We start from the raw sequence: 56,638 nt of genomic DNA, 5'->3' as shown, positions 1-56,638 counted from the left end.
TCGCCCTAGACATTCTTTGCCACGGGGCGACGGAAACGCCCGCGGATCAAGATGTTTCCTTTGCGGGCAATGCCCGGATGCTGGAGGAGTTCTGCGCGGCACTTGGTATTGCGCGCTGCCATCTCGTTGCCAATGATAGCGGCGGCGGGATTGCCCAGATTTTTGCGGCCAATCATCCCGCGCGGATCGAGAGCCTGGTGCTGACGAATTGCGATGTCCACGACATGTGGCCGCCTGAAGCCATCAAGCCGACCAAGCAAGCGATTGCGGAATTGGGGTTTGCCGCCGTCGCGGGAGATTTGGCCGAAGACGTGGAAGCCGCGCGGGAGGTCTTTGCGGTGGGGTTTGAGGATGTGGGCGCTCTTTCTCCGGATGAATTCAAAGCCTATCTCCGCCCGCTTGTCGCCTCGCCCGCCCGGGCAGAGCTGATGACCCGCTTTTTTGCCTCCATGAACCCGGCCGATACGGTGGCCGCGCAGGACGGATTGCGCAAACTTACCGCGCCCACGCTCATTGCCTGGGGAACGGGAGATGTGTTTTTCGGGCTCGACTGCGCGCAATGGCTGCAGGACACCATTCCGGGGGCCGGACCTGTCGCTGAAATTCCCGGCGCCAAACTCTTTTTCCCGCGCGAGCGTCCGGATGAGTTCGTTGCCTTGTTGCGCCGTCATTGGAACGGTGCCGCCTCCATACCGTCCGCCGCCAGGGGTTAAATTCCCCCATACCCTCCAAGCGGACCAGCGCTCCCGCTCCGCTTTCCGGCGGCGGGAGCGCTTCTTTTTGCGCCGCGCTTTCCTGTTTTCCGTTCTGAAGAAATGAATCGCCGCCGCCGCGCCAGCGCGCCGCTGCGGCAAGCGGTTTTTTACCGCGCGGCCTCGTGACAACCTGTCAGATCGGCTATGCTGCGGGCCGAAGCGGGGCCAACCCGCCGGTGAACAAACAGGGACATCCAGGATGACGGTCAAACTCTATCACTGTCAGGGCTCGCGCTCCGTGCGCCCGCTCTGGACGCTGGAGGAAATGGGGCTGCCATACGAGCTGGTGGCGATGAAATTTCCGCCGCGCTTCTTCCAGGAGAATTATCTTAAGGTCAATCCGCTGGGCACGGTGCCCTTCATGGATGACGGCGAGGCGCAGATGACGGAGTCCGCCGGGATCAGCCAGTATCTGGCCGAGAAATACGGGCCCACCGATATCGCGCTCGGGCTGGGCGACAAGGACTACGGCAATTACCTCAACTGGATCCACCGCTCCGATGCGACCTTGACGTTCCCGCAGACGATCGTCCTGCGCTACACGCAGCTTGAGCCGGAAGAGCGGCGCCTGAAACAGGCCGCCGACGATTACACGCAGTGGTTCTTCGCCCGCCTGCGCTCGGTGGAAAAGGGGCTCGAGGGAAAAGACTATCTTTGCGCGAACCGCTTTACCGTGGCGGATATCTGCGTCGGCTATGCGCTTTATCTTGCCGATACGCTTGGTTTCAAAGATGGGTTCAAGCCCAATACGCTGGCCTATTACGAACGCCTTCAGGCGCGGCCCGCATTCCAGAAAGCCATCACGCTTTAAACGCCGCCATTCGAGACGAGAGGAAAATCCATGAGCACGATCAGCCAAAAAGAGCTCGACGAGTTCCGCGCCGAAGCTGCGGCCTGGGTGAAGGAAAACGCCCCCGCCAATCCCGTTTTCATGCTGCCGCTCACTTTCATGGAAGTGGGCACGGACGCGCAGTTCAATTTTCTGCGCGAGTGGCAGAACAAGGTTTATGAGGCGGGTTATCTCGGGGCCGCCTGGCCGAAGGAATATGGCGGGCACGGGCTCGACCAGGCTTTTCAGGACATTGCCAGCCAGGAACTTGCCAAGGCGCAGACGCCGATCATGCTGAATGCGATCGGGCTCAACTGGGCCGGGCCGCTCATTCTCGATATCGGTACGGAAGAACAGAAGAAGCGCTACATCAAAGGCATTCTCTCGGCCGAAGATATCTGGTGCCAGGGTTTCTCCGAGCCCGATCACGGCTCCGACCTCGGTAACGCGCAGACCAAAGCGGTGCGTGAGGGGGACGAGTATGTGATCAACGGCTCAAAGATTTGGACGACGCAGGGCAATTACGCCAAATACATGATCCTGCTCGCCCGCACGAACCCCGATGCGCCGAATAAATATGCCGGGCTCAGCTTCTTCCTCTCGCCGATGACGGTGCCGGGCATTGAGACGGTGCCGATCCGCAAGTTGACCGGGGAATATGGGTTCACGCAAACCTTCTTCACCGATGCGCGCATTCCCGCCGACTGCCTGATGGGTAAGGAAGGCGAGGGCTGGCTCGTGGCCATGCGCACGCTGGAATATGAGCGCGGCGCGCGGCGCGGCCAGGCGGGCGGCCATGTGATGGTGGCCTCGGACCCGGAAGCCATTCTCGATCTTGCCCGTAAGGCGACGCGCGGGGGCAAGCCTGCGATGGAAGACCCGGTGGTGCGCGATAAGCTCGTGCAATTGATGATCGAAGCGCGCTCCTTGCAGCTTTGCTCGAGCCGCAGCCGCATTCAGCCTTTGACGCAGGAACGGCCGGCCTCGCTTGCCCTTTCCTCCAAGCTGATGTCGACGGAATTTTACCGCCGCCTCAACGAGTTCGCACTTTCCCTGCAAGGGCCGAAGGCGGCTTATTATGTGGGTGAGGAAGATGCCTATGATGAAGGGATTTGGCAGCGCGCCTATCTCAATTCCTTCTCCGCCACGATCGGCGGCGGCACGAGCCAAATCCAGCACAACATTATCGGTGAGCACGTTCTTGGCCTGCCCAAGGGCTGATGCGTCCTGTCTTTAAGAAAGCCGAAGAGAGAAAATCATGAAAAGAAGCACCATCGGGTTCAGTGAAGAGCAGGCGCAGCTTCTGGATATTGCCGCCGCCTTCTGCCGGGAAAAATCGCCGGTCGAAAAAGTCCGTAAATTGCTGGAAGACGAGCAAGGCTACGATCCCGCCGTCTGGAAAGAAATGGCCGAGCTCGGCTGGCTCGGCATTGCCGTGCCGGAAGAATTCGGCGGTATCGGCCTTTCCCTTGCCGAGGTGGTGCCCGTTGCCGAGCAGATGGGCCGGCATTTGATGGCCGGGCCCTTCGTGCCGACGACGCTCGCCGCCCAGGCGATTTTGGCGGGCGGCACGGAAGCGCAGAAGAAAGCGCTGCTACCGGAAATTTGCGCCGGCGCGCCGGCAAGCCTCGCGCTGATGGAAGAACATGGCGACTGGGATCTTACCCATGTGGAGGCCGAGGCGCGCCGCGAAGGTGATGTGCTGAAGCTTTCCGGCAAGAAGACTTTCGTGCTCGACTTGCCTTCCGCGGAGTATCTCATCCTCTCGCTCAATCTCGGCGGCAAGCCCGTTCTTGCCGTGCTCGGCAAAGAGGATATCGGCAAGCTGAAAGCCCGCCGGGAAACGGTGATCGACGAGACGCGCCGCTCCTATCAAATCGTGCTCGACGGGGTTTCCGTGCCTGTCTCCGCGCTGCTCGATGAAGGTAAAGCGGTTCAGGCGCTACGCCATATCGAGCTTACGGCATCGCTGCTTCTTTCGGCTGAGATGTGCGGCGGGGCGGCGAGCACCATCGATTACACGCTCGACTATCTGACGACGCGCAAGCAGTTCGGCAAGCTGATCGGCTCTTATCAGTCGCTCAAGCACACGGTGGTGGATGCCCATATCGCTTATGAGCAGGCGCGTTCGCATCTTTACAACGCCGCCAGCAATTTCAACCAGCAGGGTGAAGGCGAGGCGGCAACGCGCATGGCAAAGTCCGTGGCAAGCGAGGCTTTCTCTTTTGCTTCCGACCGGGCGATCCAGTTTCATGGCGGCTTCGGTTTCACCTATGAATGCGATGCGCAGCTTTACCGGCGCCGGGCGCTTTGGTGCGAGTATCAGCACGGCGATGCGGTCTATCACCGCCGCCTGCTGGCCGATGCGCTTTTGGGGTGAGACCCTGAGGTACTGCGGTAAAGGGATCGGCTGTGTGGACCCCGGGACAAGCCCGGGATGACAGCCTCGGTAACTGGCAGAACCTCGCGTTACATAAAAGCCGTCACCCCGGCCTCCGGGCCGGGGTCCATGAAGCATCGGTTCCAGTGAACGTGTTTGCCGGCTACTTTTTCCCGTCCAGCTTTTCGATGAAGGGGCGCAGTTCCTCGGCAAGCTTCAGCATTTCGCGGGCCGTCTCGATCATGTCCTGGCGGGAGGCCTGGCGGTAAGCCCCCGTCGGGCGGAAGCGTTTTTCCGCATCCTGCTCCACGAAGCGTTTGTTGATGAGCGTGCCGATCTTGCGGCGCAGGGTCTCGCGGGGGATGCCGGTTTGCCGGGCAAGGGCGTGCAGGGAAACGCCGGGCTCGCCCTCGATCGTACAGGCGCGGGTGAGAATGCGCATGACGGCGGCCTGGGCATCGCCCACATGAAGGCGCATGCGCGTTTCATAAAGCCGGTCGAGAAAGGCGAGATACCGCTCCAGAAGGGCCGGATCGAGACTTATCCCCGCTTCTTTATTTCCGTCTATGCTGTTGCTGCTGGTCATGGCGGCATATTGGGATATTGGCGGACAATATGCCATAACCCTTGTGGAAGCGTTTTGAGGAGAGGCGATGAAACGGGCATATTGGTGGGCTTCCGGCGTTCTGGCGCTCTGCCTTCTGGCGGGGGCGGGGGCTTATATCCTCAGCCGGCCGGAGGCGGGTCCGGCGCGTGCTTCTTGTCTGCCCGCCGAAAAGCTGGGCAGCGAAGTGCAGCTCGCCGGGGGGCGCTTTACCATGGGCGGCACGGTCTATGAGGATGAAGGCCCGCTTCGGGAAGTGGAGGTCGGTCCCTTTTCCATCGATGCCCATGAAGTGACGAACCGGCAATTTGCCGCCTTTGTGGAAGAGACGGGCTACAAGAGCGTGGCGGAGACGGGGCCGGACCCGGCGGATTTTCCGGGTGTTCCGGCAGAGTTCCTGAAACCGGGCTCGGTCGTCTTCATCATGCCGGCGGATCTTCCCCGGGGCGGGGATATCACGCAGTGGTGGCAATTCGTGGAGGGCGCCGATTGGCGCCACCCGGAAGGGCCGGGGAGCAGCATCGAAGGACGGGAGGACTATCCCGCCGTCCATATCACGTACAAAGACGCGCTTGCCTATGCGCGCTGGGCGGGGCGGGACTTGCCGAGCGAAGCGGAATGGGAGTTTGCCGCGCGCGGCGGGCTCGAGCGGCGCCCTTACGCCTGGGAAGGGGAAACGCTGACCCCGGAGGGTGAGCATCTTGCCAATACCTGGCAGGGCGTCTTTCCGCTTTATGACGGCGGCGAAGACGGGGCGCATCTGGCAAGCCCCGTGGGCTGTTATGAGCCGAACGGTTACGGGCTTTACGACATGATCGGCAATGTCTGGGAATGGACGGGCGACTGGTACGGCCCGCGCCAGGCAGAAGGGGTGAAAGACCCGCAAGGCATTTCGCGGGAAGCGAGCCACGATCCCCGCCAGCCGGGCATTCCGGTGCGGGTGATCAAGGGGGGCTCGTTTCTCTGCGCGCCCAATTATTGCCGCCGCTACCGGCCGGGCGCCCGCCATCCGCAGGACCTCGGGCTTGGGGCGAGCCATCTCGGCTTCCGTACGGTCAAGCGCATGGATGGTGCAAATTTGAACGGCGACGGTTCATAAGCGGCGTAGCGCCCGGCCTGCGCCTGCTCTACTCTGTCGGCCAATCGATTATCCCAAAACAAAACTCTGCAGGGAGACAGTCATGAAAACGCGTATTACCGAGCTTTTCGGCATCCAGTACCCGGTCATTCAGGGCGGCATGCATTATGTGGGCTTTGCCGAAATGGCGGCGGCGGTTTCGAATGCGGGCGGGCTTGGCATCATCACGGGCCTCACCCAGCGCACGCCGGAAGATCTGGCGAATGAAATCGCCAAGTGCAAGTCCATGACGGACAAGCCGTTCGGCGTGAACCTGACCTTCCTGCCGGGCTTTGCCGCGCCGGATTATCCCGGCTACATCAAGGCCATCGTGGAAGGCGGCGTGAAGATCGTGGAAACGGCGGGCCGCTCGCCCGAAGCTTACATGCCCGCGCTGAAAGAAGCCGGCATCAAGGTCATCCATAAATGCACCTCCGTGCGCCACTCGCTGAAAGCCGAACGCATCGGCTGCGACGCGGTGAGCGTCGACGGGTTCGAATGCGGCGGCCATCCGGGCGAGGATGATATTCCGAACATGATCCTTCTGCCGCGCGCGGCCGAAGAGCTGAAAATTCCCTTCGTTGCCTCTGGCGGCATGGGCACGGCTTCGCAGCTCGTGGCGGCGCTGGCGCTGGGTGCGGACGGCATCAATATGGGCACGCGTTTTATTGCGACGAAAGAAGCCCCGGTGCATGAGAATGTGAAAAAGGCGCTCGTTGCGGCAACCGAGCTTGACACGCGCCTTGTGATGCGCCCCTTGCGCAATACCGAGCGCGTGCTTTCCAACGCGGCGGTGGAAAAGATCGTCGAGATCGAGCGTGAAAAAGGCGCGGCGACGACGATCGAAGATATCGCGCATCTCGTCGGCGGGGTTTATCCGAAGGTCATGCAGGAAGGGGAAATGGATGCAGGGGCCTGGAGCTGCGGCATGGTGGCCGGCCTCATCCACGATATTCCGACCTGCAAGGAGCTGATCGAGGGCATCGTTACCGAAGCCCAGGCGATCATCACTCAGCGCCTGTCGAAATTCGCGGCGGCGTAATTCACCGCCTGTTGCGCATGAAAAACCCCGGCTCGAAAGGCCGGGGTTTTTTGCTGCTTAGAGCGTAGGTCTTAAGCGGCGATCTCATTGCAAGGAGAGGTGCGGCCAAGACCGTTGTAGAGGTCGCGGCCTTTTTCCAGCCAGACGAGGAGCGGATCGTCTTTTTCCAGCACCGGCAGCGTGGCGACGGAACCCAGCCAAAGGAAGGTGCCGAGAATGAGATAATCGGCATAGCCGGGCGTGTCGCCGGAAAGCCAGCGCTGATTGCCGAGCGTCATGCGCAAGGGAAAGAGCGCGGAGCGCAGGCCGGGCAGTTTTTCCTCGCGCGCTTCGACCAGGCTTTCGAGCTTCGTGCCGCCGAGCTGTTTTTCCCGGCTTTCTTTGAAATAGGTCCGGTCTTCTTCTTTCACATGCAGATAGATGTCGTGGACGTAAGCGGGGAAGGCCTGGCGCAGCACGTTCGAGAATTGCCAGGTCTCGACGAAATGGCAGAGCGCTTCCACCTCAGGGTTCGGGAAAAGCGCGGGCGTGTCCGGATAGGCCTTGTCGAGATATTTTGCGATCTCCCAGCTGTCGCCGACCCAGGTGCCGTTATCTTCGATCACCGGCACGGTTTTGAAAGAGCCGTCGCCGATCGTCTTGATGGCGCTGAAGGAGACGGGCACGGTTTCGAACGCCAGACCCTTATGGGCGAGCGCGTATTTCGTGCGCCAGCAAAAAGGGCTGAAGCGCCGGTCATCCTGGCCGCACAGGTCATAAAGGGTGATGCTCATGGGGGTCGCTCCCTGCAAGATGAAAAAGGTGATGCGCCCAACCTAAGCATTTCCCTCGCCGCTTTACAGGGGTGGAAGCTCAATTCTGCGGGATCGGGATAAGGGCGTGGATGCAAAAAGGCCCGCCGGTGAGGCGGGCCTTTGCGTTTTGTTTGCGCTGCAGCGGCTTAGTAGCCGAGCTCGGAAAGGCTCTTGCCTTCCTTGACCGCTTTTTCCAGCAGCGCGGCCGGCTCGAAATCGTCGCCGTGCGCTTTCTGGAATTCCTGCATCTTGGCGAGGACTTTATCCAGGCCGACGATCTTTTCGCCGTAATACATCGGGCCGCCCCGGTAGACCGGCCAGCCATAGCCGTTGATCCAGACGATATCGATGTCGGAGGCGCGGATGGCCTTGCCTTCTTCCAGGATCTTGAAGCCTTCATTGATCATCGGATAGACGCAGCGTTCCAGAATTTCCTGATCGGAAATATCGCGGCGCTGGATCTGTTTCTTCTCGGAGAAGTCCTTGATAATGTCTTCCACGATTTTCGACGGGGTGGCCTTGCGGTTCTCGTCATAATCGTAGAAACCGGCGCCCGTCTTCTGGCCACGGCGGTCCATTTCGCAGAGCACGTCGCGGATCGTTTCGCCCTTGGAGTTCTCCTTGCGCCAGCCAAGGTCGAGACCGGCAAGGTCCGACATCGCGAAGGGGCCCATGGGCAGGCCGAAATCGTAAAGTACGCGGTCCACATCCCAGGGCATGGCGCCTTCCAGGATGAGCTTGTTCGCTTCGCGCTGGCGCTGAGCAAGAATGCGGTTGCCGACAAAGCCGGGGCAGACACCGACAAGGGCGGCGATCTTGCCGATCTTCTTGGCAAGGTCCATGGAAGTGGCGATCACCTCTTTCGAGGTCTTGTCGGCGCGCACGACTTCCAAGAGCCGCATGACGTTGGCGGGGGAGAAGAAGTGCAGGCCGATCACCGCTTCCGGGCGCTTCGTCACGCTGGCGATCTCGTCGATATCGAGCGCTGATGTGTTGGTGGCGAGGATCGCGCCCGGCTTACAGATTTCATCGAGCTGGCGGAAAATGTCCTGCTTCACATCCATGTTCTCGAACACGGCTTCGATGACGAGGTCGCAATCGGCCAGCGCCTTCATGTCCGTCGTGCCTTGGATGAGGCCCGTGCGCTTTTCCACATCGTCCATGGAGATGCGGCCTTTCTTGGCCGTGTTCTCGTAGTTCTTGCGGATCGTGGCGAGGCCCTTGTCGAGGGGCGCCTGATCGCGCTCGACGATGGTGACGGGGATGCCGGCATTGGCGAAGTTCATGGAAATGCCGCCGCCCATCGTGCCGGCGCCGATAATGCCGACTTTTTCAATGGGAATGCGTTTCGTGTCCTTGTCGATGCCCGGCACTTTCCAGACCTGGCGCTCGGCAAAAAAGACATGGCGCTGGGCCGCGGACTGCTCGCCCGTCACGAGTTTGGTGAAAAGCTCGCGCTCGACCTTGATGCCTTCATCGAAGGGCTTGTTCACGGCTGCTTCGATGCACTGAATGTTATATTCCGGGGCGAGGAAGCCGCGCGTCTTGCGGGCGATGGACTTGCGGAAGTTTTCGAAGATTTCCGGCTTGCCGCGCGCCGCTTCCACCTTGCCGTTCATCTCGCGGACTTTTTTCAGCGGGCGGTTTTCGGCGACCACTTTCTTGGCGAAAGCAATGGCGCCCTCGCGCAGCTTGCCTTCTTCGGCCAGCTCATCGACGAGGCCCATTTCAAGGCACTTTTTCGCGGGCACATGCTGGCCGGTCGTGACCATTTCCAGCGCCTTTTCCGGGCCGACGATGCGGGGCAGGCGCTGCGTGCCGCCGGCGCCCGGCAAAAGGCCGAGGTTCACTTCCGGCAGGCCGCATTTGGCGGAGGGAACCGCCACGCGGTAATGGCAGGTGAGCGCGACTTCCAGGCCCCCGCCGAGCGCGGTGCCGTGAATGGCGGCAATGACGGGAACGGAGGCGTTCTCGATCATATCCTGCGCGTCGAAGAGGCTGGGGCCCGTCGGCTTCTTGCCGAATTCGGTAATGTCGGCGCCGGCGATGAAGGTGCGCCCGTCGCAGATCAGCACGATGGCTTTCACGGCGCTGTCGGCGGCCGCTTTTTTGATGCCTTCGAAAATCCCCTCGCGTACCGGCGCGGACAGCGCGTTTACGGGGGGCGAATTCAAGGTAAGGACGGCAATCTCGCCTTCCGTGGACAGGTCGGCGACGTCGTTGATATTGCCCATGACGCATCTCCCATTATTGGTCGTTGAAATTGCCGGGATTGTAGCCAGTTTGAGCCTGAGAGCCAGCCCTGCTTTCCCCTGCGTTTGGGCTCTATGTCGCTCATTTGCGCACACCGGCTTTGCGTGTGCGTACAGAGACAGCGCCCTTCCCGAATCTTCCGCTTGCCATGATAGGATTTCAGCCGTTTTCGCATGGGAGTGATCCGGTGGACGCGCAGATCAAAAAGAGAACCAAGGCCGGCAAGGGGCGCCCGCGCGTAAGTGCCGCCGCGCCTTCGGATGACCCGCGCCGTGATATTCTGGCCGCTGCCGCGCGGCTGTTCCGCCAGCACGGCATTGCCGGCGCGTCGGTGCGCGAAATCGCGCAGGAGGCGGGGCTGCGCAAGGCTTCGCTTTACTACTATTTCCCCTCCAAGCAGGACATCGTGCATGCGATGGCGGAAGATGTGCTGGTTCCGGCACTTGCTTTGCAGAAGCGGTTGAGTGCGGCGGCGCTTTCAGAGGCCGCCCGCCTTTATCTCTACCTTCGCCGCGATGTTCTTCAGCTTTGCAGCGCCCCTTACGATTGCACCTGGCTCATCGCGCAAGGCGATCTTGGCGATGAAAAAATGCAAGCCTATTGGCAGGAACGGGAAAAGCTCCTTCGCTGGCTCGCCGCGCGTGTGAAAAGCGGGATCGCGAAAGACGAGTTCTTGCCGCTCGATGTGAACACAGCCGCGCAGGCTTTGCTCGCGGCGACTGAGGGCGCCTCGGCCTGGGTTGACCGGGCGAATGAACGGAAATCCGTACGCCAAGCCGATGAACTGGCCAGCCTCATGCTGCGCGGCCTTCTCGCCCCGGGCAAAACGGTTGCGGATGTGAAAGCGGAAGCGGAAACGACCCGTATCTCTCTGGAAAGCTAAGGTTTTCAGCGCCTATCGATTGCCGGTTGACGCGGCGCCTCGCTCATCTTATTTTCGACCGATCGGTTGAAAATAAGATGAGCCGTAAATGAATATGCAGGACTTGCTGGCGCGGGGGCGCAAGGCCGTGCCTCCCCGTTTGGCGGCGGCGTCGTCGCTGCCGCCCGGTTTTTACACTTCCAAAGATGTCCATGCGCTTGAAGTGGAGCGCGTTTTCCGCCGTCATTGGCAGGCCGTGGGCCATGTGAGCGAGGTGCCCGAGCCGGGGTCATATTTCCGTTTCGATCTTGCGGGCGAGCCGCTGCTTATCGTGCGCGGCGCAGACGGCACTGTGCGCGCGCTTTCAGCCGTTTGCCGCCATCGCTGGATGCTTTTGAAGGAAGATGCGGGCAAGGCGGCTTCCTTTTCCTGCCCGTACCACAAGTGGACATACGCATTGGACGGCAAGCTCATTGGCGCGCCTTTGATGGAAGGGGCAGAGGGTTTTGCAAAAGAGAACTGCGCGCTTCCCTCTTTTGCGTGCGAAATCTGGAACGGGCTGATTTTCGTCAATCTGGACGGCACAGCGCCGCCGCTTCGCGAGCAAGTGGCGCCATTGTCGCTGGAGCTTGCGCCCTGGCGTATGGAGGAAATGGAACTCGTGGGACGGCTCGATTTCGGCCAGGCCTATAATTGGAAAGTGTTGGTCGATAATTTCATGGAGGCCTACCATCATTTCGCGATCCATCCGGAAACCTTCGAGACGCATTATCCGGCGGCTATCACCTATGTCGATGATGCCCAGGGCCCCTTTGCGGCTTTGCGTATTCCGCATAAAGGCAATGAGCAAGCCGAGACGCTTTTCACGCCCCTTCCCGGTATTCCCGACAAGGCGCGGCGCTCGTTTTCGGTTTTCAATGTCTATCCATCCTGCCTCTTTGCGGTATTGGCGGATGCGGTGATCTTCTACCGGCTCAAGATCGAGACCGAGGCGTTCTTCCAGCTATCGATTTATCTTCTCGTTCATCCGCGCTCGCTTGATGTGGAAGAGGCCGAGGCGCGGAAGGAAATTTTTCTTGAGGCGACGCGCGCGGTTCACCATGAAGACATCATTGCGTGCGAGGGCGTCCAGAAAGGACTGGCGAGCGGTTCGGCCAGTCCTGGCCGTCTGAGCCATCTGGAAGCTGCGATCCATCAGCATCAGCGCTGGCTTTTGAGCGAGCTTGAGCGGGCGTGACGCTGCGTCGCTTGGGAACGCGCGGATTTCCGCCGATTTTTCCGTGGCTCGCCGCTGGCGGCCCGCCCGTCCGGCTGCTAGTCTCCCGGCCAATAAGAAAGCAGCATCAGGGAGCATGCGTCACGTGAAACCCGAGGACGAAATTCAGGCGGTCCGCGAAGGCTTCGCCAAGGGCGGCTATATTTGCGACAAGCAGATCGCCACGTCGATTTTCCTTTCCCGGAAACTGGGCAAGCCCATTCTCGTGGAAGGCCCGCCCGGTGTGGGCAAGACGGAACTTGCCAAGGCGACGGCGGAGTATCTGGGCCAGGAGCTGATCCGCCTGCAATGTTATGAAGGCGTCGATGAAGCCAAGGCGCTTTACGAATGGAAATACGGCAAGCAGCTGCTTTACACCCAGGTGCTGAAGGAAAAGCTCGGCGACCTGATGGAAGGGACCGTGGGGCTGAAACAGTCCATGGACCGCCTGCACGAGTTCGACGACACGTTTTTCTCCACCGAGTTTCTGGAGCCGCGCCCGCTTTTGAAAGCACTGTGGTCGGAAAAGGGCGCGGTGCTTTTGATCGATGAGATCGACAAGTCGGATGATGAGTTCGAAGCCTTCCTGCTGGAGCTTTTGTCAGACTATCAGATTTCCGTGCCCGAGCTCGGCACGATCAAGGCCAAGAGCACGCCCATCGTGTTCCTGACCTCGAACAATTCGCGCGAGATCGGCGATGCGCTGAAGCGGCGCTGTTTGCACCTTTATATTCCCTTCCCCGATTCCAAACTCGAGAACGACATCATCAAGGCGCGGGTGCCGGATGTGGAAGAGGGGCTGCGCAAACAGCTTGTCGCCTTCGTGCAGGGCCTGCGCACGCTGGAGCTCAAAAAACATCCCTCCGTTTCCGAGACGATCGACTGGGCGCGCACGCTGGTGCTGCTTCATGCCGAAACGCTTGATGCGGAGCTCGTGCGCGATACGCTGAACGTTCTTCTCAAGTTCCAGGACGATATCGAGAATGTGGACGGGGAAATCAACGCTCTGACCACGCAGGCGCAAAAGGCGAGCGCATAGCCGGCGCCGGGGACGAGACCATGAGCGAGGTTCTGACCGAATTTATCCGGGCGTTGCGGGCGGCGGATGTGCGCGTGTCGATATCGGAAAGTATCGATGCGGGGCGCACCGTTGAGCTTGTGGGCTTTGATAACAGGCAGGTGCTCAAACACTCGCTCGGGCAAGTGCTCGCGAAAACCGAAGAAGAAAAACTTTCTTTCGACGAAACTTTCGACAAGTTCTTTGCCTTCGATCAGTTCAAGCCGCCGCCGAAGCGCGAAGACGGCCCCGGCCAGGCGAAAGATGGGGAGGGCGAAGGCGAGAAAAGCGAGAGCGGGCAAGACGCGCCGAGCGATGGCGAAGGCGGCGAAGAAGGCGGGGCCCCATCCATGCCCGGCCAAAGCTCCGGCGGTGATGGCGGCGCGCCGCAAGGGGCCCAATCAGGGGGCAAGCCCGGCGGCGGGCCGGTCAATGAGGGAGATGTACGGCAAGCAGGCCCCAATGCCCCCGGCGGGCAGAACCTTCTTGAAATGCTGGAGGCGGGCGATGCCGCCGCCCTGCAAATGGCGCTGGCGGAGGCGGCCCGGCGCACGCAGCTCAACCGCATCCGGCTTTTCACGCAGCGCGGCATGTATGTGCGGCGCATTCTGGAGGAAATGGGGCTCGAAACGCTCGATCAGGCGATTGAGACGGCGGAGCGCGAGGGCACGGAGGCGGGCGATGCGCGCGGGCAGGAAATCCGCGAGATGCGCGACGGCTTGCGCGCGCAGGTGCGCGATTATGTCGAGCAGCAGCTTGAGCTTTATACCGCCAATGCCGGTAAGCGGCTACGCGAGGAAGTGCTCTCCCAGGTGCGTCTTTCCAATGTCGACCATAGGGACGCCAAGGTTATCCGCCAGCTTGTGAAGAAGATGGCGAAGAAGCTCATCGCGCTCAATTCGCGGCGCAAGAAACGCACGCTGCGCGGCCAGCTCGACGTGCGCAAGACCATCCGTAAAAACATTGAGTATGACGGACTGCTTTTCGACATCGTCTGGAAAAGCGAGAAGGTGGACCGCCCGAAAGTGATGGCGATCTGCGATGTCTCCGGCTCGGTGGCGCAATATACGCGCTTCCTTCTGATGTTCCTTTACAGCCTCAGCGAGGTTTTGCCGCAAGTGCGCGCCTTTGCTTTTTCCGGCCGGCTGGGGGAAGTGACGGACCTCTTCGAGAAGGAGGGTATCGAGAAGGCGATTGCCGAGACCATGCATGTGCATGGCGGCGGGGCGACGGATTACGGCATGGCGCTGGAAGATTTCGCCGATCTCGCTCTTGATGATGTCGATCATCATACGACGGTGATCATGCTGGGGGACGGGCGCTCGAATAACGCCAACCCGCGCGCCGATATTCTCGACAAAATCCATGACCGGGCCCGGCGCGTCATCTGGCTGAACCCGGAGCCGAAATCGCTCTGGAATACGGGTGACAGCGTCATGCGCTCCTTCACTCCCCACTGCGACCGGGCGCAGACCTGCGCTTCCCTCAAAGACCTGGAGCGGGTGGTGAGCGAGCTGTTGCGCACGGCAGTTTAAGAGCCAAATCAAGCGCTTACGCAGGCCCCTGCCGGAACGTTTGGCGTGACCGCCAGTGCCGATTATGATCGGGGCGGGACTTGGCGAGATATGCTGCCGGGTCGAAGCGGGGGCCGCTTGCCGGTATTTCAGCATCGATCCGCGATACCGCCTTATGAAGGGTTCTCCGGCCCGATCCCTGCAAGGGGAAGGGCCTGGAAGGCTTTAGGGGCAGCGCTGTGCCGGTGTGGGACAGGCGGGCCCCGCATTGGATATGGGGACTGGACAGGATGACCAGGGGGGCAAGCGCCGCCTGCGCTAAAAGCGCGGACAGGGTGCGCGCAGACAGCGTGCGCGTAGACAGGGCGGCAAAGATCAAGCGGGCTGCATTTGCGCTCTTGGCTTTGGGCGGCGCGCTTTTCTGGGCGTCCGCCACCCGCGCGGAAGTGGCCGATTATCTACCGCTTGCCCGGCCGGCGCCTTCCGATGCCATTCTTTCCAAACCGATCCGCGAGCCCGGCGATCCGGGCGGGGCGGGCCAAGTGCTTCCCGCGCCCGATTATAGCGCCCGCAAAAAATTCAATGTCGTGGTGCTGGGCGATTCGCTCGGCGACGGGCTTTGGGCGGGGCTTTACCGCGTCTTGAAAGGCGACAAGCGCTTTGAGGTGATCAAACGCTCGAAAGTCGCCTCGGGGTTTGTGCGCTCGGAATATTACGACTGGAACGCGAATGTCGAGCGGGTGCTCGATGAAGAGCGGGTCGATATTGCCGTCGTGATGATCGGCACGAACGACCGGCAGGTCATCGTCAACGGCAAGGGCGAGCGTTATCCGCTGCGCGCCAGGGGCTGGGAAAAGGAATACCGCGAACGCATCCGCCGCTTCACCGCCTCGCTGCAGGCGCGCGGGGCCTATATTTACTGGGTCGGCATTCCGGTCATGCGCTCGGCGCGGTTTGGCGGCGACATGCAATATTTCAACTCGATCTACCGCGAGGAAACGGCGCGCGCGGGCGTACCTTTCGTGCCTACCTGGAAGGCGCTTGCGGGCGCCGATGGCGCCTACACCGCTTATGGGCCAGATTTGCGGGGGCGGGAAAAATTGCTGCGCGCCGATGACGGCATTCATTTCACCCTTGCCGGTTATCAGGTGCTCGCCTCTATAGTAGCGGATGCGATTAAAACCGATATCGATAAGGGCTATGTGCGCCTCGATGCGCCGGCCGGGAAGTCCCCGCAAAGCGCGGCTCTCGCTGAGACTGAGGGAGGTGTGCCGGCCGAACCTCAAACGCTCGCTCAAGGACATGAGGAAGACGCCTCTATCGATGGGGCCCACGGCGCTGAAAGCGAAGTTCAAAGCGCCCGCGCTGCGCCAATCGAGGTGCCGGAGCTGCGACCCGGCCGTGCCGACGATTGGAGCTGGCCGCTGCGCTAAAGCCGCTCTCGCTCTTCTTCTCGTTTTAACGCTCAGCGCCTGCGTTTCGCAAAGTTGCGGCCCGGCGCCCGCGCCTGCGCCCGGTCTTGCCGCCTTTTACAGCGCATTGGGTGAGCTTGAGAACGGCACGCGCACCCGCGCGGTTTCCATTCTGCATCTCGGCGACAGCCATATCGCCGCCGATAGGTTCAGCGGCGATCTTGCCGCGCGCTTTCAGGTCCGCTTCGGCGATGGCGGGCGCGGGCACTTTCCGCCCGCCGAGCCTTTTCCTTATTTCGCGCGCCAGGGCTACGAGGTGTCGGCCTCGGAGGGCTGGCACATTGCCAACAGCCAGCGCCCGGACGCGCCAGGGCCTTTCGGCCTGACCGGTATCCGCGCGCAGAGCGGCTCGGCTGCGGACTTTATGCGCCTTGCCGCGCGGGCAGGGGCGTTTTCTTCTTTCGCCGTGGACGTTTGGGGCGCACCTGAGGGCGGCTCTTTTCAGCTTTTCCTCGATGGAGAAGAGGCGGGGATTTTTTCCAGCAAGGGCCACGGGCTCATCCGCGTTGCGCTGAAAGGCGGAATGGCCAGCCGGGCGGAACTGCGCCCCATGGGCGACGGGCCGGTCACGGTGCTTGGCTGGGGCAGCGCGCCGGCCGCGCGCGGCGTTCTCTATGAGGCACAGGGCATTCCGGGCGCGCGCCTTTCCATCCTGGAGCGCTGGGACGAGGATGTTTTGCGCGCCGAGCTTGAGGCGCTGAAGCCCGATCTCATCATTCTCGATTACGGCACGAATGAAGGCTTCGATGATGCGCTCTCGCCCGTTCAGTACAAGCGCCTGCTCGGGCAGACATTGCGCCGGCTCGGCGAGTGGGCGCCGGGCGCCTCCCTTGCCGTTATCGGCGCGCGCAGCGGCGCGCGGCTCCCTTCCTATCTTAAAACCGGGGCGGAGCGGCGGACTTATCCTTGCGTGCCGCTGGCGCTGAATGAGAAAGCGAAATATCCGGCGCTCCTCGCGCAGGAAAGCCCGGTGCTCGCCCGCTGGCACGCGCCGCCTTCTTTAGGCGCGGTGCGCGCCGCGCAGGAAGAGGCGGCGGCTGCGGAAGGCGCTTTCTTTTGGAACGCGGCGACGGCTATGGCGGCGGGGGAGGGCGCTGCCTGCGCCATCCACACCTGGGTGCTGGCCGAACCGCCGCTGGCCTATTCCGATCATGTGCATTTGACCCCTGCAGGCGCCGAGCGGCTGGCCGCGCGTTTCTGGGAGGCCTTGATGGGGCCTTATGAGGCCGCGCAGTGCCGGGCGCGGGGCGCGGGAAACGCGCTTTTCTGAGCGGGCCGCGCCATTAACCAAAATGTCACGCGCCTGTTGCGAAAAGGCGCGCCAAGCCTGACAATCTGGGCTCCGTCATGCCCCCTGACGGTTAATGTAGCGCGTAACATGTGTCAGGCGGCGGATGCTTTTCCCAACTTTCGAGTTTGGCGTTTTTTTTCTCGTTGTCTTCGCGGTGGGCTGGGAGCTCCGCCGCGATCCGAGTTGGCGTAAGCTTTTTCTCGTTGGCGCGAGTTACTTTTTCTATGGCTGGTGGGACTGGCGCTTTGTCGGCCTTCTGGTCTTGTCCTCGACCATCAATTTTTCCGCCGGCTGGCTGCTCGACAGGCTGGGCCGGCCTTCCATGCGCAAAACCGTGGTGGCGCTCGCCGTCATTCTCAATCTGAGCATTCTCGGCTTCTTCAAATATTACGGCTTCTTCCTCGACAGTTTGCGCGTGCTTCTGGAAACGCTCAATCTGGAGCGGGATCTGCCTTTCATGCAGGTCATTTTGCCGGTGGGGATTTCCTTCTTCACTTTCCAGGGCATTTCCTATGTGGTGGATGTCTACCGGGGGCATGTGCGCGCCTCGCACTCGGTGCTGGATGTCTTTCTCTATATCTCGTTCTTCCCGCAGCTTGTCGCCGGGCCCATTGTGCGCGCGGCGGATTTCCTGCCGCAGCTCGACGAGACACCGCGCCTGACGCGCGCCATGGGCGCGATCGGCGTGGTGCTGATTCTTTCCGGTCTCATCAAGAAGATGGTGATCGCCAATTACCTGGCGAGCGAGCTCGTGGACCCGGTCTTTTTCGATCCTTCCGTGCTCGGCGGCGCGGATCTTCTGATCGGGGTTTACGGCTATGCGGTGCAGATCTATTGCGATTTTTCCGGCTATTCGGATATCGCCATCGGGGTCGCGGCGCTGCTTGGCTATAAGTTCTCGGAAAATTTCAATCAGCCTTACCGCGCCTCGTCCTTACAGGATTTCTGGCGCCGCTGGCATATTTCCCTCTCCACCTGGCTGCGGGATTATCTTTACATTCCCCTGGGCGGGAACCGGGGCGGGGGTTTTGCCACCTATCGCAATCTCTTTTTGACGATGTTTCTGGGCGGGCTCTGGCATGGAGCGGCCTGGACTTTCGTTTTCTGGGGCGCGTTTCACGGCGCGGCGCTTGGGATCGAGCGTTTCGCCCGCCAGAAGCTGAACGCCCTTGCCCCGCCTGCGGGGGAGGAGCCCGGCTATATCACCCGCCTCTCGCGCCCGCTCAACCGGGTGCTGGGCGTCATCGTCACGTTCCATCTCGTTTGTTTTGCCTGGATTTTCTTCCGGGCGGAAAATTTCACGCTGGCGTCGACCTATGTGACGGGGCTCGCCGACTGGTCGGTGCCTTCGCTTTATGTGACGCCCTTCATTGCGGCGCTGATCGCGGGCTCGCTTTGCTTCCAGTTCACCCCGCCGAAGCTTGCCGAATGGCTGGCGCGCCCGCTTGAATATGCGCCTTCCGCCGTCTTGGGACTGGTGCTCGGGCTTGGTATCTTTCTTATCTGGGCTGCGGCGCCGGCAGGCGTTGCGCCGTTCATCTATTTCCAGTTCTAGGCGGGCTGGAGACATGAGGATGCAGGGGCTATGGGACAGGATATAGCGCTTTCCAATCCGGGCGATATCGTGCCGCAAAACCAGGCGCTGGCGACGACCGACCGGGTGATTTTTCAGAACGGTGAAGTCGAGCAGGGCTGGGAAGCGGTGCCGCGCGGCTTCCTGCGCGAAGAACGGGAGACCCATTATCAGGTCGGCCGCCTCTGGCGCGCGCTTATTATCGCCGCCGCCGTGCTTGCGCTTTTGAATAGCGGGCGGCTCGTCACCATGGTGAGCGGGCTTTCCGTCGGCCCGGTGGAAGACACGGTGATCGTCATGTCCGAGACCTGGCACGAGCAGATGAACGAGCGCGGCCTTGCCCAATTCGCCGAAGAGGTGCGCGCCAAGATCGATGCCTGGCGCGCGGCGACTTGGGAAGATGTCGAAGAAGACCTGCCTGCAGGTGAACGCGAGGGCGCATTGCTGCGCGGCACGCAAAGCGGGGTTTAGACGGCCTACTGTTTACGCAAAGAAAAAGCCCCGCTTCGGATGAAGCGGGGCTTTTGCGTTTCTTAGCTTGCCTTAGCGGGGCAGGTCGCTCTTGCCCATCAGGGCGAGGTCGACCTCGCAGGCGCATTGGCGGCCCTCACGGATGGCCCAGACGACCAGCGACTGGCCGCGGCGCATGTCGCCGCAGGTGAAGATCTTCTCGCGGCTGGCCTTGTAGCGGATCGTGTCCGCCGCCACATTGCCGCGCGGGTCGAGCTCGACGCCGAGCTCTTCCAGCATGCCTTCATGGACGGGGTGAACGAAACCCATGGCAAGCAGCACGAGGTCGGCTTTCAGCTCGAATTCCGTGCCCGCGATGGGTTTCATATTCTCGTCCACATGCACGCAGTGCAGCTTTTTTACCTGACCGTCTTCGCCGGTGAATTTCTGCGTCATCACCGCAAATTCGCGCTCCGCCCCTTCCTGCTGGCTGGAGGAGGTGCGCAGCTTCAGCGGCCAGTCCGGCCAGGTCAGGAGCTTGTTCTCCATCACGGGCGGCTTTGGCATGATTTCAAGCTGCGTGATCGACAGGGCGCCCTGGCGGCGCGAGGTGCCGATGCAGTCAGAGCCCGTATCGCCGCCGCCGATCACGACGACATGCTTGCCGCCTGCCAGGATCGGTTCGACATTGTCGAGCGGTTCCTCGGAGACGCGGCGGTTCTGCTGCGGCAGAAAGTTCATGGCAAAGTGAATGCCATGCAGGTCCCGGCCTTCGATGGGCAGATCGCGCGGATGCTCGGAGCCGCCGGAAAGAATGACCGCGTCATATTCCTTTGTCAGCTCCTCGGCTTTCTTGTCGACACCGATATGCACATTGCAGTGGAAGGTCACGCCTTCGGCCTTCATCTGCTCGATGCGGCGGTCGATATAGTGCTTTTCCATCTTGAAGTCGGGAATGCCGTAGCGCAGCAGGCCGCCGGCTTTCGCGTTCTTCTCGTAAAGATGGACATCGTGACCGGCGCGGGCAAGCTGCTGGGCGGCGGCAAGGCCAGCGGGGCCCGAACCGACGACGGCGACTTTCTTGCCGGTCTTGAATTTGGGCGGCTCGGGCTTTACCCAGCCTTCTTCCCAGGCGCGGTCGATGATCGCGCATTCGATGGTTTTGATCGTCACGGGCTTGTCGATCAGGTTGAGCGTGCAGCTTGCCTCGCAAGGGGCAGGGCAGATGCGGCCCGTGAATTCGGGGAAGTTGTTCGTCGACTGCAGGTTATGGAACGCCCGTTTCCAATCGTCGTGATAGACGAGATCGTTGAAATCGGGGATCTGGTTGTTCACCGGGCAGCCGCTATGGCAGTAGGGGATGCCGCAATCCATGCAGCGCGCCGCCTGCTCGCGAGTTTTCTCTTCCCCGAGCGGAATGACGAACTCTTTATAGTTGCGGATACGGTCGCTGGCCGGCTTGTAGCTGCGGTCCTGGCGATCGATCTCAAGAAAGCCTGTAATCTTTCCCATACTTACTCTCCTGCTGCCGCAAGTTTCTGTTCTTCCTTGCGCTGAGCGGCGAGCTCAAGCAAGGCGCGGCGGTATTCGACCGGCATGACCTTGCGGAACTTGGGCAGATACTCGTCCCATTTTTCCAGGATGGCCTTGCCGCGTGCCGAATTGGTGTAGTGCACGTGGTTCTCGACGAGCTGGCGCAGGCGTTCGGCGTCGAAACGCGTCATGTCGCCGAGAATGTCCACCCGGCCATGGCCTTCCAGATCGCCCGTCTGATGGTGCGAATTGACCATGGCTTCGTCTTCCGCTTCCACCGGTTCCAGTTCGACCATCGCCATGTTGCAACGGTCCTCGAACATGCCGTCTTCATCGAGCACGTAAGCGATCCCGCCGGACATGCCGGCCGCGAAGTTGCGGCCCGTGGAACCCAGAACCACAACGACACCGCCCGTCATATATTCGCAGCAGTGATCGCCTGCCCCTTCCACCACGGCAATGGCGCCGGAGTTGCGCACGGCAAAGCGCTCGCCCGCCACGCCGCGGAAATAACATTCGCCTTCAATGGCGCCGTAAAGCACCGTGTTGCCGACGATGATGCTCTTTTCCGGCACGATCTTTTTGGCTTCGGCCGGCGGATAGACGACGAGGCGGCCGCCCGACAGGCCCTTGCCGACATAGTCGTTCGCTTCGCCTTCCAGCTCGAGCGTGACGCCGCGCACCACCCAGGCCCCGAAGCTCTGCCCCGCCGTGCCTTTGAACTTGGCATGGATCGTGTCCTGGGGCAGACCGGCGTGGCCGTAGCGCTTGGCGATTTCGCCGGAGAGCATGGTGCCGATCGTGCGGTCGGTGTTTCTCACCGGCAGATCGATCTGCACCGGCTTTTTCTCTTCGATGGCCGGTTTTGCGAGCTCGATGAGCTTGCGGTCCAGCACGTCGTCGATCATGTGCGTTTGCGGTTCGCACTTGTAGATGTTCACGCCTTCGATCGTTTCAGGCTTGGTGAAGAGCTTCGTGAAGTCGAGCCCTTTCGCCTTCCAGTGTTCGATGGCGGCGCGCTTGTCGAGCACCTGCATCTGGCCGACCATTTCATTGAAGGTGCGGAAGCCGAGCTCGGCCATCAGCTCGCGCACTTCTTCGGCGACGAAGAAGAAGTAGTTGATGACGTGCTCCGGTGCGCCGACGAAACGCTTGCGCAAGACCGGGTCTTGCGTGGCAACGCCGACCGGGCAGGTGTTGAGATGACACTTGCGCATCATGATGCAGCCGGCGGCGATGAGCGGGGCGGTGGAGAAGCCGAATTCATCGGCCCCCAGAAGCGCGCCCACGACAACGTCGCGGCCGGTGCGCAGCCCCCCGTCCACCTGCACGGCGATACGGCCGCGCAGACGGTTCATCACCAGCGTCTGGTGCGTTTCGGCCAGGCCGATTTCCCACGGGCTGCCCGCATGTTTGATGGAGGTCAGCGGGCTTGCGCCGGTGCCGCCTTCATAGCCGGAAATCGTGACATGGTCCGCGCGGGCCTTGGAGACGCCGGCGGCAACGGTGCCGACGCCGACTTCCGAGACCAGCTTCACGGAAATGTCCGCGGCCGGGTTCGTGTTCTTCAGATCGAAGATGAGCTGTGCCAGGTCTTCGATCGAATAGATGTCGTGGTGCGGGGGCGGGGAGATGAGGCCCACGCCCGGCGTTGAATGGCGCACCTTGGCGATGACGCTGTCGACCTTGTGGCCGGGCAGCTGGCCGCCTTCGCCGGGCTTTGCGCCCTGCGCCATCTTAATCTGGATCATGTCCGAATTGACGAGATATTCCGTCGTCACGCCGAAGCGGCCGGAGGCCACCTGTTTGATGGCGGAGCGCATGCTGTCGCCATTGGGCATGGGCGTGAAACGGTCGACTTCTTCGCCGCCCTCGCCGGTATTGGACTTGCCGCCCAGACGGTTCATGGCGATGGCGAGTGTCGTGTGCGCCTCGCGGGAGATCGAGCCATAGGACATGGCGCCCGTTGCAAAGCGGCGCACGATATTGGCCGCCGGTTCCACTTCATCGAGCGGGACGGGCTTGCGGCCTTGTTCTTCCGCGCTCTTTAGGCGGAAAAGGCCGCGAATCGTGAGCATGCGTTCGTTCTGCTCGTTGATGCGCTTGGCGAACTCGCGGTACTGCTCCTGGCTGTTGCCGCGCACGGCATGCTGCAGGTCGCGCACGCTGTCGGAGGTCCAGGCATGTTCCTCGCCGCGGATACGCAGATTGTATTCCCCGCCCACTTCCAAGCTGTCGGCGAGCACCGGTGAGGCGCCGTAAGCTTCGGCGTGGCGGCGGACGGTTTCCTCGGCCACTTCATCAAGCCCGATCCCCTCGATCGTGGTCACCGTGCCGTAGAAATAGCGCTTCAGGAAGCTCGTGGAGAGGCCGATCGCATCGAAAATCTGGGCGCCGCAATAGGACTGGTAGGTCGAGATGCCCATCTTGGACATGACCTTGAGAATGCCCTTGTTGATCGCCTTGATGTAGCGCTTCTGGGCGTCGCTCTGGGAAAGTTCCTGCGGCAGATCGCCGGCCTGGCGCATCTTCTCCAGCGTCTCGAAAGCCAGATAGGGGTTGATGGCCTCGGCGCCGTACCCGGCCAGGCAGCAGAAGTGATGCACTTCGCGCGCCTCGCCCGTTTCCACCACAAGCCCGACCGAGGTGCGCTGTTCGGCGCGGATCAGATGATGATGGACGGCGGAGGTGGCAAGCAGCGCGGGAATGGCGATGCGGTCCTTGCCCACCTTGCGGTCGGACAGGATGATGATGTTGTCGCCTTCTTCCACCGCCTTGCAGGCTTCATCGCACAGCCGGTCGAGTGCGGCTGCCATGCCGGCAGCGCCTTCGGAGGCGGGGTAGGTGATGTCCAGCGTGATGGTCTGGAAATGATTGTCCTCGACATCACCGATCTCGCGGATCTTTTCCAGGTCTTCATTCGTGAGAATGGGCTGGCGCACTTCCAGGCGCTTCTGTTCGCTCGTGCCTTCCAGATCGAGCAGGTTGGGGCGCGGGCCGATCAACGAGACCAGCGACATGACGATTTCCTCGCGGATCGGGTCGATCGGCGGGTTCGTCACCTGCGCGAAGTTCTGCTTGAAATAGGTGTAGAGCAGCTTCGAGCGGTTGGAGAGCACGGAGATGGGCGTGTCGGTGCCCATCGAGCCGATGGCTTCCTGGCCGGTCTCGGCCATGGGCGACATCAGGATCTTGATGTCTTCCTGGGTGTAACCGAAGGCCTGCTGCATATCGAGCAGGTTCTCGGGCGCCACATGTTCGAATTCCTTCACCGGCTCGGGCAGGTCTTCGACATAGATCTGCGTCTTGTCGAGCCAGGCCTGATAGGGGTGCGACTTGGCAAGCTGCATCTTGATCTCGTCATCGGAGATGATGCGGCCTTCTTCCAGGTCGATGAGCAGCATCTTGCCGGGCTGCAGGCGCCATTTTTCCACGATGGTGGATTCTTCGGCCGGCAGCACGCCCATTTCCGAGGCCATCATGACCGTGCCGTCTTCCGTCACATAATAACGGGCCGGGCGCAGGCCGTTGCGGTCCAGCGTCGCGCCGATCTGGCGGCCGTCGGTAAAGGCGACGGCGGCAGGCCCGTCCCAGGGCTCCATCAGGGCGGCGTGGTGTTCGTAGAAAGCGCGCCGCTCCGGGTCCATGAGCGTGTGGCCGCCCCAGGCTTCCGGGATCAGCATCATCATGGCGTGCGCAAGCGAATAGCCCGATTCCACCAGCAGCTCGAGCGCATTGTCGAAGCTGGCGCTGTCGGACTGGCCTTCATGGATGATCGGATAGAGCTTGGTCATATCCTCGCCGAACAGCTCCGAGCTCATGGAGCCCTGGCGGGCATACATCCAGTTTTCGTTGCCGCGCTTCGTGTTGATCTCGCCGTTGTGGCAGATCATGCGGAAGGGATGGGCAAGCGACCAGGTGGGGAAGGTGTTCGTCGAAAAACGCTGGTGCACGAGGGCGAGCGCGGAGACGAAGTCTTCGTTCTTCAGGTCTTTATAGTATTGGCCGACCTGCACCGCGAGCAGCATGCCCTTGTAGCAAAGGGTGCGCGAGGAGAAGGACGGGATATAGAAGAACCGGTTGTTCTCCTCGCCGTCATCGGCATAGACCGTTTTCTCGATCAGCTTGCGAATGACATAGAGCTTGCGCTCGAAGGCGTCCTGGCTGAGGCCTTCGGCGCGCTTGACGAAAAGCTGGCGGTGCGTGGGCTCGGTGGGCTTCACGCTTTCGCCCAGATCGGACGGATCGACCGGCACATCGCGCCAGCCAAGGACGCTCTGGCCCTCGTCCGTCACGGTCTTTTCGGCCAGTTTCTCGATCTTGGCGCGCGCGGCATCGTCCTTCGGCAGGAAGAAGAAGCCGACGCCGTAATCGCCCTCATCCGGCAGCTCGAAGCTCAGATTGGCCGCTTTCGTCTGGAAGAAGGCATGGGGCATCTGCACCAGAATGCCGGCCCCGTCGCCGGCCTTCGGGTCCGCGCCCACGGCGCCGCGATGCTCGAGATTTTCGAGAATTTTGAGACCGTCGGCCACGATCTTGTGGCTTTTCTTATTATGAATGTTAGCCACGAAGCCGATACCGCAGGCATCATGCTCGTTGCGCGGATCGTAAAGACCGCGCGCAGACGGCTGCCCCGCCGGAGGGGTCACGGCCGCCCCGGCACGGTTTCTTGCCTCACCGGGTAGCTGGCTCAAAGAATCGCGATTCTGAGTCATTCCCTAAATCTCTTTCCAAAACTGTCAGCACCAATGGCCCCCGCCCGTCCTTGCCCATATAGGGCGATCGGTCATGCGGGGCGGCGCACCCTAACGGGTTGGCGTTCGATGGCAAGTCCGGCGGGTGCCGTTTTTTGCCTCTCCGCGTCAATTCGCGCATCCCGAACCGCCGGGGCGCCGCTGTCAGAGCCGAACGTCAACGCGCTGCCACGTGTCCTTTGCAGTGCCGTTTTCCGCGGCTTTTTCTGCTGGACGCCCTTAACTTGTTGCCGGAGCCCGGGCGAGGCCTTGTCGGCTGCGGTTTTGCAGCCCTTACCGGCCAGCGGGGATAACCTTTCCCCACCGGAGGCCGGATATTGCCAGAAATACCCCGTCTTGATCAAGCAAATACGACAGGGGTGCTGACCTATAGGCCAAATGCCGGGTTTTCTCGATTAACCATAAGCGAATCAGGCGGGAATCCAAGCGTTAGAGGCGCTCCGGCGTGCCCGGCGCGCTTTCCGGCCCGCCGATATCCCGCAAGAGAAGGGCGGCGGTCAGGTCGCCGGTCACATTCACCGCGGTCCGGCACATGTCGAGAAGGCGGTCCACGCCCAGAATAATGACCATGCCTTCCACCGGAATGTTCATGGAAAGGGCGACGGAACTGAGAATCGCGATGCTCACCCCCGGCGTGCCGGGCGCGCCAATGGAGGAGGCGATAAGCGTGCCGGTGACGATGGCGACTTGGGCGAGGCTCAGTTCCACCCCGGCAAGCTGGGCGAGAAAGAGAATCGCAATGGCCTGATAAAGGGCGGTGCCGGCCATATTCATGGTCGCGCCGAGGGGAATGACGATATTGGCGATATTGCCCGGCACGCCGAGGCGGCGCGCGGTCTGGATGGTGACCGGCATGACGGCGGAGGAGCTGGAAGTGGAAAAGGCGAGAAGCAGGTTGCCGCCCGCCTTTTTGAGAAATTCCGCCGGGCCGGTCTGCGCGAACATACCGGCGATAAAAAGATAAAGTGTAAGCAGCAGCGCCAGGCCAAGCAGCACCGTGCCCACATAAACCGAAATGCCGAGCACCGTATCAAGGCCGATACGGATAACCAGCTGCACCATGAGGCCGAACACTGCATAAGGGGTGAGAAACATCGCCCATTTGACGATGTTCATGGAAATGGAAAGCAGCGCGTCCACCAGCGCCAGAAAGGGCTGGGCGCGCTCGCGCTCCACCTGCATCACGGAAATGCCGATGAGGAGCGCCAGCACCACGATGGCCAGCATATCCCCTTGCACGATGGAGGCGGTGGGATTGGCGGGCAGGATGGCGGCAATCATTTCAGGCAGCGCGGCGACGCCTTTTTCGAGCGGCAGCGCCGGTGCGGCTTCTGCTGCGGCAGATGGCATAGCAGGCGGCGCGGGACTGCTGGCCGCGCCCAGCCCGGCGCCCGGCTTTATCCAGCTTGCCAGAAGAATGCCGCCGGTCGCGGCTGCCGCCGTTGTCGCCAGAATGAAAGTCCCGAGGCGCAGCCCCACCGAACGCAGCTCGGTGCCCGATGCGGCGCTCATCAAACCGGCCACGATCGAGCAGAAAATCAGCGGCACGAGCACCATGGCGATCAGCGCCATGAAGATCTTGGCGGGGAGAGCGAGCCAGAGGCCGATGATTTCCATGCTTCCGGGGGCCAGAAGATCGCTGTTCTGGCTCATGAAAAGCCCGAGCGCGAAGCCCAGCACCATGCCCGCGATCACCTGCGCCCAAAGGCGCGAGGTGATCCAGATGCGCAGCTTGAAGCGCTGTCTGGCAATCCTGATGGGCGTTTCGGCGGTTGGGGACATGTGAAGCCTGTGTGAGGAGGTTAGCGATCCGGCCCGCTCCATACTAAGATGACGCTCAAACACATCAATGAAACAGATCAATAGGGAGATGCGGCATGGCAGAGGCGGCATATAGAATTTTCGGGGCCGAGCTTTCCCCTTATTCGGTGAAGGTGCGCTCTTATTTCCGCTACAAGCAGATCCCGCACGAATGGGTGGTGCGGGATGCGAGCACGCAAGGCGAGTTCCAGAAATACGCCAAGCTGCCGCTCATTCCTCTGGTCGTGACACCGGAAGACGAGGGCTTGCAGGATTCAACGCCCATCCTTGAAAAGATGGAGGCGCGTTATCCTGAACCGGCCATCCAGCCGGAAGATCCGGTGCTGGCATTCATTTCCGCGCTTTTGGAAGAATATGCGGATGAGTGGGGCAATAAGCACATGTTCCATTACCGCTGGACCTATGAGCCCGATCAGATCGCAACCGCCCATAGCATCGCCGCGATGCAGGCGCCGGGGCTCGATGAGGCCCAGACGAAAGCGGTGGCGGACATGGTGCGCGAGCGCATGGCCGGGCGGCTTTATTTCGTCGGCTCTTCGCCCGAAACCGCGCCGCTTATCGAAGGCTCGATGAAAGAAGCAGCAGCGCTGCTTGAGGCGCATCTGAACGGGCGTGCTTATGTCTTTGGCAGCCGGCCTTCCTTTGCCGATTTCGGGCTCTTTGCGCAGTTCTATGAAATGAGCCTCGATCCGACGGCAGGCGCTTATCTGAAAGAAAACCATCCCGGCCTTCTAAGCTGGTCGGACCGCATGCTGGAGCCGGACCCCAAAGCGGGCAAGGAAGGGGGCTTTGAGGCTTGGGAGAGCCTTAAGGAGACGCTTATTCCGTTTCTTACGCGGGAAGTTGGGGCACGCTTTTTGCCCTGGAGCACGGCGAATGCCACGGCGCTTGAAAGCGGGGCGGAACGTTTCGAGGTGGAGATCGAAGGCGGCGTCTTTTCGCAGCAGCCCCAAAAATACCATGCCCGCTCGCTCAAAGCGCTGAAAGAGCGTTACGCGGCTTGTCCGGACCGGGGCCGTCTCGATCCAATCCTTAACGAGACAGGCTGCCTGACCTATTTAACGTAATTCCGCCCCTCGCGGCCCGGGGCCGGGGTTCAGATTCTGTTCAGCCCTGCCATGTAAACTCGTTTTCTCGGTATGCGCCCAGTGCTTTAATCAAGTGCTTTAATTAGGTGCGTTGATTGAAAGCGGTGGGACGCCCGGCTCATAGGCGACGGGAGGACGGTTCGTGTCCGAGGACAATGCGGATGAAATTCTGGCGCGCGCGCATGCGGCCGTTGCGGCGCTGAAAGAAGGTTACCGCGCGCAGCTTGTGCAGGACATCGAAACGCTGCGCGCCTGCCTGCATGCGCTTGAGGGCGAGCAAACCGATGCAGAGGCGCCGCTTCAGGAACTTTTCGTCACAAGCCATAATGTCAAAGGTCAGGCGGGCACGTTCGGCTATGACCTCATCACCTCGATAAGCGAACTTCTGTGCGAGTTTCTGCGCGCCAAGCCGGCGCTCAGCGACGATGTGGTGCTGATCGTGCGCGCCCATGTCGATGCGCTCTCTTTGCTTGTCGATCATGACGTCGAGGGGAACGGCGGTGAGCTGGGCACCGAAGTCGTCGAAAAACTCAAACGCTTGCAGGAAGCGGCCTGACGAAAAATCCAGCGGCCCGCTTCCGGATCAGTGTGTTGCCTTGCGCGGGGGGTGCCCGCCCGCTTGGCGCTCCATCTTGTTCAAAAGAAGCTGCAAGGTGTCTTTCGTTTCCGCTTTGTGGTTGGGCGATGCGGTGTTCTGTTCCGCGCAGGGCTGCGCGGAAACGGCATCATCCGCAGGCAGTGCGATGCGTCCGCGCTCGTGGAGAACGCGGGCGATCTCTGCCAGCAGCAGCGGCAGGTGAATGGGTTTGGAAACGAACCCATCCATGCCCACCTGCAAATATTGCTCTTTCGAACCCTGCATCGCATGGGCGGTCAGCGCGATGATGGGAATATCCGACCAATCTGAATCGGCGGCGCGGATGACCTTGGTTGCGATGACGCCGTCCATTTCCGGCATCTGAATATCCATCAAGACAAGATCGAAGGGTTCGCGGCGCAAATGTTTCACCGCCTCGATGCCGTTTTTTGCAATGGTGAGATTGTGGCCGAGCTTGTCGATGATGGCGCGCATCAGTCTTTGGTTCACGTCATTATCTTCTGCAAGCAGAATATTCATATGCGGCGGGATGGCGGCCAGCGCCTGGCTGGCATCGAGGGGCTTTGGAGCCGGCATGTCTTTCGCCGCCTCCGCCACTTTCAAGGGCAGCGAGACGCGGAAGAGGCTGCCCTTGCCCGGCGTGCTTTCCATCTCGATATCCCCGCCCATCAGGAAAGTCAGTTCCTGGCAAATGGCAAGGCCGAGGCCCGTGCCGCCATGGGTGCGGGAGATCGAGGAATCCAGCTGGGAAAAGCGTTCGAAAAGTTTCGACTGCGTTTCAGGCGCAATGCCGATGCCGGTATCTTCGATGCTGATGACGGCAAGCGCCTCGCCGTTCTCGTTCTTGCGCGCCTCCAAGCGAATGTCGACGCGGCCTTTCTCGGTAAACTTGATGGCGTTGGAGGTCAGGTTGAAGAGGATTTGTCTCAGCCGTGTCGGATCGCCTTCGATAAGGCGGGGCAGGGCAGGGTCGATGTGAGTGTGAAGGGTCAGGTTCTTGGCCGCGGCATTGGGCTGCATGACCCTCACCACGGCTTTGACGATTTCTTCGAGTGCCAGCGGGACCGTCTCCAGTTCGAGCTTGCCCGCTTCCAGTTTGGACAGATCCAGAATGTCGTTGAGGATGACCAGCAGCCCTTCCCCCGATTCCCGGATCGTGCGCGCGTAATTCTTCTGCTCCTGTTCCAGATTCTGTTCCAGAAGCAGGTCCGCCATGCCCAGGATGCCGTTCATCGGGGTGCGTAATTCGTGGCTGATCGTGGCCAGAAAGTCAGATTTTGCCCGGTTCGCCTGTTCCGCGGATTCCTTGGCGCGGATAAGTTCCTGGGCGGCTTGCGCCAATTTCGTCTGCTCATGCTCGAGCTGATGCTGGGTGGTCTGCAGGTCCTGCACGCGCTGTTGCAGCTGCGTGCGGCTTGCCTCGAGCGCTGACTGCGTCGTTTTCGTTGCGGTGATGTCCCGCTCATAGGCGATATAGCCTTCAACCTGCCCGCCTTCGTCCTCGATCGGTTTGACGTGGATGGCGGACCAGTAGCGGTGCGCATTGCGGGTGTAATTGACCGTTTCGATCTCCCGTCCATGCCCCGACTTCATGGCATCGGCCACGGCATCGAAAACTTGCGGTCCGCCCAGGCGGTCTTCGGCAAATTCGGCGATCTTGCGGCCGAGAACGACCTCCGGCTCGTAATCGGTCAGATGCGTGAAGGCCTGGTTGATCCAGAGAATCTTGCCCTCCGGGTCGGTCAGCATCACGCCATATTCGGCATGGCTGGCGGCGAGGGAAAGACGCAAGGTCCGGTCGTCCTGCTCGTCGAGCCGGTGGAGGATAAGGGCGATGATCTGATGCAGCGTGCCGACCGATTGCCGCCGCCCGATCTCAGGTTCAGGCAGGCCGAGCTCAGCGCTTTTGCGCGCGGCTTTGCCGAGCATCTCCTGGAGCGGTTTGATGAGGCGCCAATGGAGGAGGGCGAAAGCAAGGCCGAGCGTAAAAATGGCCATGGCGCTTTGAACGGCAATGAAAGCAAGCAAGCCCGGCGCCGGCCAGAACGTGTAAAAGGTAAATTGACCGATGAGAAGAAGAGCGAAAAGGCCGGCGCACGCGGCGGCGATATAGAGCCGGTCGTTGCGGCCTGCTTTGCGCAACACCGCATCCCAGACTGCCGCTTTCGGCCAGATTTTTCCCTTGCTGGCGAAATGTGCCATATGCATCCCGGCGCTCTAGGCGGCGCACCGCATAGCCCAAAAGACGTTTTCTGCTCTCTAAAGATAGTAAAAGCATTTTAAGGGACACTTAAAACCCTAAAAAAGTCCGGATCTTGCAAGGGCAGGCGCCGGTATTTTGTAATAGAAACTAGCTTTATTGCCGCAGCCTCAAAAGTTCGCGTCATGAGGGCGGCCGCGCAGAAGTAAAAAGGGAGCGCAAAACGCTCCCTTTTTCATGGCTGACATGCTCCCGTTCCGCGGGAGGAAGGCGGTCAGTCGGCGGCCCGGCTTTCGATCGTTTTGGTGCCGCTTTCGCCGCCATGCGCAATGGCGATCTGGCGCGGTTTCATCGTCTCGGGGATTTCGCGGACGAGATCGACATGCAGCAAGCCGTTTTCGAGGCTCGCGCCGCGCACTTCCACATGATCGGCAAGCTGGAAGCGGCGCTCGAAGCTGCGGGTGGCGATGCCCCGGTGGAGCACGCGCACCTTATCGTCCTCGCTCTCGGGCTTTTCTTCCTTGCGGCCGGTAATGGTCAAAAGGTTCTGGCGCGCTTCAATGCCCAGTTCCTCCTGGGAAAACCCGGCAACGGCCATGGAAATACGATACTCGTTCTCGCCGGTGCGCTCGATATTGTAAGGGGGAAAGCTTTGCTGATTGCCTTCCGAGAGCACGGAATCGAGCAGTGAAGCGAGTTGGTCGAAGCCGACCGTGGAGCGGTAAAGCGGGGAAAAATCAAACGCGTTCATAAGAACATCCTCCATTCAAGCGATGATCCTGTGAGATGCCTTAAAGAGCCGCCCTTATGGGCCGGCGGGCACGGCATCCCTCGCGGACCCTTCCGGCGTCCGCGCCTCTAAATATTTGGATCGGTTCCGCCATTTTCAAGCCTGCCCCCTGCCTTGCAGGGGGAGGGGGAGTCTGTAAGATGGCGGCCCGTTTAAAGCGGGCAGAAGACCCGGAACGGGCGAAATCGGGGACAAGGCGGGGGAAATGGGCATGGCCAGGCGGAAATGGACGGGAAAAGCAGGGCGAGCGGCGCTCACGGCAGCGCTCATCTGGGCCGCTTTCCAGCCGGGCGCCGCGCTCGCCGAGAGCATCCGTCTCGGCTCGGCCATCTCGCTGACCGGCAAATATTCCACGAATGGCGATTTCACGCAGAAGGGCTATGACCTGGCCGCCAAGGCGATCAATGAGCGCGGCGGCGTGGAAGTGGCGGGCAAGAAATATACGCTCGAGATCGTCTATTACGATGATGAATCGACCCCTGCCCGCGGTGCCCAGCTTGCCGAGCGGCTGATCGCCCAGGACGGGGTGCAATATATTCTGGGCCCTTACAGTTCCGGCCTCACCAAAGCCATGGCGCCGGTGACGGAAAAATACGGCGTGCCCATGGTCGAGGCGAACGGGGCGTCCGTCTCGCTTTTTACCGAAGGCTACCGGTATCTCTTCGCGGTGCTCTCCACGACCGAACAATATTTGCAGCCGGTGGTCGATCTTGCCGCCAAGGTGGCGGATGACCCTTCGCGTGTGCGTGTGGCAGGCGCTTTCGAGAACGATCCTTTCTCGCAGGATGTGCAGAACGGTGTTCTTGCCGACATCAAACGGCACAGCATGAAAATGGTGATCGAGGACAAGCTGCCGCCGGAGCTCAATGACATGTCCGCGACGCTTGCCAAGGTGCGCGCGCTGCGCCCGGACGTGCTGCTTGTCTCGGGCCATGCGCGCGGGGCGGCGCTCGCGGTGCGCCAGCTTTCCGACATGCGTATCGAGCTGCCGATGGTGGGGCTCACCCACTGCGATTCCGCGCAGATCATCGAGAAGTTCGGCGAGAAGGCGGAGGGCTTTCTCTGCGCGGCGCAATGGGCCCCGGCGCTGAAATATAGCGATCCGCTTTTCGGTTCGGCAGCCGATTTCGCCAGGCTCTATGAAGAGACTTATGGGGCGCCGCCGCCTTATCAGGCAGCCGAATCCGCGGCCGCCGTCATGGTCTTCGCCGATGCGTTCGAGCGGGCCGGCACGCTCGATCCCAAGGCCGTGCGCGATGCGCTGGCCGAAACGGATATGATGACGTTTTACGGGCCGATCCGTTTCGATGAGAGCGGCAAAAATGTCGCCAAGCCCATGGTGCTCTATCAGGTGCAGGACGGCGAATACAAAGTCGTTTATCCGCCCGAACCTGCCGAAGCCGAGCTGCGCTATCCAATGCATGCGCGCTGAGCGGGACCGGATTCCATGATCGATAATTTTCTCCTGCTTTTCGATTATCCGGTGCTCAGCGCCGATCTGGCGCTCAATGGGCTGCTCATCGGCGCGGTCTTCGTGCTGGCAGCTTTCGGCATGGCGCTTGTCTGGGGCGTGCTCAACATCATCAATATCGTGCAGGGTGAGTTCGTGATGCTGGGCGGCTTCGTTGCGCTGATGGCGGCGGAGGCCGGCCTTCCCGTGCTGCTCGGCATTCCCATTGCCGCGCTCGCGCTTTTCATTCTCGGCTGGGGACTTTACCGGCTCGTGATCTTCCGTGTCATCGACCGGGATCTTTTCGTTTCGGTGCTCGCGACCTTCGGCCTTTCCATCGTCTTGCAGCAGCTTTCCAACGAGCTTTTCGGTGCCGATGTGCGCACCCTCGAGGCCGGGCTCGGCACGCTTTTGCTTTTCGACGGGGCGGTGGCGCTTGCGCAGATCAAGGTGCTTGCCTTCTTTCTGGCGCTCGGCCTCGGGCTTTTGCTTTGGCTTTTTCTGAAATATTCCCGCCTCGGCCAGGCGATCCGCGCGACGGCGCAAAACCCGCGCGCCGCGTCCATTCTCGGTATCGATACGGACCGGGTCTATGCCGCGACCTATGCGCTGAATGCCGCGCTGTGCGGGGCGGCGGGCGCGCTTGTCGTCATGGCCTGGGCGATCCATCCCTATATCGGGCTTCCCTACACCGTGCGCTCCTTTCTCATCGTGATCGTTGCCGGTATCGGCAATATTGGCGCGGTGGTGGCAGCCGGGCTTGGCCTCGGGGCCTTTGAAAATGTGGCGGGCTTCATCTTCGGCACGGAATATCAGATCGCCCTCGTCTTCCTTCTTATGGTGCTCGTGCTGGTTTGGCGCAATCTCCGCCTGCAGCGCAAAAGGATGTATCTGAAATGAAGGGACGCGCTGCCAGATATGCCGCGGTCGCCGGGGCGGGGCTGCTTGTCCTTGCCGCGCCGTTTCTCGCGCCCGCCTTCGTCACGCAGTTCACTTTTCTTTGGCTGATGATCGTCTTCGCGCTGACCTGGGATTTGATGGGCGGTCAGCTTGGCTATAATTCCTTCGGCAATATTCTTTTCTTCGGCATCGGCGCTTATGCCTGCGCGGTGTTTCAGCGTGACAGCGGGCTTGGCTATTATGAAGCGCTGGCAATCGGCGCGGCTTTGGGCGGCGTCCTTGCCGCCGCCGCCGCCGCTTTTCTCGGCCTCGGCATCCTGGGCCTCAGGGGGCATTATTTTGCCATCGGCACGCTCGGCCTCGGCATTGCGGCAGGGGAGATTGCCGGGGGCTGGGATTATGTCGGCGCGGGCTCGGGGATGACCGTGCCGCTTTTCCCCGGCGCGCTGGCTGCACGTTCCTTGTTCTTCTATTTCACGCTGGCGGCGCTGGCGCTTGCCACGTTTCTTACTCTGCGCTGGCTTTACGGCACGCGCTTCGGTCTGGCGCTGAATGCCGTGCGCGACGATGAAGACAAAGCCGAAGCCATGGGGCTTTATACGGCGCGGCTGAAAACCGCGGCCTGGAGCCTTTCGGCGTTCTTTCTCGGCATTAGCGGGGCGCTGGCGGGCAATCTCATCGGCTTTATCGATCCGCGCGATGTCGCCTTTGCGGGCGCGACTTACGGGGTTTGGATGGTGCTCATGGCCATTCTTGGCGGCAAGGGCACGCTTTGGGGGCCGGTCATCGGCGCGGCGGTTTTTCACATCACGCAGGAAATCTTCTGGACCTATCTCCTCGGCTGGCAGCGCGTGGCGCTCGGCCTTTTGATCGTCGCCATCGTGGTCTTCTTCCCGCAAGGCATTCTCGGCACGCTGCGGGAAAAATTTCCCGGCCGCTTCGGTTCCAAAGCGGAGGTTCAATGAGCTTGCTATTGGACGTGAAAGGCGTGACGAAACGCTTCGGCGGTGTGGTGGCGAATGATGCCGTCTCGCTCAGCGTGCGAGAGGGTGAGATTGCGGGCCTGATCGGGCCCAATGGCTCGGGCAAGACGACACTCTTCAGCTCCATCGTCGGCGCGCATCCCATCGATGCAGGCGCGGTCCTTTATGAAGGGCGGGATATTTCCGCTTTGCGGATTGCCGAGATCGCGCGGCGCGGGCTCACCCGCACCTATCAGCAAACACGCATCTATGGCCAGATGCCGGTGATCGACAATATGCGCATCAGCGCGCCGGATGTGAAAGAAGGCATCCTGCCGCTTTTCCGCCGGGCGGGGCGGGCAAGCGAGGCCCGCGCGCGCGATCTTCTTTCTTTCGTCGGGCTTTATGAAAAGCGCGATCTTCTGGCGGGCTCTTTGAGCTTCGGGCAGCAAAAGCTTCTAGAATTTGCCATGGCGCTGATGAGCGAGCCGAAATTGCTACTGCTCGATGAGCCGACGGCCGGCATCAACCCGACGCTCATCAACGGGCTGATCGATAGGCTGAAACGTGCGAACAAGGAACTCGGCGTGACGCTTTTCGTTATCGAGCACAATATGCGCGTGATCATGAACCTCGCCGACCGCATCACCTGTCTTGCCCATGGCCAGGTGCTTGCCTCCGGCACGCCGGATGAGGTGCGCGAAGACCCTCGCGTGCTCGATGCTTATCTCGGCGCGCAATAGGGGACAGATATGAGCGCGGATATAATCAGCGGATATGGCGAGGGCGGCACTGAGACGGTTCTATCCGTCGATGCGGTGGCGCGCGAGGCCGAGGCGCTGGGCAGCGGGATCACAAGCGAGGAAGCGCTTTCCTTATGCGCTGGTGAACCGCTTCTTGAACTGAAAGGTTTGAAAGCCGGTTACGGGAAGATGGAAATTCTGCACGGGCTCGATCTTGCGGTGGGCAAGGGCCAGAGTCTTTGTCTCGTGGGCCCCAATGGGGCGGGCAAAAGCACCGTGCTTCATTCCATCTTCGGCTTCACCCGGATCATGGGCGGCAGCATCCATATGGCGGGCAGGGATGTGACCGCGCTCAGCCCGGCGGAAAAACTCGCGAAAGCCGGCATCGCTTATATCCTGCAGGACAATTCCGTTTTCCCCGATATGAGCGTTGAGGAAAATCTTCTGATGGGCGGCTATCTGAAGTCCCGTCCGGCGGAGGCACGCGCGGCGGCGGAAGAAATTTTCGGCAAGTATGAGCGCCTTGCCAAACGGCGGCGCGAGCGGGCGGGCGTTCTGTCGGGCGGCGAGCGGCGGCTTCTGGAAATCAGCCGCGCGCTGGTCATGGACCCGCAGGTGCTGCTTGTCGATGAGCCTTCAATCGGGCTTGAGCCGCGTTTCATCGACATGGTGTTCGAGATTTTGGAAGACCTGCAGAAAAACGAAGGCAAGACCATCATCATGGTCGAGCAGAATGCCAAGAAGGGTCTCGGCTTTGCCGATCTCGGCTATGTGCTTGTCTCAGGCCGCGCGGCACTTGCAGGCAAAGGCGGCGAACTTCTGGAGAATCCGGAAGTCGGGCGGCTTTTCCTCGGCGGCTAGATTTCCATTCAGCTACATGAACCTCATCTAAATCCGCCGTGCCGGGGGCGTTCAGCAAACCGGCATCATTCTTCGCCTGTCTTCAATCACGCAGCAGGCGGAGAAACATCATGAAAAAAATTCTGGCAGCTTCGGGCATGGCATTCATGCTTCTGGGCGCGGCACCCGCCGCTCAGGCGCAAAACAATCTCTTCGGCGATATTCTGGCGCAGGCGATCGCCGCGCATTTGGAAGCGCGCTGGAGCGACGATGACCGCAATTACGGCCATCACGAGCGTGTGACCCAGGTGCGTTCTTTGCCGCGCATGGTGCAGCTTGTCGAAAACCGTTCCGGGGGCCGGGTGACGGATATCGTTCTTTCCCCCAATAACCGCTTTTACAAGCTGGAAGGCTTCGACCGGCAGGGCAGGCCCGTTTCCGCCAAGGCGGATGCGCGCACCGGCGCGCTTTACGATATCAGCCGGGGGCGCGGCCATGTGCACCGCCCGGGCCGTTTCACGCCGATCGATCATATCGTGCGGGATCTGAGGCGCCACGGGTACCGGAACTTCGACCGGGTGGTCTATCAGGAGCGTCAAGGCACCTATCTGGCGCGCGGCCTCGACCGGCGCGGGCGTCCGGTCAATGTGAAAGTCGCGGCGCGTAACGGGCATATTCTCGCCGTAAAACCGGCACGCAATTATAACGGGCCCGCATACGCCAAGGGCGAGCGGCGTCAGTTCAGCCATTGGCGCTCGGGCCTGCAGAAGCAGCATTATTCCCGCTTCACGCAGATCAAGTCTCACGAGGATTATTACGATGTGCGCGCCCGCGACCGGCAGGGCCGGAACGTGCAGCTGAAAGTCTGCGCCTATATGGGCAAAGTGCTGGGGCAGCAATATTATTGACCCCCGGATCGTCACCCCCGGGCTTGATCCGGGGGTCCATTGGGCCGTGCAACACGTTGCTGCTTCTCATGGACCCCGGGACAAGCCCGGGGTGACAGCTTTTGTAAAAGGCGATGGACTGCTTGACGTCAAACACTATGTGTCACCCCGGCTTTATGCCGGGGTCCAAGCAGCTTTATGACTTGCCGCAACCTTAGCTATGGACCCTCGGGTCAAGCCCGAGGGTGACGCGTGAGGGGATGTCCTCTCACCTCAAGGCCGCATCGTGGTTTCGTAAGGCCCAAGGGCGAGGTCGCGGGTGGGGTTTACCCAGTCCAGCCATTCGCACAGCCGCGGGCGGGTCTCGCGCGGGTCGATCAGTTCATGCACGGAAAAGCCTTCGGCGCGTGGGAAAGGCGACTGCGCTGCGGCGAGCTTTTCCTCGATCTCCTGGCGCAGGGCCTCCGGGTCCTCGGCTTCGGCAAGCTGGCGGGCAAAGGCGACGGCGACACCGCCTTCCACCGGCAGCGCGCCGGTTTGCGCGGAGGGCCAGGAGAGAACGTAAGAGTCGGGCGCAAAATGCGCCGCACCCGCCACGCCGAAAACCTTATGGACGATGACGCTCGCCCAGGGCACGCGGCTTTGCATCACCGCTGCAATTGCCGAGGTGCCATAGCGGATCGTGCCCGCCTTTTCCGAGGCCGAGCCGATCATGAAACCCGGCTCATCGACGAAGGAGATGACCGGCAGGTTGAAGGTGTTGCAGGTATCCACGAAGCGGCGCAGCTTCTGGGCCGCATCCGCCGTCATCGCGCCCGCATAGAACATGCAGTCATTGGCGATAACGCCGACACTGTGCCCGTTCAGCCGGGCAAGGCCGGTAATGAGCGAGGGGCCGTATTTTTTCGTCATCTCGAAAAAACTGTCCTTGTCGAGCACGGCCTTGATGATCTGGCGCATCTGAAAAGGCTTGCGCCGTTCCTTCGGCACGATGGAAAGGAGTTTTTCTTCCATGCGCTCCGGGTCGTCTTCCGGTTCCATGGAAGGGGGCAGTTCCCAGACATTGTCCGGCATATAGGAGAGGAAGCGGGCGATCTGGCCGAGCGCGTCTTTTTCGTCTTTCGCCACATTGTCGATGACGCCCGATTTGGCATGGATTTGCGGCCCGCCCAGCTCTTCTTTCGTTACATCCTCGTTCATGGCGCGTTTGACGACGTGAGGCCCGGCAATGATGACCTGCGAGGTCTCCGTCATGACGGAAAAATGCGAGGCGACGAGCCTCGCCGCCGGCATGCCCGCCACGGGGCCGAGCGCGGCGGTCGCAACGGGCACGGTGCCGACCACTTGCGCGATGGAAAGAAAGCGCGCGCGGGCGAAAACCGGATCGCCGGTCGGCCTTGCCCCTTTCCCGCCGGAACCGGCCACCGAGCCGCCGCCCCCTTCATGCAGGCGCACGAGCGGGAGTTTGTATTTAAGGGCCATGTCCTCGGCATAAACGCTTTTGCGCAGGCCCGCCGGGTTGGGCGAACCGCCTTTCAGTGTAAAATCCTCCCCGCCGATAACGACGCGCCGCCCGCCCACTTTGGCAAGGCCGAGCACGTAGTTGGCGGGCTGGAAATCCTTCAGGCTGCCATCTTCGGCAAATTCGGGCACGCCCGCCCCTTCGCCCGCTTCCCGGAAGGAGCCTTCATCGGCAAGCTCGCCAATGCGCTCGCGGATCGTCAGCCGGCCTTTTTCGTGCTGGCGGGCAACGGCCTCCGCGCCCCCTTGCTGTTTGGCAAGCTTCCGGCGCAGGTGAATTTCCTCGACTTCCTTTTCCCAGCTCATCGGCGTTCCTGTTCTTTTCGTCCAATTGTCTGCGTTATTTGCGGATTGGCGCCGAGCCTAGCGGAAAATCCTTTTCTGCACACGTTTGCGGACTTTTCCCGTGATTACGGATTGGGCAGGGAGCGGAAATGGCAAGGGGGTCACACTCGTGTAAATGCCCGCCCGCGAGGCTTGAGAGGGCGCGGGGAAGGTGGTCAGATGGGCAAGGAGAAAAGGCAGGAGCAATGATGGACGACGAGGTAAGCGGCAAGGAGCGCGTGGCGCAGATTCTCGGCTTTCTGGAAGCGGCCTTTGCGGCGGAAGGCGGGACTATCGGCGCGCGGCTGAAGTTCGATTACGGGGCGGATGGCTGCGTCTTCATTGACGGGACCTCTGCCCCGCCTAAAGTACATACCCGCAACGAGGCGGCGGATTGCACGGTCGTGCTCTCGCCGGACGATCATTGGAGAATGCTCAATATGGAGCTCGATCAGACCCAGGCCTTCCGGCAGGGCAAGCTGAAAATTTCCGGCGATCCCATCGTTCCGCTCCGGCTCGGGCCGGTTGTGGCCCGTTATCACGGACGGCGCGCATGAGCGATCTGCGCGCCGCGCCGGTGGAAACGGACGCCAACCCCATGCCGCCGGGCGGTGAAGTCATCTGGCTGACCGTTGGCGCGCGCGCGCCTATGCGCACCATGATCTGGCGCCCGGAAAAGGCGGGCATCGAAAATTGCCGGGGCACGGTATTGCTCCTGAATGGCCGAACGGAATTCATCGAGAAATATTTCGAGGTGATCGGCGAGCTCATCCAGCGCGGTTTTGCCGTGGCCAGCCTCGACTGGCGGGGCCAGGGGCTTTCCCACCGCGCGCTCGGCGATCAGCATTGCGGGCATATCGACGATTTTGCCGCTTTCGACCGGGATCTTGGCGTTTTTCTGGAACAGATCGTCAAACCCTCCCTGCCTTGGCCGTTGATCGGCCTGGGGCATTCCATGGGAGGCAATCTTTTGATGCGGCTTTTGGGGCGCGAGCCCGGCCTTTTGACCTGTGCCGCTTTTTCCGCGCCGATGCTGGGCATCCGCTTCCCCAATGCGCTGATGGGGATGGCCGCGGCGCTGGCGGCCCATGCCGCCGTCGCCTTCGGTAAGGCGGAATCCTATGTGCCGGGCGGCGGGCCGGACATGATGGAAGGGGCGACCTTCGCGGAAAATATCGTCACCCATGACGAGCGGCGTTTCCTGCGCACGATGGGAATTTTGGAGGCGGAGCCGGATTTGAAGCTGGGGTCGCCGAGCTATGGCTGGTTCAAGGCCGCGCTCGCCTCCTGCAAGGAAGTAACGAGGCCGGCATATCTGGGCGGCATTTCCATTCCCGTTCTCATTGCGGTGGCGGGCGAGGATGTGCTGGTGGACAACGCGGCAGTGAAGCGCGCGGCGGACCTGCTTCCCGATTGCCGCTTTCTCGAGATTGCGGGCGCCCGCCATGAAATCCTGATGGAAAAGGACGCGGTCCGCGCCCGCTTCTGGGAGGCGTTCGACCAGCTCACCGAAGAGGCGCTTCAAGGCGCTTAGCGGGCGGCCTTGGCGAGAATGGAAAGCGCCTGTTCATGGGTGCGCTTGTCGCCGGCCGCCACGATCTGCCCGCCTTCCTGCGGGTCTCCGCCGGCCCAGGTGGTGATGATGCCGCCCGCCCCCTCGATAACGGGGATAAGCGCCTGAATGTCGTAAGGATTGAGGGCGGCTTCCACCACAAGGTCGATCTGGCCTGCGGCAAGCAGACAGTAGAAATAGCAATCCCCGCCGAACCGGCGCAGGCGCGCCTTCGCCGAAAGCGCTTCGAACGCATCATGCTCGCCCGCGCCGAAAAAGATCGCCGGGTCCGTTGCGCCCAAGATGGCGTGTTCCAACCCGTCGCAGGGGCGGGTTCTCAAGACACTTTCACGTCCGTGGCGGATCAGCCGGGCCGCGCTGCCGGTGCCGAGGTAAATTTCATCGAGATAGGGCTGGCTCATCAGCCCGACGCGCGGATAGGTCCCGTCATTCAGCGCGATCAAGGTCCCCCAAAGGGGAACGCCCGAAATGAACGAGCGGGTGCCGTCGATAGGATCGATCACCCAGGTGAGCGGGCTTGTCCCCTCTTCCTTGCCGTGCTCCTCGCCGAAAATGCCGTGATCGGGATAGGCGTCTTTCACGGCCCGGCGGATAACCGTTTCCGCGTCGCGGTCGGCGGCGGTCACGGGATCGAAAGCGCCGTCCGCCAGCTTGTTGTCGATCTTCGTGCCATTTCGGAAATGCGGCAGGGTGACGCCGGCTGCAGCCTGCGCAAGGGTCAGCGCAAAGCGGGAAAGCTCGTCTGCCTCAAGATCGCTCAGCTGTGATGGCGGTGCTTTGAACATAGGCTCTCTCCGCAGGTGAGGGGGAAGAATTACGGGAAAGGAGAGGTGAGGGCAAGCCGTGCGCCTTCGCTCTCCCCCAAGGGGGCGAAGGATCGCCGGTCATAGCCCTCTCCCCTTAGGGGAGAGGGTTGGGTGAGGGGGCGGGACTTTTAAGAGGCTTTGGCGCGGCGCTTGCGCTCCACCGGATCGAGGGCGCGTTTGCGCAGGCGGATCGAGTGGGGGGTGACCTCCACCAGCTCGTCATCGTCGATATAGGCAATCGCCTGTTCCAGCGCGATGGGGCGCGGCGGGGTCAGGCGGATCGCATCGTCCTTGCCCGAGGCGCGCACGTTGGTGAGCTGCTTGGATTTGAGCGGATTGACGTCGAGATCGTCGGGCCGCGAATTTTCGCCGATGATCATGCCCCGGTAAACCGGCACGCCCGTGCCGATGAAGAGCACGCCGCGCTCTTCCAGGTTCCAGAGCGCATAGGCAACCGCATCGCCGTCGGAGTTGGAAATCAGCACGCCGTTGCGCCGGCCTTCGATCTCGCCCTTGTAGGGGCCATAGGCCTTGAAGACGCGGTTCATGACGCCCGTGCCGCGCGTGTCGGTCAGAAACTCGCCGTGATAACCGATCAGCCCGCGCGAGGGCGCATCGAAGGTGATGCGCGTCTTGCCGCCGCCCGTGGGGCGCATGTCGGTCATTTCCGCCTTGCGCAGCGAGAGCTTTTCGATGACGACGCCGGTATATTCATCGTCCACATCGACGATGGCTTCCTCGATGGGCTCCAGCTTCTCGCCGTTCGGCCCTTCCTTGAAAAGCACGCGCGGGCGGGAGATCGAAAGCTCGAAACCTTCCCGGCGCATGGTTTCGATGAGCACGCCAAGCTGTAATTCGCCGCGCCCGGCCACTTCGAACGCATCTTTTTCTTCCGTATCGCGGATACGGATCGCCACATTGCCTTCCGCCTCGCGCATCAGCCGTGTGCGGATGACGCGGGACTGCACCTTGTCGCCTTCACGCCCGGCAAGCGGGGAGGTGTTGATGCCGAAGGTCACGGCCAGGGTCGGCGGGTCGATGGGCAGCGCGTCGAGCGGTTTAGTGATTTCCGGCAGCGTGATCGTGTCGGCCACGGTTGCGGTTTCAAGGCCCGAAATGGCGACGATATCGCCGGCCTTGCCTTCTTCCACCGGCTCGCGGGTGAGGCCCCGGAAGGAAAGAACGCGGGTGATGCGGCCGGTTTCCACCGTGCCTTTGCCCGGGCGCAGCGCATGGACGGCCATGTTGGGTTTTGCCGTGCCGGTTTCGATGCGGCCCGTCAGGATGCGGCCGAGATAAGGATCGCTTTCGATCGTGGTCACCAGCATGCGGAAGGGCTTTGCCGCTTCTTCTTCGGTGGCGTTTTCCGGCGGGTCGATATGTTCGATGATGCGCCGGAACAGCGGCGTCATGCCATGTTCGCGCGCATCGGCGGCGTCGAGATCCTCGCAGGCCCAGCCTTCCTTGCCCGAGGCAAAGAGGGTGGGGAAGTCGAGCTGTTCTTCATTGGCATCGAGCGCGGCGAAGAGGTCGAAAACTTCGTCATGGACTTCATGGATACGCGCGTCCGGCCGGTCGACCTTGTTGACGACGACAAGCGGCTTCAGCCCGAGGGCGAGCGCTTTGGAGGTCACGAATTTCGTCTGCGGCATCGGGCCTTCGGCAGCGTCCACGAGAAGGATCACACCGTCCACCATGGACAAGATGCGTTCCACTTCGCCGCCGAAATCGGCGTGGCCCGGCGTGTCGATGATGTTGATGCGTGTCGTCTCGCCGTTATCGGCCCAGGCAACGGAGGTGCATTTTGCCAGAATGGTGATCCCGCGCTCGCGTTCCAGATCGTTGGAATCCATCACCCGGTCGGCGACATGCTGGTTTTCGCGGAACACGCCGCCCTGCTTCAGAAGCTGGTCAACGAGAGTGGTCTTGCCATGGTCGACGTGAGCGATAATGGCGATATTGCGCAAAGTCATGAGAGCGGGCCAATCATACGAATGAATATGCCCCCGCAAGAGTATCTTGCGAGGGCGAAAGCTGCGGGCGTTATATCCCCCGGGGCCTGCCGCCTCAAGTGCCCATTTGTCTCAGGGCTTTGAGGGGCCGGGGCCGGGTGCGAGGCCGGGAAGCCGGGGCCTGAATTATTGGCGGATTGCCTCGGCTGCGATGGAAATCTTAATTTCCTTGCCGATGGCGGGCGCCGCATAATCCATGCCGAAAGCGGTCCGGTCGATGGTCGTCGTGGCGGCAAAACCGGCCACATAGCGCGAGGCATCGAAGGGGTGCTCGCCCTTCTTGTTCAGCTTGGCATCGAGCACCACGGGCTTGGTGACGCCCAAAAGGGTCAGATCGCCGGTGATTTTCGCCGTGTCCTCACCCGTCACCTCGATGGCGGTCGATTTGAAGGTCATGGTGGGGTGATTTTCCACATCGAAGAAATCGGCCTTGCGCAGATGCTCGTCACGCTCTGCATGGCCGGTATCGACGCTGGCCGTCTGAATGGTGACTTCCACGGAGCTTGCCTGCGGGTTTTCCTCATCGAATTCGATCGTACCCGTCACATCGTCGAATTGGCCCATCGTGGTGGAAAAGCCCAGATGGTTCACCTCGAAGGCGGTATGCACATGGCTGGAATCGATTTTGTAGGTGGCGGCCATGGCGGGCGCGGCGAAGGCAAGGCCCGCGCCAAGGCTTGCGGTGAGCGCAATACGTGCCAGATAGCTGTTCATGTTTCCTCTCTCCCGGTTATGGCGTGACGGCGCAAGTCTATCAGCCGTGCCGGCAAATGCGATCACGTTCCTGATAGTGCGTCTCAAATAGATAGGCGCGCGGGACGGTGAGAGAAGGCTTTCAGGCGGGGACGGGGGCCTTTGCCTGTGCCGCTGCGCTTTCAAGCATGCCGGAACCTGCTTCGCGCTCCCGGTCGATCAGCACCAGATTGGAGAGAAACTGCCTTGTGCAGGCTTCCCAGGAATAAGAAAGCGCGTGGGCGCGGCAGGCCTCGCGGCTGCCTTTTTCAAGGGCGGTGAGGCAGGCGGTGCGCAAATCCTCATCGAGGCAGCCCGTTGCCGGGTCGGTGATAATGTCGATGGGGCCTTGCACCGGATAGGCGGCAACGGGCGTGCCGCTCGCCAGCGCTTCGACAAGGACAAGGCCGAATGTGTCGGTCCTCGAGGGAAAGACGAAACAATCGGCACGGGCGAAAGCCTCGGCCAGCTTGTCGCCGAAAAGCGCGCCGGTAAATTCGACGTCCCGGAATTTCTTTTTCAAATGCTCGAGCCGCGGCCCGTCGCCCACCACCATTTTGGTGCCGGGCAGGTCCGTTTCCAGAAAGGCATCGATGTTCTTTTCCACCGCCACGCGTCCGACATAGAGCCAGAGCGGGCGCCTTTGTTCATCCTGCCCCTCTCTCAGCTCGGGGCGGGGGCGGAAAAGCTCCGTGTCGACGCCGCGCGACCACAGCTTCAAATTCGTGAAGCCGCGCTCTGCCAGTTCCTGGCGCAGGGTGGGCGTTGCCACCATGACGGAGCTTGAGGGCGCGTGGAAGCGGCGCACATAAGCGTAAGACCAACTTTGGGGAAAGCGGGTGCGCGCGTGCAGATATTCGGGAAAGCGCGTGTGGAAGGAGGTGGTGAAAGGCACGCCGCGCGACAGGCAATAACGCCGGGCGGCATGGCCGAGCGGGCCTTCGGTCGCGATGTGGATGGCATCGGGCTTTTCCCGGTCGAGGAGGCGGGCGATGCGCGGATAGGGGCGCAGCGCGATGCGGATTTCCTTGTAGCTGGGCAGCGGCACGGTGCGGAAATCTTCCGGCGTGATGGTGTCGACCCTGTGACCGAGCTTGCCCAGTTCCTCGCTCGTCTGGCGCAGGGTGCGCACGACGCCGTTCACCTGCGGCGGGGCGGCATCGGTGACGATGACGATGTGAAGGGCGCGGCCTGCCTGATCGCCCATTCTCGGGGCCGCATTTTGGCTCGGGGCCGCATTTTGGCTCGGGGCCGCTTTCGGGCTGGCGGGGCGCGGCGCGGGAGAGGCCATGGGATGTTCCGTTTTTGGAGGAGTGTCAGGCGGCATCGAGGACAGGCGGGGCGCTGCGGGTTTCCGGCTCGATCAGTTCCGGCTGCATTTCCCAGGAAAAGTGATGCCAGCGGATGATGCTGAGCCGGCCCGTCTCGTCTTCCGACATGGCGGTGCAGCTTTCCACCCAGTCCCCGTCATTGCAGTAAAGCACGCCGTCGATCTCGCGGATTTCGGCAAAGTGAATGTGTCCGCAAATGACCCCGTCAACGCCGCGCTCGCGCGCGGCGCGGGCCACGGCCGTTTCAAAGCGGGAGATATATTCGACCGCGTTTTTCACTTTGTGCTTGAGATACGCCGAGAGCGACCAGTAAGGCAGGCCGAAGAGGCGGCGCACATCATGCAGCCAGGTATTGAGTGCGAGGGCCACCGTATAAGCTCTATCGCCCAGATGCGCGAGCCAGGTTGCATAGCGCACTACGCTGTCGAACTGATCGCCGTGAATGATCAGGAAAGTGCGCCCGTCCGCGGTTTCATGCAGCGCCTCGCCCACCATGTCCACGCCGCCGAAATTCAGGCCCGTATAATCGCGCAGCGCTTCATCGTGATTGCCGGGCACATAAACGACTTTGGTGCCTTTGCGCGCTTTCCTCAGCAACTCCTGCACCACGGCATTGTGGCTTTCGTTCCAGTACCAGGAGCGTTTGATCCGCCAGCCGTCGATAATGTCCCCGACCAGGAAAATCGTTTCAGCGTCATTATTGCGCAGGAAATCGTAAAGCAGGTCCGCCTTGCAGCCCGGCGTGCCGAGGTGAATATCGGAGAGAAAAAGCGTGCGGTGCTTCTTCGTCTTTTTCGGGCGCGGGCTGTTATAGAGTTTTTCGTGGATGGCGCCGCGTCCCACGCGGGTGCGGGCAGCGCGGGCTTTCTTTTTCGGCGCAGGTTCCGCCACAGGGTCTGCCACAGGGGCGGGGAGGCCGGGCGGGCTTGCGGGCACCGGCAATTTTCCGGCAGGGTCCGATGGGCGGCGGGAGCGCCCGATACGCGGGGAAACGGTTTTCGTTTTCGGCGCGGGTCTTTTGTCTGCGCCGGATGTCCGGCGGAACTTCAATGCCGCGCCCCAGGAAGCCGTGTCGAGAAGTGTCATAGCCGCGTCATATATCCAGTCGATATGATGACCGGGTCCTGCGCCAGGCGCTGCCCGATTCGATATGCCTATGGTCCGATTCGGGCATGACCATTTTGTGTCGAATGCGTAAGACATTTGTGTAGCTTTCAATCCGGATACGGAGCATGTCGCGGCGAAAGTCCATCCATATCGTGGTTAATCCTGCCGCCGGCTCGCGCCATGGCGGGCTTTTCGAATATGTGACGGCGCTTTTAAAAAAGGACGGCGCGGCCGTGACGGTGGAAGAAACGAACGGTCCGGGCCATGCCACCGTGCTTGCCTATAGGGCCGCCTCGAGCGGGGCTGCCGATGTCGTGGTGGCGGCGGGCGGGGACGGCACGATCAACGAAGTGGCGCGCGGGCTTCTTGGCTTCGGCACGCCCATGGGCATCATTCCGCTCGGCACCGCCAATGTGCTGGCCATCGAAATCGGCCTCAAGATCAAGGCGCGCGCCGTGGCGGACATGCTGCTTTTCGGGGAGGCGCAGCTGATTGGCACCGGGGATATTGATGGCGATCTTTTTCTTCTCATGGCCGGCGCCGGGTTCGACGGGCGCATCGTCCATGGCATCGATCCGCGTCTTAAACGGCGCTTCGGCAAGGGCGCCTTTGTCTGGGCGGGGCTATGCGAATGGCTGCGGGGGCCGGGCGCCCCGCTCGATCTGGTGGTGGATGGGCGGCGCGAAAAAGCGGCCTGGGCGGTCGTCACCAATGCGCGCCATTATGCCGGCAAATTCGTGCTCGCGCCGGATGCCGATATCACCTGGCCTGGGCTCGATGTCTTTTTGTTCCGCAAACCGGGGCGGCTGGCTTTTGCGGGCTATTTGCTGGCGCTCGGGCTTGGCCGTGTCGGCGCGCTCAAATCCGTGACCGTGCGCCGCGCGCGCCATATCGATTTTCTGGGGCCGGAAGGAACGCCCCTCGAGGTGGATGGGGACGAGCGCGGGCATTTGCCGCGCACGGTCACGCAAGGCACGCGCTTTTTGCGGCTCGTCATGCCGGCTGCTTCTCGCTAGCTCACGCTGTCAGGCAAGGCCGGTCTTTTCCAGAAGCGGCCAGAAACCGCTCAAATCATCCAGCGTGTGGTGGGGCGCGGGCTTGCCCTCGGGCGGCGCGGCCTTGTGGCTGTTATGCCAAATGGTGGTCAGGCCGAGAGCTGCGGGCGCTACGACTTCCCATTCGTAATTGTCGCCCACCATCCAGGTTTCTTCCGGTGCGGTTTCCAGCGTGTCCATGGCGTGCCAATAGGCTTCTTCTTCCGGTTTGCCGAAACCGACTTCCCCTTCGATCTGAATGTGATCGAACCGGTGGGTCAGCTCGAAGCGTTCCACCTTGGCGCGCTGCATCGCGCCTTCCCCATTGGTGATGAGCGCAAGCTTGATGCCTTTGCCCTTCAAATGATCGAGCAGCGCGTGGCTTTCCGGGAAAAGCGCCATGGCTTCATCGCGCCGGGCCGAATAGCGGTCGGCAATGTCATGGGCGATCGCGGTCAGCCGCGGGTCCTGATCCAGAATATTCATCTTCTCAAACGCGCCGCGGATGATTTCGCGCCGGGCCTCGTAGAGCTTCAAGCGCCAGGTCTTATGGCGGGCCGGGTCCGACCAGAACTCGGCGGCATAAGCGCCGACATGGCGGGTAAGCTCGCCGGGATCGTGCGGGGCCAGCGCTTCGGCATGGTCGGCCAGCAGTGCCTGCCAGACGGGGCCCGGGTCCGCGTAAGCGGAAATGAGCGTGTCGTCGAGATCGAAGAGAATGGCTTTGGGCTGTTTCAGCATGGGCCCATCATAATGCGCTTTTGCGCCCGAGCGGAAGGCGGGGCGGCAATCGCGGGCCAAACGCGCCGCAACGGGCATCAATGCACACGCAATTTCGTGCTGGGTCTTGCATCGAGCGCGGGTTCCTCGCCCTTCTTCCAGCGCTCGTAATATTCGCTGAGGGGCAGCGAAATGCCGCTTGCCGTGGTGATGCGGGCATGACGGCGGCGCAAGAGGCGCGGTTCGGGAAGCCCGCAGGAATGGGCAATCATGCACACTTCGTTCACGACCCTGTCGTGATAGCGGTAGACGCGGGTGGATTTGTCGGGCACGGAAAGGCCGCTCTGCAGCCGCTTGTCATGGGTCGTGACCCCTGTCGGGCAGGTGTTCTTGTTGCATTGAAGCGCCTGAATGCAGCCCAGCGCGAACATGAAGCCGCGCGCGCAATTGACAAAATCCGCGCCCACGCACAGCGCCCAGGCGACATCGCCCGGGTTGATCAGTTTGCCCGATGCGATGATGCGTATGCGGTCTTCAAAGCCATGGGCATTGCGTGCATCGACGAGCAGCGGCAGGCTTTCCCAGATCGGCATACCCATATAGTCGATCAGCGGCTGCGGGGCCGCCCCCGTGCCGCCATCGGCGCTGTCGAGGGTGATGAAATCCGGCGCTTCCTCGATGGGGCGTTCGGCAATGGCGGTGAACAGCGTGTCGAGCCAGGCACCGTCTCCCAGAACCAGTTTGAAGCCCACCGGCTTGCCCGTCACCGCGCGGATATGGGAGAGCATGTCCAGAAGATCGTCGAGATCGTCGATTTCCGGATGCCTGTTGGGGCTGATCGAATCCTGACCTTCGGCAATGCCGCGAATGGCGGCAATTTCGGCGGAAACTTTCGGGCCGGGCAAGATGCCGCCTTTACCCGGTTTCGCCCCTTGCGAGAGCTTTACCTCAAACATGCGCACATTTTCATGAGCGGCGATATCCTTCAGCTTCTGATCGCTCATCTTGCCGTCGCGCTCGCGCACGCCGTATTTGGCGGTGCCGATCTGAAAGACAATGTCGCCGCCCCCTTCCAGGTGGAAAGAGGACAGCGCGCCTTCGCCTGTGTTGAGCCAGCACCCGGCCCTTGCCGCGCCGCGCGAGAGGGCCTGAACGGCCGGTTTGGAAATCGCCCCGTAGCTCAAGCCGGAAATATTGAAGAACGATTTGGCCTCGAATGGATTTCGGCAATAAGGGCCGATCACCATGGGCGAGGGGCTGGCGGCATCGGCATCGAGTGTGGGGAAAGCGGTATTGACGAAGGAAATCGTGCCCGCCGGACGCAAGTCGCGCGTCGAGCCGAAGGCGACGGTCGTGTCCACCGCCTTTGCCGCCCGGTAAACCCAGGCGCGCTGCGCCCGGTTGAAGGGCATTTCCTCGCGGTCCATGGCAAAGAAATATTGCCGGAAATATTCGCCCAGATTTTCGAAGAGATACCGGACCCGCCCGATCACCGGATAGTTGCGGCGGATGGCGTGTTTCGTTTGCGTGCGGTCGATAATGTAAAGGACGATGATGGAAAAGACGCCAAAGCCCACGGCAAGGACGAAAAGTCCTGCCATTACATTGAGCGTTTCCACAATCAACGGAGCATTCATCCAGCTCAGAAGCCGTTCCATGCCGCTTTACTCCGTGCCGATATGCTGCCGCTGAACTTTAGCGGTTTTCCCAGCATCAAGGAATTGGGCGCCTGGCACAATGCCTTAGCCCTTTAAGTTTTCAATGACGGTCCGGAGCCGGAATGCGTGTCTAGCGCATCGCCACGCGGGCGTTCGCCGGATAGATCACTTGCGGCGCGGGCCGCTCTTCTGCGCGGGACAAAACGGATGTGGCGGTGCCGAGGACGCGCGGTGCCGGCCGCATGGCGACGGTCACGGTGTTTTGCGTATTTCCGCCGCCGCTTTCCGGTTCATGCGCCAGCGATGCGCGCAAGATGATGTTCAACTCGCGGCGGGGCCTGTCCGGCTCGCTTGAGGCGGTGGCCGGGCCCTTTTTGCTGGATGCAATGCCGGGGATGGATTGGCGCAGCGTGTCGAAACGCGGATCTTCCAGCGGCGCGCGGGTTTTCTCGCTTGCCCAGACTTTCTGGATGCGGGCGCTGTATTTCCGGTTCAGATGCGGCGAATAGGAATGATAATGCCCCGCGGCCGTATCCCAGGAGCCCGAGCGCGATTTCAGCTCGCTAAGGAACGAGGCCGCGTAAGCGACATTCGCGTCCGGGTCGAAGGCTTCTTCCAGGCTGGTGAAGGCGCGCGGGTGGAAGCGCAGATTGACCTGCATGCAGCCCACATCGATGCTGCGCGAGCCTGCGGCCATGAGCCGGCGCACGGCGCGGATGGCTTCGGCCTTGCTGGTATAATAATAACCGCGCCCTTCCACATTGATGGTCCAGGGCCAGGGCTCCACTTTGCCGCCGGGCGCGCGGCGGCCGGTTTCCACCATGGAGATGGAGGTGAGCAGGCCCTTGGGAATACCGCTCATGCGCTCCATCTGCTGGGCGGCGTAGCGGCACTGCGACCAGTCGCTGTCGAGCTTTTGCAAAAGCGCGCCGGCATCGGCTCGCGCCGATTGCGCGAAGCCGGCGATGGCCATGCATAGCAGCGATGTGACAAGTGCTCTCTTCATCCGGCCTTCCGCCTTTTCCCCCAAGGCCCGCTCGGAGCGGGGCGGTGGATTTCGGCCCCGATGGGCCTCTTTATGAAAAGAAGTCTGGCAGAATGCGGTTAACCGGCCCTTATCGGCTAAGGGGCTGGCCCGGAAAATGTCTTATTGCGGGAAAGGGGTTCCGGCGCCGGCGGATAATTGTGCAGTGCAAAACACGGGCTCTGTCACAATTTTGTTAGAATTCGGCGGAAATTCGCGGGTTTTAAAAATTTATGCGCAGTGCACAAAAAAATCTTGAAATTTGTGCAGTGCGGTGCAATATGATTTTAGCGCGGCAGGGTTGAGCCTAGCTCCTCTGCCCCGTAGCCCTTCCTGGGCGTTTCCTCCCTAGACTTGGGCCATGCCGGTTACGGCATGGCCCCTTTTTTGCCCGAAGGCCAAATCGGGAAACGATAAGAGCGGCTTGAGGTCAGGAAGCGGCTTCTCCGCGCGCCCCGAGCAGGAAATCGGCCGAGGCGGCGCCCAGCTCGCGCATGAAGGTGGTCATGTCGCTGCGCAGCCGTTTCAGGCCCCGCAAGCGGCGCAGGCGCGCTTCATCCATATAGAGCGAGCGGTTGATCTCGATCTGCAGCGCATGGAGGCCGCGGGCCGGGCGCCCGTAATGCTCGGTATTGAAGCCGCCGGCATAAGGATTGTTGCGCATCACCGAATAGCCGAGGCGGGTGAGAATCGCCTCCGCCGTATCCGTCAGTTCCGGGGCGCAAGAGGTGCCATAGCGGTCCCCCAGCACGATATCGGGCCGGTTCGTGCCCTGGTCCCCGTCCATCGGCCCGCCGACGGAGGGCATGGAATGGCAATCCACCAAAACGGCGCAGCCGAAATGGCTATAGGCATCCTGCAAAAGCTCCCGCAGCGTATCGTGGAAAGGCATGTAGAGAAGGCGGATGCGCCGGTCGACTTCGGCGAAGGTGAGCGGCTGGCGGTAGATTTCCGCCTGCTCGGTGACGATGCGCGCCACGGTGCCGAGCCCGCCTGCCACCCTGAGCGAGCGGGAATTGACATGCGGGGGCAGGGGATCGGCGAACATCGCCGGATCGAGCTCGTAAGGCTCCCGGTTCACATCGAGATAGGCGCGGGGAAAATGCGCATGCAGGAGCGGCGCGCCGAGCGAGGCGGCGCCCTGGAAAATCTCCTCGACGAAACTGTCCTCCGAGCGGCGCAGCGTCAGCGGGTCGAGCTTGGAGGCGGCGATGAATTCGGGCGGATAGACCCGCCCGCTATGGGGCGAGGAAAAAACGAAGGGCATGAGCGGGCGCGGCGGGCGCAAAACGCCAAAGGGCGGGGCAAACGCCGCCGGGTCCCCAGCGGTGTGATGCACGGCGGGCCCCGGCTCGCTCATCTGCCTTTCCGGCGGTCTGTTGTCTGGCAGATCGTCGAAATCCATATCCACCCGCATCGCGCTCCGATATGCCCGGTTCTGCGCCTTTTTCCGGGCCTCTGCCTGAAAAGCTTAGCATAGCTCGCGCCAAGGGCGAGCCTTCTGTGGTGCCCTCAGGGGCGCCCACAGGGACGCCCACAGGGACGCTTTGTGAGAAATGGGGCTGCGAAAAGTCAAAACAACGCCTTTGCGACTCTTCACGCGGCGTTTACTCTTGGAAATCTATAAGGAGTGCAGACGGTGAAGGGGGCGAATCGGCGCCGGGCAAATGCTCCGCGCCCGCTCCGCAGCAAACAGGCAAGCTCATGGCACGTATCCTTTTGGCAGAAGACGATGAATCGATGCGCCGCTTTCTCGCCAAAGCGCTGGAGAAAGCCGGTCATGAAGTCGTCTCTTACGGACAGGGCGATCACGCCTACCACAAGCTGCAGAACGATATTTTCGATCTGCTGCTGACCGATATCGTGATGCCGGAAATGGACGGCATCGAGCTTGCGCGCCGCGCCGCCGAGCTCGACCCCACGATGAAGATCATGTTCATCACCGGCTTTGCCGCCGTCGCCCTTTCGGGCGAGCGGGAAACGCCGAAAGACGCCAAGGTGCTCTCCAAGCCCTTCCATCTGCGCGATCTCGTCAATGAGGTCGACCGGCTGATGGCCGCCGCTTAAGGCCGCCGCCTAAAGGCCGCTTGCCGTCTTCCTTCCGGTTTTGCCGGGCTTTTACCTGAAAAAGCGCATTTTTGCGCCGCTTCTGCTTGCGGGAAGACTTGCCAGAGCCCTCCAATCTCGATATATCCTGCGCTCCGGCCCGGACCTTTCGAGGTCCATCCCGCCGCCGGACCAAGTGGGCGTGTAGCTCAGCGGGAGAGCACTACGTTGACATCGTAGGGGTCACTGGTTCAATCCCAGTCACGCCCACCATTTTCCCCCTCCATCTGCGCATTTTCTTTGCCATCACCATTGCGTGAGGCGCGGCGTCTTTTGCGCTTCTTCCAACTCTCCTGTCACAAACTTATCCGCCGCATCGTCTTGAAGGCCGGAGCGGGCAATGCGCCTGCCGGCCAACGCGCGTTTTGCGGAACGGGGATCAGGAGACGGTGATGAGCGAGAAGCATGTTGTGATTTTGGGCGGCGGCTATGCCGGGTTGATGGCGGCGGTGCGCCTCGCGCAAAAGAAATTGCCTATCAAGCTGACATTGATCGATGAGAAACCGCATTTCGTCGAGCGTATCCGCCTGCATCAGGTAGCGGCGGGCGACAGGCTCAAGCAGCATTACTACGCGCCGTTTCTTGCGAAGTCCGGCATCTCTTTCGTGCAGGCGCGGGCGGAGGAAATCCGCGCCGATGCGCGCGAGCTCGTTCTTTCGGGCGAAGGTGCGCCGGAGCGGCTTTCATACGATTATCTGATTTATGCGCTCGGCAGTTACATCCCCCACGATCAGGTGCCGGGGCTGGAAGGGGCCGCCGACAGTCTGGCGGATCTGCCTTCTGCCGAGCGGCTGCGCGAGAAACTGAAATCGAACCCTGGCCGTATCGCGATCGTCGGCGGCGGGCTCACCGCCATCGAGGCGGCGGCGGAATTCGCCGAACGGGTGAAGGGCGCCAGGGTCTCTCTTCTGACGCCGATGCTCGATCCCGGTTTTTCCGCGCCGGGGCGCGATTATGTGCTGGGGACCTTCGGCCGGCTCGGCATCGAGCTGCATGAAGGCGCGCGCGTGAGCGCGGTGGAGGGCAAGGAGCTGGTGCTCGGCAATGGCGCGCGGCACGGGTTCGACACGCTGCTTTGGTGCGCGGGCTTTGCCGTGCCGGATATTGCCCGGCGCAGCGGCCTTGCCGTCGATGAGGCAGGGCGTGTGCGCACCAATGCGGAACTGCAGGCGCTTGGGCATCCTGAAATTCTAGCGGCGGGCGATGCCTGCGCCGTGGCTGGCATGGACGGCGGGCCTTACCGGGCTTCCTGCGCCATGGCGATGCCGATGGGCATTCAGGCGGCGGAAAATGCCGCCCGGCTCATCAAGGGGCGCTCGCCCAAACCTCATAATGCGGCCTATCTTTTCCGCTGCATCAGCCTGGGGCGGAAAGACGGCATCATTCAATATGTCGATAAGTTCGACCGGGCGAATAGCAAGATCAAAACCGGCAAGGCCGGCGCGCGGCATAAGGAGTTCATTTGCAAATTCACCTGGCGCACGATCGCTTATGAACGCCGCCTCAAGCTGCCGCTTTACATGTGGCCGAAGGTGAAGAAGGCGGATCTGCAACGCGCCGCCTGAGTGCTGCAAGATTACAGTAAGGGGAAGGGAGCGTCGGCTCCCTTTTTCATTTAGAGCGTGCGGTACATGACGAATGCGTCCACGTCGCCCTCTTGCGGGTGATGGAAAGCGCCGGGCAGGCGGCCGATCAATTCCATGCCGCAATCCTGCCAGAGATGGACCGCGGCCTTATTCGTGCTCACCACGAGATTATATTGCATGGCCCTGTAGCCGAGCGTTCTGGCCATGTCGAAAGAGTGCAGGCACATGGCCCGGGCAATGCCGCGCCCGCGCGCATGCGGGGCGGTGACATACCCGCCATTGGCGACATGGCTGCCGCCGCCCGGCTGATTGGGCGTGAGATGATAGGTGCCGAGAATATCGCCCTCTTCCTCGGCGACGAAAACCGAAGCGCCTTTGCCGAACCAATATTCCAGCGCTTCCCATTCGGTCATGTTCCGGGGCAGGGGAAAGGTTTCACCCTCCCGGATCATCGGTTCGAGAATTTTCCAGATCGCTGCCTTGTCCGCCGTTTCGGCTTTTCTTATGCGCATCTCACTCCCCGTTTTGAAAAGAAATGGGGAGCGCGGGCGAGGTTTCAAACCTTTTCGCGCGCGCGGCGGCAAAAAAGCAAAGACAGGCTGGGGGCCCATCCCGGCCGCAGAATGCCTGTTGAAACTAGAAAGCGGGCATCCAGACGCTCAATTCGTACATATGCACTAGCGCATTCTGTCACAGCCGCCCCCTCCCGCCCGTCAGTGCTTTCGAAGGTTTGGTACAACCAAGGATGAGAGGCGTTCGACATGACCCAGAGATATGACCCTTACAAGGGTGAACAGAACTATGTGCAAGGCATGGTCAAAACCGAAGAAGCGCTGGCGGCCTCGCCGCTCGATGCCAAGCTTCGGCATTTGATCAAGCTGCGCGTCTCGCAGATCAATGGCTGCGCCTATTGCGTGACCATGCATTTGAAAGAAGCGCGCGGCGACGGCGAAACGCAGCAGCGGCTAGACCATCTCGCCGTCTGGCGGGAGGTGGAGGATTTCACACCGGCCGAGCGCGCGGCGTTGAATTGGGCGGAGCTGCTCACCCATCTGCCGCAAACCCGCGAGCTCGACAGCGCGTTCGGCGCGCTTGAAAAGCACTTCAACGCGGAGGAAATCCGGGCGATCAATTTCTCCATCGTGATGATCAATGCCTGGAACCGGCTGGCGGTGGGCGCGCATGGGCGGCATTTGAGCGCCGATGCGCCGCTCGCTCTGGCAAGTTGACCGCTGCCTGACCCCGCGCCTGCCTTTCCCGCCGCCCTTTTGGTTTATCCGGCCGATGGGC

The 56,638-nt window shown here is 61.5% G+C and carries 47 protein-coding genes and 1 tRNA gene (1 of these 48 running past the window's edge); 29 read left to right on the top strand and 19 right to left on the bottom strand.

Features of this window, described 5'->3' with window-relative positions:
• The 4 genes from M2A_RS11195 to M2A_RS11180 form a co-directional block, all read left to right on the top strand.
• Positions 1-713: the 3' portion of an alpha/beta fold hydrolase gene (locus M2A_RS11195; protein ID WP_045447265.1), read on the top strand. The gene continues 172 nt to the left of window position 1, outside the view; the window shows 713 of its 885 coding nt (coding positions 173-885); its start codon lies off the left edge, out of view; its stop codon occupies positions 711-713.
• Positions 714-954: 241 nt separating this feature from the next.
• Positions 955-1,566, top strand: coding sequence for a glutathione S-transferase family protein (locus tag M2A_RS11190; RefSeq protein WP_045447263.1), 612 nt, complete (start codon positions 955-957; stop codon positions 1,564-1,566).
• A 30-nt stretch (positions 1,567-1,596) separates the two neighbouring features.
• Positions 1,597-2,805 (top strand): acyl-CoA dehydrogenase family protein, encoded by a 1,209-nt coding sequence (locus M2A_RS11185; RefSeq protein WP_045447260.1) that lies wholly within the window; start codon positions 1,597-1,599, stop codon positions 2,803-2,805.
• Positions 2,806-2,842: 37 nt separating this feature from the next.
• Positions 2,843-3,964, top strand: coding sequence for an acyl-CoA dehydrogenase family protein (locus M2A_RS11180; RefSeq protein ID WP_045447257.1), 1,122 nt, complete (start codon positions 2,843-2,845; stop codon positions 3,962-3,964).
• Positions 3,965-4,127: 163 nt separating this feature from the next.
• On the opposite strand, the gene M2A_RS11175 is transcribed toward M2A_RS11180, so the two are convergent.
• The gene (locus tag M2A_RS11175) at positions 4,128-4,550 is read right to left on the bottom strand and encodes a helix-turn-helix domain-containing protein (RefSeq protein WP_045447254.1); all 423 of its coding nucleotides are present in this window, start codon (positions 4,548-4,550) and stop codon (positions 4,128-4,130) included.
• A gap of 67 nt (positions 4,551-4,617) precedes the next feature.
• Here M2A_RS11175 and M2A_RS11170 point away from each other — a divergent pair, with 67 nt between their 5' ends.
• Together M2A_RS11170 and M2A_RS11165 are read left to right on the top strand one after the other, a co-directional pair.
• The gene (locus M2A_RS11170) at positions 4,618-5,667 is read left to right on the top strand and encodes a formylglycine-generating enzyme family protein (protein WP_081875575.1); all 1,050 of its coding nucleotides are present in this window, start codon (positions 4,618-4,620) and stop codon (positions 5,665-5,667) included.
• A 43-nt stretch (positions 5,668-5,710) separates the two neighbouring features.
• Positions 5,711-6,727 (top strand): NAD(P)H-dependent flavin oxidoreductase, encoded by a 1,017-nt coding sequence (locus tag M2A_RS11165; RefSeq protein ID WP_280113601.1) that lies wholly within the window; start codon positions 5,711-5,713, stop codon positions 6,725-6,727.
• Positions 6,728-6,798: 71 nt separating this feature from the next.
• On the opposite strand, the gene M2A_RS11160 is transcribed toward M2A_RS11165, so the two are convergent.
• Together M2A_RS11160 and M2A_RS11155 are read right to left on the bottom strand one after the other, a co-directional pair.
• Complete coding sequence (locus M2A_RS11160) at positions 6,799-7,500, bottom strand: glutathione S-transferase family protein (protein ID WP_045447248.1); 702 nt, start codon at positions 7,498-7,500, stop codon at positions 6,799-6,801.
• A gap of 167 nt (positions 7,501-7,667) precedes the next feature.
• On the bottom strand, positions 7,668-9,755 hold the full coding sequence (locus M2A_RS11155; RefSeq protein ID WP_045447245.1) for a 3-hydroxyacyl-CoA dehydrogenase NAD-binding domain-containing protein: 2,088 nt from the start codon (positions 9,753-9,755) through the stop codon (positions 7,668-7,670).
• Between the two features lie 206 nt (positions 9,756-9,961).
• Between M2A_RS11155 and M2A_RS17445 the strand changes: the two genes are divergently transcribed.
• From M2A_RS17445 to M2A_RS11115, 8 genes are all read left to right on the top strand, one after another.
• Positions 9,962-10,657, top strand: a complete 696-nt coding sequence (locus M2A_RS17445; RefSeq protein WP_052379414.1) for a TetR/AcrR family transcriptional regulator — start codon at positions 9,962-9,964, stop codon at positions 10,655-10,657.
• A gap of 88 nt (positions 10,658-10,745) precedes the next feature.
• Positions 10,746-11,873, top strand: a complete 1,128-nt coding sequence (locus tag M2A_RS17440) for an aromatic ring-hydroxylating oxygenase subunit alpha (RefSeq protein ID WP_052379413.1) — start codon at positions 10,746-10,748, stop codon at positions 11,871-11,873.
• Positions 11,874-11,988: 115 nt separating this feature from the next.
• A complete protein-coding gene (locus tag M2A_RS11140; protein WP_045447242.1) occupies positions 11,989-12,930 on the top strand; it encodes an AAA family ATPase in 942 nt (313 codons plus the stop codon).
• Positions 12,931-12,950: 20 nt separating this feature from the next.
• The gene (locus M2A_RS11135; RefSeq protein ID WP_045447239.1) at positions 12,951-14,483 is read left to right on the top strand and encodes a VWA domain-containing protein; all 1,533 of its coding nucleotides are present in this window, start codon (positions 12,951-12,953) and stop codon (positions 14,481-14,483) included.
• A 329-nt stretch (positions 14,484-14,812) separates the two neighbouring features.
• Positions 14,813-15,895, top strand: a complete 1,083-nt coding sequence (locus M2A_RS11130) for an SGNH/GDSL hydrolase family protein (protein WP_197052914.1) — start codon at positions 14,813-14,815, stop codon at positions 15,893-15,895.
• On the top strand, positions 15,864-17,204 hold the full coding sequence (locus M2A_RS11125; RefSeq protein ID WP_197052913.1) for a GDSL-type esterase/lipase family protein: 1,341 nt from the start codon (positions 15,864-15,866) through the stop codon (positions 17,202-17,204). Before M2A_RS11130 ends, M2A_RS11125 begins: the two co-directional genes overlap by 32 nt.
• A 124-nt stretch (positions 17,205-17,328) precedes the next feature.
• Positions 17,329-18,780 carry an MBOAT family O-acyltransferase gene (locus tag M2A_RS11120; RefSeq protein WP_045447230.1) on the top strand — a complete coding sequence of 484 codons (1,452 nt, stop codon included), beginning with the start codon at positions 17,329-17,331 and terminating at the stop codon, positions 18,778-18,780.
• Positions 18,781-18,810: 30 nt separating this feature from the next.
• Complete coding sequence (locus tag M2A_RS11115) at positions 18,811-19,269, top strand: hypothetical protein (RefSeq protein WP_045447228.1); 459 nt, start codon at positions 18,811-18,813, stop codon at positions 19,267-19,269.
• Between the two features lie 72 nt (positions 19,270-19,341).
• On the opposite strand, the gene M2A_RS11110 is transcribed toward M2A_RS11115, so the two are convergent.
• From M2A_RS11110 to M2A_RS11100, 3 genes are all read right to left on the bottom strand, one after another.
• A complete protein-coding gene (locus M2A_RS11110) occupies positions 19,342-20,760 on the bottom strand; it encodes a glutamate synthase subunit beta (protein ID WP_045447227.1) in 1,419 nt (472 codons plus the stop codon).
• 2 nt (positions 20,761-20,762) lie between these two features.
• Positions 20,763-25,496 (bottom strand): glutamate synthase large subunit, encoded by a 4,734-nt coding sequence (gltB, locus tag M2A_RS11105; RefSeq protein WP_081875572.1) that lies wholly within the window; start codon positions 25,494-25,496, stop codon positions 20,763-20,765.
• 468 nt (positions 25,497-25,964) lie between these two features.
• Complete coding sequence (locus M2A_RS11100) at positions 25,965-27,317, bottom strand: dicarboxylate/amino acid:cation symporter (RefSeq protein ID WP_045447222.1); 1,353 nt, start codon at positions 27,315-27,317, stop codon at positions 25,965-25,967.
• Positions 27,318-27,412: 95 nt separating this feature from the next.
• Here M2A_RS11100 and M2A_RS11095 point away from each other — a divergent pair, with 95 nt between their 5' ends.
• Together M2A_RS11095 and M2A_RS17435 are read left to right on the top strand one after the other, a co-directional pair.
• Entirely contained in the window at positions 27,413-28,423 is a 1,011-nt protein-coding gene (locus M2A_RS11095) for a glutathione S-transferase family protein (RefSeq protein ID WP_045447219.1), read from the top strand.
• A 163-nt stretch (positions 28,424-28,586) separates the two neighbouring features.
• A complete protein-coding gene (locus tag M2A_RS17435; protein ID WP_052379412.1) occupies positions 28,587-29,000 on the top strand; it encodes an Hpt domain-containing protein in 414 nt (137 codons plus the stop codon).
• A 27-nt stretch (positions 29,001-29,027) separates the two neighbouring features.
• On the opposite strand, the gene M2A_RS17430 is transcribed toward M2A_RS17435, so the two are convergent.
• A complete protein-coding gene (locus M2A_RS17430; protein ID WP_052379411.1) occupies positions 29,028-31,250 on the bottom strand; it encodes a PAS domain-containing hybrid sensor histidine kinase/response regulator in 2,223 nt (740 codons plus the stop codon).
• 266 nt (positions 31,251-31,516) lie between these two features.
• Entirely contained in the window at positions 31,517-31,993 is a 477-nt protein-coding gene (locus M2A_RS11080; RefSeq protein ID WP_045447382.1) for an Hsp20 family protein, read from the bottom strand.
• Positions 31,994-32,243: 250 nt separating this feature from the next.
• Here M2A_RS11080 and M2A_RS11075 point away from each other — a divergent pair, with 250 nt between their 5' ends.
• The 6 genes from M2A_RS11075 (at position 32,244) to M2A_RS11050 (ending at position 37,835) form a co-directional block, all read left to right on the top strand.
• Entirely contained in the window at positions 32,244-33,464 is a 1,221-nt protein-coding gene (locus M2A_RS11075; RefSeq protein WP_052379410.1) for an amino acid ABC transporter substrate-binding protein, read from the top strand.
• Positions 33,465-33,479: 15 nt separating this feature from the next.
• Positions 33,480-34,382, top strand: a complete 903-nt coding sequence (locus tag M2A_RS11070; protein ID WP_045447217.1) for a branched-chain amino acid ABC transporter permease — start codon at positions 33,480-33,482, stop codon at positions 34,380-34,382.
• Positions 34,379-35,347: a branched-chain amino acid ABC transporter permease gene (locus tag M2A_RS11065; protein WP_045447214.1), complete on the top strand. Its 969-nt coding sequence runs from the start codon at positions 34,379-34,381 to the stop codon at positions 35,345-35,347. Before M2A_RS11070 ends, M2A_RS11065 begins: the two co-directional genes overlap by 4 nt.
• Positions 35,344-36,087: an ABC transporter ATP-binding protein gene (locus M2A_RS11060; protein ID WP_045447210.1), complete on the top strand. Its 744-nt coding sequence runs from the start codon at positions 35,344-35,346 to the stop codon at positions 36,085-36,087. The genes M2A_RS11065 and M2A_RS11060 overlap by 4 nt, the downstream gene beginning before the upstream one ends.
• Positions 36,088-36,096: 9 nt before the next feature.
• On the top strand, positions 36,097-36,948 hold the full coding sequence (locus M2A_RS11055; protein ID WP_081875570.1) for an ABC transporter ATP-binding protein: 852 nt from the start codon (positions 36,097-36,099) through the stop codon (positions 36,946-36,948).
• Between the two features lie 110 nt (positions 36,949-37,058).
• Positions 37,059-37,835 (top strand): hypothetical protein, encoded by a 777-nt coding sequence (locus M2A_RS11050; protein ID WP_045447209.1) that lies wholly within the window; start codon positions 37,059-37,061, stop codon positions 37,833-37,835.
• A 252-nt stretch (positions 37,836-38,087) separates the two neighbouring features.
• Here M2A_RS11050 and M2A_RS11045 read toward each other — a convergent pair whose 3' ends face one another.
• Positions 38,088-39,641, bottom strand: coding sequence for an acyl-CoA carboxylase subunit beta (locus M2A_RS11045; protein WP_045447206.1), 1,554 nt, complete (start codon positions 39,639-39,641; stop codon positions 38,088-38,090).
• A 224-nt stretch (positions 39,642-39,865) separates the two neighbouring features.
• On the opposite strand from M2A_RS11045, the gene M2A_RS11040 reads away from it, so the two are divergent.
• Together M2A_RS11040 and M2A_RS11035 are read left to right on the top strand one after the other, a co-directional pair.
• A complete protein-coding gene (locus M2A_RS11040; RefSeq protein WP_244444433.1) occupies positions 39,866-40,216 on the top strand; it encodes an SCP2 sterol-binding domain-containing protein in 351 nt (116 codons plus the stop codon).
• Positions 40,213-41,193, top strand: a complete 981-nt coding sequence (locus M2A_RS11035; RefSeq protein WP_052379409.1) for an alpha/beta fold hydrolase — start codon at positions 40,213-40,215, stop codon at positions 41,191-41,193. Before M2A_RS11040 ends, M2A_RS11035 begins: the two co-directional genes overlap by 4 nt.
• On the opposite strand, the gene hisN is transcribed toward M2A_RS11035, so the two are convergent.
• The 5 genes from hisN to M2A_RS11010 all read right to left on the bottom strand — a co-directional run bounded on the left by hisN (position 41,190) and on the right by M2A_RS11010 (position 46,941).
• Positions 41,190-42,017, bottom strand: coding sequence for a histidinol-phosphatase (hisN, locus tag M2A_RS11030; RefSeq protein WP_045447203.1), 828 nt, complete (start codon positions 42,015-42,017; stop codon positions 41,190-41,192). The genes M2A_RS11035 and hisN overlap by 4 nt on opposite strands.
• Positions 42,018-42,166: 149 nt before the next feature.
• Positions 42,167-44,011 carry a translational GTPase TypA gene (gene typA / locus M2A_RS11025; protein ID WP_045447200.1) on the bottom strand — a complete coding sequence of 615 codons (1,845 nt, stop codon included), beginning with the start codon at positions 44,009-44,011 and terminating at the stop codon, positions 42,167-42,169.
• A 165-nt stretch (positions 44,012-44,176) separates the two neighbouring features.
• Positions 44,177-44,764 carry a YceI family protein gene (locus M2A_RS11020; RefSeq protein WP_045447198.1) on the bottom strand — a complete coding sequence of 196 codons (588 nt, stop codon included), beginning with the start codon at positions 44,762-44,764 and terminating at the stop codon, positions 44,177-44,179.
• A gap of 121 nt (positions 44,765-44,885) precedes the next feature.
• Positions 44,886-45,989, bottom strand: coding sequence for a glycosyltransferase family 4 protein (locus M2A_RS11015; protein ID WP_045447195.1), 1,104 nt, complete (start codon positions 45,987-45,989; stop codon positions 44,886-44,888).
• Between the two features lie 109 nt (positions 45,990-46,098).
• Complete coding sequence (locus tag M2A_RS11010; RefSeq protein WP_156101741.1) at positions 46,099-46,941, bottom strand: UDP-2,3-diacylglucosamine diphosphatase; 843 nt, start codon at positions 46,939-46,941, stop codon at positions 46,099-46,101.
• 404 nt (positions 46,942-47,345) lie between these two features.
• Here M2A_RS11010 and M2A_RS11005 point away from each other — a divergent pair, with 404 nt between their 5' ends.
• Complete coding sequence (locus M2A_RS11005; RefSeq protein ID WP_045447192.1) at positions 47,346-48,236, top strand: diacylglycerol/lipid kinase family protein; 891 nt, start codon at positions 47,346-47,348, stop codon at positions 48,234-48,236.
• A 9-nt stretch (positions 48,237-48,245) separates the two neighbouring features.
• On the opposite strand, the gene M2A_RS11000 is transcribed toward M2A_RS11005, so the two are convergent.
• From M2A_RS11000 to M2A_RS10985, 4 genes are all read right to left on the bottom strand, one after another.
• Positions 48,246-48,995 carry an HAD family hydrolase gene (locus M2A_RS11000; protein WP_081875579.1) on the bottom strand — a complete coding sequence of 250 codons (750 nt, stop codon included), beginning with the start codon at positions 48,993-48,995 and terminating at the stop codon, positions 48,246-48,248.
• 77 nt (positions 48,996-49,072) lie between these two features.
• Positions 49,073-50,632, bottom strand: coding sequence for an FMN-binding glutamate synthase family protein (locus M2A_RS10995; protein ID WP_197052912.1), 1,560 nt, complete (start codon positions 50,630-50,632; stop codon positions 49,073-49,075).
• Positions 50,633-50,762: 130 nt separating this feature from the next.
• Positions 50,763-51,638 (bottom strand): lytic transglycosylase domain-containing protein, encoded by an 876-nt coding sequence (locus M2A_RS17425; protein WP_147446309.1) that lies wholly within the window; start codon positions 51,636-51,638, stop codon positions 50,763-50,765.
• Between the two features lie 448 nt (positions 51,639-52,086).
• Positions 52,087-52,923, bottom strand: coding sequence for an N-formylglutamate amidohydrolase (locus tag M2A_RS10985; RefSeq protein WP_244444438.1), 837 nt, complete (start codon positions 52,921-52,923; stop codon positions 52,087-52,089).
• A gap of 437 nt (positions 52,924-53,360) precedes the next feature.
• Here M2A_RS10985 and cpdR point away from each other — a divergent pair, with 437 nt between their 5' ends.
• From cpdR to M2A_RS10970, 3 genes are all read left to right on the top strand, one after another.
• A complete protein-coding gene (gene cpdR, locus M2A_RS10980; protein WP_045447189.1) occupies positions 53,361-53,723 on the top strand; it encodes a cell cycle two-component system response regulator CpdR in 363 nt (120 codons plus the stop codon).
• A 177-nt stretch (positions 53,724-53,900) separates the two neighbouring features.
• Positions 53,901-53,975 (top strand) — tRNA-Val (locus M2A_RS10975).
• Positions 53,976-54,154: 179 nt separating this feature from the next.
• Complete coding sequence (locus M2A_RS10970; RefSeq protein ID WP_045447187.1) at positions 54,155-55,327, top strand: NAD(P)/FAD-dependent oxidoreductase; 1,173 nt, start codon at positions 54,155-54,157, stop codon at positions 55,325-55,327.
• A gap of 50 nt (positions 55,328-55,377) precedes the next feature.
• Here M2A_RS10970 and M2A_RS10965 read toward each other — a convergent pair whose 3' ends face one another.
• On the bottom strand, positions 55,378-55,860 hold the full coding sequence (locus tag M2A_RS10965) for a GNAT family N-acetyltransferase (RefSeq protein WP_045447184.1): 483 nt from the start codon (positions 55,858-55,860) through the stop codon (positions 55,378-55,380).
• Between the two features lie 249 nt (positions 55,861-56,109).
• On the opposite strand from M2A_RS10965, the gene M2A_RS10960 reads away from it, so the two are divergent.
• A complete protein-coding gene (locus tag M2A_RS10960) occupies positions 56,110-56,577 on the top strand; it encodes a carboxymuconolactone decarboxylase family protein (protein ID WP_045447181.1) in 468 nt (155 codons plus the stop codon).
• Positions 56,578-56,638: the final 61 nt, after the last annotated feature.

The organism is Tepidicaulis marinus (assembly GCF_000739695.1).
GTDB lineage: Bacteria > Pseudomonadota > Alphaproteobacteria > Parvibaculales > Parvibaculaceae > Tepidicaulis > Tepidicaulis marinus.
Note: the sequence above shows the minus strand (reverse complement) of the source record. Positions and strands in the feature narration are given on the sequence as shown.

Bases quoted from the DNA above. Each gene is read 5' to 3' on its own strand.
- M2A_RS11015 (WP_045447195.1), bottom strand. From the start codon at position 45,989: ATGGGCGATCAGGCAGGCCGCGCCCTTCACATCGTCATCGTCACCGAT.
- hisN (WP_045447203.1), bottom strand. From the start codon at position 42,017: ATGTTCAAAGCACCGCCATCACAGCTGAGCGATCTTGAGGCAGACGAG.
- M2A_RS11095 (WP_045447219.1), top strand. From the start codon at position 27,413: ATGGCAGAGGCGGCATATAGAATTTTCGGGGCCGAGCTTTCCCCTTAT.
- M2A_RS17425 (WP_147446309.1), bottom strand. From the start codon at position 51,638: ATGAAGAGAGCACTTGTCACATCGCTGCTATGCATGGCCATCGCCGGC.
- M2A_RS11100 (WP_045447222.1), bottom strand. From the start codon at position 27,317: ATGTCCCCAACCGCCGAAACGCCCATCAGGATTGCCAGACAGCGCTTC.
- M2A_RS11135 (WP_045447239.1), top strand. From the start codon at position 12,951: ATGAGCGAGGTTCTGACCGAATTTATCCGGGCGTTGCGGGCGGCGGAT.
- M2A_RS11185 (WP_045447260.1), top strand. From the start codon at position 1,597: ATGAGCACGATCAGCCAAAAAGAGCTCGACGAGTTCCGCGCCGAAGCT.
- M2A_RS17430 (WP_052379411.1), bottom strand. From the start codon at position 31,250: ATGCATATGGCACATTTCGCCAGCAAGGGAAAAATCTGGCCGAAAGCG.
- M2A_RS11050 (WP_045447209.1), top strand. From the start codon at position 37,059: ATGAAAAAAATTCTGGCAGCTTCGGGCATGGCATTCATGCTTCTGGGC.
- M2A_RS11040 (WP_244444433.1), top strand. From the start codon at position 39,866: ATGATGGACGACGAGGTAAGCGGCAAGGAGCGCGTGGCGCAGATTCTC.
- M2A_RS10970 (WP_045447187.1), top strand. From the start codon at position 54,155: ATGAGCGAGAAGCATGTTGTGATTTTGGGCGGCGGCTATGCCGGGTTG.
- M2A_RS11140 (WP_045447242.1), top strand. From the start codon at position 11,989: ATGCGTCACGTGAAACCCGAGGACGAAATTCAGGCGGTCCGCGAAGGC.
- M2A_RS11000 (WP_081875579.1), bottom strand. From the start codon at position 48,995: ATGCTGAAACAGCCCAAAGCCATTCTCTTCGATCTCGACGACACGCTC.
- M2A_RS11080 (WP_045447382.1), bottom strand. From the start codon at position 31,993: ATGAACGCGTTTGATTTTTCCCCGCTTTACCGCTCCACGGTCGGCTTC.
- M2A_RS11115 (WP_045447228.1), top strand. From the start codon at position 18,811: ATGGGACAGGATATAGCGCTTTCCAATCCGGGCGATATCGTGCCGCAA.
- M2A_RS11175 (WP_045447254.1), bottom strand. From the start codon at position 4,550: ATGACCAGCAGCAACAGCATAGACGGAAATAAAGAAGCGGGGATAAGT.
- M2A_RS10985 (WP_244444438.1), bottom strand. From the start codon at position 52,923: ATGCCCTTCGTTTTTTCCTCGCCCCATAGCGGGCGGGTCTATCCGCCC.
- M2A_RS11120 (WP_045447230.1), top strand. From the start codon at position 17,329: ATGCTTTTCCCAACTTTCGAGTTTGGCGTTTTTTTTCTCGTTGTCTTC.
- M2A_RS11070 (WP_045447217.1), top strand. From the start codon at position 33,480: ATGATCGATAATTTTCTCCTGCTTTTCGATTATCCGGTGCTCAGCGCC.
- M2A_RS11065 (WP_045447214.1), top strand. From the start codon at position 34,379: ATGAAGGGACGCGCTGCCAGATATGCCGCGGTCGCCGGGGCGGGGCTG.
- M2A_RS11190 (WP_045447263.1), top strand. From the start codon at position 955: ATGACGGTCAAACTCTATCACTGTCAGGGCTCGCGCTCCGTGCGCCCG.
- M2A_RS11060 (WP_045447210.1), top strand. From the start codon at position 35,344: ATGAGCTTGCTATTGGACGTGAAAGGCGTGACGAAACGCTTCGGCGGT.
- M2A_RS11020 (WP_045447198.1), bottom strand. From the start codon at position 44,764: ATGAACAGCTATCTGGCACGTATTGCGCTCACCGCAAGCCTTGGCGCG.
- M2A_RS10965 (WP_045447184.1), bottom strand. From the start codon at position 55,860: ATGCGCATAAGAAAAGCCGAAACGGCGGACAAGGCAGCGATCTGGAAA.
- M2A_RS11005 (WP_045447192.1), top strand. From the start codon at position 47,346: ATGTCGCGGCGAAAGTCCATCCATATCGTGGTTAATCCTGCCGCCGGC.
- gltB (WP_081875572.1), bottom strand. From the start codon at position 25,496: ATGACTCAGAATCGCGATTCTTTGAGCCAGCTACCCGGTGAGGCAAGA.
- M2A_RS11045 (WP_045447206.1), bottom strand. From the start codon at position 39,641: ATGAGCTGGGAAAAGGAAGTCGAGGAAATTCACCTGCGCCGGAAGCTT.
- M2A_RS11180 (WP_045447257.1), top strand. From the start codon at position 2,843: ATGAAAAGAAGCACCATCGGGTTCAGTGAAGAGCAGGCGCAGCTTCTG.
- M2A_RS10960 (WP_045447181.1), top strand. From the start codon at position 56,110: ATGACCCAGAGATATGACCCTTACAAGGGTGAACAGAACTATGTGCAA.
- typA (WP_045447200.1), bottom strand. From the start codon at position 44,011: ATGACTTTGCGCAATATCGCCATTATCGCTCACGTCGACCATGGCAAG.
- M2A_RS11055 (WP_081875570.1), top strand. From the start codon at position 36,097: ATGAGCGCGGATATAATCAGCGGATATGGCGAGGGCGGCACTGAGACG.
- M2A_RS10995 (WP_197052912.1), bottom strand. From the start codon at position 50,632: ATGGAACGGCTTCTGAGCTGGATGAATGCTCCGTTGATTGTGGAAACG.
- cpdR (WP_045447189.1), top strand. From the start codon at position 53,361: ATGGCACGTATCCTTTTGGCAGAAGACGATGAATCGATGCGCCGCTTT.
- M2A_RS11160 (WP_045447248.1), bottom strand. From the start codon at position 7,500: ATGAGCATCACCCTTTATGACCTGTGCGGCCAGGATGACCGGCGCTTC.
- M2A_RS11035 (WP_052379409.1), top strand. From the start codon at position 40,213: ATGAGCGATCTGCGCGCCGCGCCGGTGGAAACGGACGCCAACCCCATG.
- M2A_RS11155 (WP_045447245.1), bottom strand. From the start codon at position 9,755: ATGGGCAATATCAACGACGTCGCCGACCTGTCCACGGAAGGCGAGATT.
- M2A_RS17440 (WP_052379413.1), top strand. From the start codon at position 10,746: ATGAATATGCAGGACTTGCTGGCGCGGGGGCGCAAGGCCGTGCCTCCC.
- M2A_RS11075 (WP_052379410.1), top strand. From the start codon at position 32,244: ATGGCCAGGCGGAAATGGACGGGAAAAGCAGGGCGAGCGGCGCTCACG.
- M2A_RS11110 (WP_045447227.1), bottom strand. From the start codon at position 20,760: ATGGGAAAGATTACAGGCTTTCTTGAGATCGATCGCCAGGACCGCAGC.
- M2A_RS11170 (WP_081875575.1), top strand. From the start codon at position 4,618: ATGAAACGGGCATATTGGTGGGCTTCCGGCGTTCTGGCGCTCTGCCTT.